The 57671-nt window shown below is 39.0% G+C and carries 56 protein-coding genes and 1 pseudogene (1 of these 57 cut by a window edge); 48 read left to right on the top strand and 9 right to left on the bottom strand.

Features of this window, described 5'->3' with window-relative positions:
• On the bottom strand, positions 1–1315 hold the 5' portion of the coding sequence (locus A7967_RS01975) for a TonB-dependent receptor (RefSeq protein ID WP_064435333.1). 938 nt of this gene lie to the left of the window's left edge; 1315 of the gene's 2253 nt are visible here — the first part of the coding sequence; it begins with the start codon at positions 1313–1315; its stop codon lies off the left edge, out of view.
• A 160-nt stretch (positions 1316–1475) separates the two neighbouring features.
• Here A7967_RS01975 and A7967_RS01980 point away from each other — a divergent pair, with 160 nt between their 5' ends.
• The 7 genes from A7967_RS01980 (at position 1476) to A7967_RS02010 (ending at position 7636) form a co-directional block, all read left to right on the top strand.
• Positions 1476–2318, top strand: coding sequence for a DUF3450 family protein (locus A7967_RS01980; RefSeq protein WP_064435334.1), 843 nt, complete (start codon positions 1476–1478; stop codon positions 2316–2318).
• A complete protein-coding gene (locus tag A7967_RS01985) occupies positions 2311–3657 on the top strand; it encodes a MotA/TolQ/ExbB proton channel family protein (RefSeq protein ID WP_064435335.1) in 1347 nt (448 codons plus the stop codon). Before A7967_RS01980 ends, A7967_RS01985 begins: the two co-directional genes overlap by 8 nt.
• A 1-nt stretch (position 3658) precedes the next feature.
• Positions 3659–4042 (top strand): MotA/TolQ/ExbB proton channel family protein, encoded by a 384-nt coding sequence (locus A7967_RS01990; protein WP_064435336.1) that lies wholly within the window; start codon positions 3659–3661, stop codon positions 4040–4042.
• Positions 4032–4433: an ExbD/TolR family protein gene (locus tag A7967_RS01995; protein ID WP_064435337.1), complete on the top strand. Its 402-nt coding sequence runs from the start codon at positions 4032–4034 to the stop codon at positions 4431–4433. Before A7967_RS01990 ends, A7967_RS01995 begins: the two co-directional genes overlap by 11 nt.
• Positions 4434–4525: 92 nt before the next feature.
• On the top strand, positions 4526–5083 hold the full coding sequence (locus tag A7967_RS02000; protein WP_157756399.1) for an energy transducer TonB: 558 nt from the start codon (positions 4526–4528) through the stop codon (positions 5081–5083).
• Complete coding sequence (locus tag A7967_RS02005) at positions 5080–6429, top strand: tetratricopeptide repeat protein (RefSeq protein WP_064435339.1); 1350 nt, start codon at positions 5080–5082, stop codon at positions 6427–6429. Before A7967_RS02000 ends, A7967_RS02005 begins: the two co-directional genes overlap by 4 nt.
• Positions 6430–6535: 106 nt before the next feature.
• Positions 6536–7636 carry an alpha-hydroxy acid oxidase gene (locus tag A7967_RS02010; protein ID WP_064435340.1) on the top strand — a complete coding sequence of 367 codons (1101 nt, stop codon included), beginning with the start codon at positions 6536–6538 and terminating at the stop codon, positions 7634–7636.
• A gap of 121 nt (positions 7637–7757) precedes the next feature.
• Here the strand turns inward: A7967_RS02010 and A7967_RS02015 are convergent, their stop codons facing one another.
• On the bottom strand, positions 7758–9206 hold the full coding sequence (locus A7967_RS02015; RefSeq protein ID WP_064435341.1) for a dihydrolipoyl dehydrogenase: 1449 nt from the start codon (positions 9204–9206) through the stop codon (positions 7758–7760).
• Positions 9207–9287: 81 nt separating this feature from the next.
• Positions 9288–10016, bottom strand: coding sequence for a glutathione peroxidase (locus A7967_RS02020; RefSeq protein ID WP_054203378.1), 729 nt, complete (start codon positions 10014–10016; stop codon positions 9288–9290).
• A 113-nt stretch (positions 10017–10129) separates the two neighbouring features.
• On the opposite strand from A7967_RS02020, the gene A7967_RS02025 reads away from it, so the two are divergent.
• The 5 genes from A7967_RS02025 (at position 10130) to A7967_RS02045 (ending at position 14396) form a co-directional block, all read left to right on the top strand.
• Positions 10130–11032, top strand: coding sequence for a LysR substrate-binding domain-containing protein (locus A7967_RS02025; RefSeq protein ID WP_054203377.1), 903 nt, complete (start codon positions 10130–10132; stop codon positions 11030–11032).
• Between the two features lie 385 nt (positions 11033–11417).
• Positions 11418–12161 carry a hypothetical protein gene (locus A7967_RS02030; RefSeq protein WP_054203376.1) on the top strand — a complete coding sequence of 248 codons (744 nt, stop codon included), beginning with the start codon at positions 11418–11420 and terminating at the stop codon, positions 12159–12161.
• Positions 12148–12906 (top strand): hypothetical protein, encoded by a 759-nt coding sequence (locus tag A7967_RS02035; protein WP_054203375.1) that lies wholly within the window; start codon positions 12148–12150, stop codon positions 12904–12906. Before A7967_RS02030 ends, A7967_RS02035 begins: the two co-directional genes overlap by 14 nt.
• A complete protein-coding gene (locus A7967_RS02040) occupies positions 12893–13651 on the top strand; it encodes a hypothetical protein (protein ID WP_054203374.1) in 759 nt (252 codons plus the stop codon). Before A7967_RS02035 ends, A7967_RS02040 begins: the two co-directional genes overlap by 14 nt.
• Positions 13638–14396 carry a hypothetical protein gene (locus A7967_RS02045; RefSeq protein WP_054203373.1) on the top strand — a complete coding sequence of 253 codons (759 nt, stop codon included), beginning with the start codon at positions 13638–13640 and terminating at the stop codon, positions 14394–14396. The genes A7967_RS02040 and A7967_RS02045 overlap by 14 nt, the downstream gene beginning before the upstream one ends.
• An 82-nt stretch (positions 14397–14478) precedes the next feature.
• Here the strand turns inward: A7967_RS02045 and A7967_RS02050 are convergent, their stop codons facing one another.
• The gene (locus tag A7967_RS02050; protein ID WP_054203372.1) at positions 14479–15672 is read right to left on the bottom strand and encodes a flagellar assembly protein FlgT; all 1194 of its coding nucleotides are present in this window, start codon (positions 15670–15672) and stop codon (positions 14479–14481) included.
• Positions 15673–15830: 158 nt separating this feature from the next.
• Here A7967_RS02050 and A7967_RS02055 point away from each other — a divergent pair, with 158 nt between their 5' ends.
• Positions 15831–16289 (top strand): LPP20 family lipoprotein, encoded by a 459-nt coding sequence (locus A7967_RS02055; RefSeq protein ID WP_054203371.1) that lies wholly within the window; start codon positions 15831–15833, stop codon positions 16287–16289.
• 149 nt (positions 16290–16438) lie between these two features.
• Here the strand turns inward: A7967_RS02055 and flgN are convergent, their stop codons facing one another.
• From flgN to flgA, 3 genes are all read right to left on the bottom strand, one after another.
• Entirely contained in the window at positions 16439–16870 is a 432-nt protein-coding gene (gene flgN / locus A7967_RS02060; RefSeq protein ID WP_054203370.1) for a flagellar export chaperone FlgN, read from the bottom strand.
• Positions 16863–17180, bottom strand: a complete 318-nt coding sequence (gene flgM / locus A7967_RS02065; protein ID WP_054203369.1) for a flagellar biosynthesis anti-sigma factor FlgM — start codon at positions 17178–17180, stop codon at positions 16863–16865. Before flgM ends, flgN begins: the two co-directional genes overlap by 8 nt.
• A gap of 78 nt (positions 17181–17258) precedes the next feature.
• On the bottom strand, positions 17259–17966 hold the full coding sequence (flgA, locus tag A7967_RS02070; RefSeq protein WP_054203368.1) for a flagellar basal body P-ring formation chaperone FlgA: 708 nt from the start codon (positions 17964–17966) through the stop codon (positions 17259–17261).
• Positions 17967–18107: 141 nt separating this feature from the next.
• Between flgA and A7967_RS02075 the strand changes: the two genes are divergently transcribed.
• The 21 genes from A7967_RS02075 (at position 18108) to A7967_RS02175 (ending at position 39674) form a co-directional block, all read left to right on the top strand.
• Positions 18108–19040 (top strand): chemotaxis protein, encoded by a 933-nt coding sequence (locus A7967_RS02075; RefSeq protein WP_054203367.1) that lies wholly within the window; start codon positions 18108–18110, stop codon positions 19038–19040.
• Between the two features lie 20 nt (positions 19041–19060).
• Positions 19061–19891 (top strand): CheR family methyltransferase, encoded by an 831-nt coding sequence (locus tag A7967_RS02080; protein ID WP_054203366.1) that lies wholly within the window; start codon positions 19061–19063, stop codon positions 19889–19891.
• A gap of 150 nt (positions 19892–20041) precedes the next feature.
• The gene (gene flgB, locus A7967_RS02085) at positions 20042–20452 is read left to right on the top strand and encodes a flagellar basal body rod protein FlgB (protein ID WP_054203365.1); all 411 of its coding nucleotides are present in this window, start codon (positions 20042–20044) and stop codon (positions 20450–20452) included.
• A 2-nt stretch (positions 20453–20454) separates the two neighbouring features.
• The gene (gene flgC / locus A7967_RS02090) at positions 20455–20886 is read left to right on the top strand and encodes a flagellar basal body rod protein FlgC (protein ID WP_054203364.1); all 432 of its coding nucleotides are present in this window, start codon (positions 20455–20457) and stop codon (positions 20884–20886) included.
• Between the two features lie 13 nt (positions 20887–20899).
• A complete protein-coding gene (locus tag A7967_RS02095) occupies positions 20900–21580 on the top strand; it encodes a flagellar hook assembly protein FlgD (protein ID WP_054203363.1) in 681 nt (226 codons plus the stop codon).
• A gap of 59 nt (positions 21581–21639) precedes the next feature.
• A complete protein-coding gene (gene flgE / locus A7967_RS02100; RefSeq protein ID WP_064435342.1) occupies positions 21640–22983 on the top strand; it encodes a flagellar hook protein FlgE in 1344 nt (447 codons plus the stop codon).
• 229 nt (positions 22984–23212) lie between these two features.
• Positions 23213–23977 (top strand): flagellar basal body rod protein FlgF, encoded by a 765-nt coding sequence (locus tag A7967_RS02105; RefSeq protein WP_054203361.1) that lies wholly within the window; start codon positions 23213–23215, stop codon positions 23975–23977.
• 21 nt (positions 23978–23998) lie between these two features.
• Positions 23999–24787 (top strand): flagellar basal-body rod protein FlgG, encoded by a 789-nt coding sequence (gene flgG / locus A7967_RS02110; RefSeq protein ID WP_054203360.1) that lies wholly within the window; start codon positions 23999–24001, stop codon positions 24785–24787.
• A gap of 17 nt (positions 24788–24804) precedes the next feature.
• A complete protein-coding gene (flgH, locus tag A7967_RS02115; RefSeq protein WP_054203359.1) occupies positions 24805–25488 on the top strand; it encodes a flagellar basal body L-ring protein FlgH in 684 nt (227 codons plus the stop codon).
• Between the two features lie 12 nt (positions 25489–25500).
• Positions 25501–26595: a flagellar basal body P-ring protein FlgI gene (locus tag A7967_RS02120; RefSeq protein WP_054203358.1), complete on the top strand. Its 1095-nt coding sequence runs from the start codon at positions 25501–25503 to the stop codon at positions 26593–26595.
• Between the two features lie 230 nt (positions 26596–26825).
• Positions 26826–27791 carry a flagellar assembly peptidoglycan hydrolase FlgJ gene (gene flgJ / locus A7967_RS02125; protein ID WP_054203357.1) on the top strand — a complete coding sequence of 322 codons (966 nt, stop codon included), beginning with the start codon at positions 26826–26828 and terminating at the stop codon, positions 27789–27791.
• A gap of 1 nt (position 27792) precedes the next feature.
• Positions 27793–29796 (top strand): flagellar hook-associated protein FlgK, encoded by a 2004-nt coding sequence (flgK, locus tag A7967_RS02130; RefSeq protein WP_054453851.1) that lies wholly within the window; start codon positions 27793–27795, stop codon positions 29794–29796.
• Between the two features lie 2 nt (positions 29797–29798).
• Positions 29799–31031, top strand: a complete 1233-nt coding sequence (flgL, locus tag A7967_RS02135) for a flagellar hook-associated protein FlgL (protein ID WP_054453854.1) — start codon at positions 29799–29801, stop codon at positions 31029–31031.
• Between the two features lie 344 nt (positions 31032–31375).
• Positions 31376–32338 (top strand): flagellin N-terminal helical domain-containing protein, encoded by a 963-nt coding sequence (locus A7967_RS02140; protein WP_054203354.1) that lies wholly within the window; start codon positions 31376–31378, stop codon positions 32336–32338.
• 428 nt (positions 32339–32766) lie between these two features.
• On the top strand, positions 32767–33735 hold the full coding sequence (locus A7967_RS02145; protein WP_054203353.1) for a flagellin N-terminal helical domain-containing protein: 969 nt from the start codon (positions 32767–32769) through the stop codon (positions 33733–33735).
• A gap of 165 nt (positions 33736–33900) precedes the next feature.
• Positions 33901–34863: a flagellin N-terminal helical domain-containing protein gene (locus A7967_RS02150; protein WP_054203352.1), complete on the top strand. Its 963-nt coding sequence runs from the start codon at positions 33901–33903 to the stop codon at positions 34861–34863.
• A 75-nt stretch (positions 34864–34938) separates the two neighbouring features.
• Positions 34939–35373, top strand: a complete 435-nt coding sequence (locus tag A7967_RS02155) for a flagellar protein FlaG (RefSeq protein ID WP_054203351.1) — start codon at positions 34939–34941, stop codon at positions 35371–35373.
• Between the two features lie 31 nt (positions 35374–35404).
• Complete coding sequence (gene fliD / locus A7967_RS02160) at positions 35405–36811, top strand: flagellar filament capping protein FliD (RefSeq protein ID WP_054203350.1); 1407 nt, start codon at positions 35405–35407, stop codon at positions 36809–36811.
• A 30-nt stretch (positions 36812–36841) separates the two neighbouring features.
• A complete protein-coding gene (gene fliS / locus A7967_RS02165) occupies positions 36842–37270 on the top strand; it encodes a flagellar export chaperone FliS (RefSeq protein ID WP_054203349.1) in 429 nt (142 codons plus the stop codon).
• Positions 37260–37559 carry a hypothetical protein gene (locus A7967_RS02170; protein ID WP_064435343.1) on the top strand — a complete coding sequence of 100 codons (300 nt, stop codon included), beginning with the start codon at positions 37260–37262 and terminating at the stop codon, positions 37557–37559. The genes fliS and A7967_RS02170 overlap by 11 nt, the downstream gene beginning before the upstream one ends.
• Before the next feature lie 12 nt (positions 37560–37571).
• On the top strand, positions 37572–39674 hold the full coding sequence (locus tag A7967_RS02175; RefSeq protein ID WP_064435344.1) for a motility associated factor glycosyltransferase family protein: 2103 nt from the start codon (positions 37572–37574) through the stop codon (positions 39672–39674).
• Between the two features lie 324 nt (positions 39675–39998).
• Here the strand turns inward: A7967_RS02175 and A7967_RS23690 are convergent.
• Positions 39999–40995 (bottom strand): annotated as a pseudogene (locus tag A7967_RS23690) (ISAs1 family transposase).
• 1042 nt (positions 40996–42037) lie between these two features.
• On the opposite strand from A7967_RS23690, the gene rfbF reads away from it, so the two are divergent.
• The 14 genes from rfbF to A7967_RS02260 are packed head-to-tail and all read left to right on the top strand — an operon-like array spanning position 42038 to position 56909.
• Positions 42038–42808, top strand: a complete 771-nt coding sequence (rfbF, locus tag A7967_RS02195; RefSeq protein WP_064435348.1) for a glucose-1-phosphate cytidylyltransferase — start codon at positions 42038–42040, stop codon at positions 42806–42808.
• Entirely contained in the window at positions 42793–43884 is a 1092-nt protein-coding gene (rfbG, locus tag A7967_RS02200) for a CDP-glucose 4,6-dehydratase (RefSeq protein WP_064435349.1), read from the top strand. Before rfbF ends, rfbG begins: the two co-directional genes overlap by 16 nt.
• A complete protein-coding gene (gene rfbH, locus A7967_RS02205; protein ID WP_064435350.1) occupies positions 43874–45253 on the top strand; it encodes a lipopolysaccharide biosynthesis protein RfbH in 1380 nt (459 codons plus the stop codon). Before rfbG ends, rfbH begins: the two co-directional genes overlap by 11 nt.
• On the top strand, positions 45237–46109 hold the full coding sequence (locus A7967_RS02210) for an aldolase/citrate lyase family protein (protein WP_244507085.1): 873 nt from the start codon (positions 45237–45239) through the stop codon (positions 46107–46109). Before rfbH ends, A7967_RS02210 begins: the two co-directional genes overlap by 17 nt.
• Complete coding sequence (locus A7967_RS02215; RefSeq protein ID WP_064435351.1) at positions 46110–46760, top strand: HAD family hydrolase; 651 nt, start codon at positions 46110–46112, stop codon at positions 46758–46760.
• A 13-nt stretch (positions 46761–46773) separates the two neighbouring features.
• Positions 46774–47907, top strand: coding sequence for a radical SAM/SPASM domain-containing protein (locus A7967_RS02220; RefSeq protein ID WP_064435352.1), 1134 nt, complete (start codon positions 46774–46776; stop codon positions 47905–47907).
• Between the two features lie 9 nt (positions 47908–47916).
• Positions 47917–48783: an NAD-dependent epimerase/dehydratase family protein gene (locus A7967_RS02225; RefSeq protein ID WP_082916309.1), complete on the top strand. Its 867-nt coding sequence runs from the start codon at positions 47917–47919 to the stop codon at positions 48781–48783.
• Between the two features lie 3 nt (positions 48784–48786).
• The gene (locus A7967_RS02230) at positions 48787–50073 is read left to right on the top strand and encodes a radical SAM protein (RefSeq protein ID WP_064435354.1); all 1287 of its coding nucleotides are present in this window, start codon (positions 48787–48789) and stop codon (positions 50071–50073) included.
• 9 nt (positions 50074–50082) lie between these two features.
• The gene (locus A7967_RS02235; protein ID WP_064435355.1) at positions 50083–51237 is read left to right on the top strand and encodes a class I SAM-dependent methyltransferase; all 1155 of its coding nucleotides are present in this window, start codon (positions 50083–50085) and stop codon (positions 51235–51237) included.
• A 9-nt stretch (positions 51238–51246) separates the two neighbouring features.
• On the top strand, positions 51247–53040 hold the full coding sequence (locus tag A7967_RS02240) for a thiamine pyrophosphate-binding protein (protein WP_064435356.1): 1794 nt from the start codon (positions 51247–51249) through the stop codon (positions 53038–53040).
• Positions 53037–53960 (top strand): SDR family oxidoreductase, encoded by a 924-nt coding sequence (locus A7967_RS02245; RefSeq protein WP_064435357.1) that lies wholly within the window; start codon positions 53037–53039, stop codon positions 53958–53960. Before A7967_RS02240 ends, A7967_RS02245 begins: the two co-directional genes overlap by 4 nt.
• Positions 53961–55013 (top strand): NAD-dependent epimerase/dehydratase family protein, encoded by a 1053-nt coding sequence (locus tag A7967_RS02250; RefSeq protein WP_064435358.1) that lies wholly within the window; start codon positions 53961–53963, stop codon positions 55011–55013.
• Entirely contained in the window at positions 55013–55933 is a 921-nt protein-coding gene (locus tag A7967_RS02255) for an FkbM family methyltransferase (RefSeq protein ID WP_064435359.1), read from the top strand. Before A7967_RS02250 ends, A7967_RS02255 begins: the two co-directional genes overlap by 1 nt.
• Positions 55920–56909 (top strand): glycosyltransferase, encoded by a 990-nt coding sequence (locus tag A7967_RS02260; RefSeq protein WP_064435360.1) that lies wholly within the window; start codon positions 55920–55922, stop codon positions 56907–56909. The genes A7967_RS02255 and A7967_RS02260 overlap by 14 nt, the downstream gene beginning before the upstream one ends.
• Positions 56910–56931: 22 nt before the next feature.
• On the opposite strand, the gene A7967_RS02265 is transcribed toward A7967_RS02260, so the two are convergent.
• Positions 56932–57657 carry a cytidylyltransferase domain-containing protein gene (locus tag A7967_RS02265; protein WP_064435361.1) on the bottom strand — a complete coding sequence of 242 codons (726 nt, stop codon included), beginning with the start codon at positions 57655–57657 and terminating at the stop codon, positions 56932–56934.
• Positions 57658–57671: the final 14 nt, after the last annotated feature.

Consider the following 57671-nt stretch of genomic DNA (forward strand, 5'->3'; position numbering starts at 1 on the left):
CACCGGTGTATGGCATGTTAGGGTTAGGGGTGTTTAGTGCTACACTTTTGCTATCGAGCTCGATCGTATTTTTCAGCACATAGCGGGTTACGTCTTCTTGATAATATTCGGTACCAACCACTAAGTTATGCTTAATTGAACCGGTATCAAATGCGATAATAGCATCAAGCTGAGTTACAAATAACTCGTTTTCTTGGTCGATATTTTGTGTGTAATCGAGTCGTACATCATCAAAGTAAGTGCGATCGTCGGTTATTGGATCTCTGCCTGTTTTAAATATTGGGCGACTCACCACTGATTTTTTTTCGTTACTCGCAATGCGGGTTTGCGAAACAATCTGTAATTTATCGCTTACTTTGTGCTCTAAACGTAATGTACCTATAGCAACACTAACATCTTCAAAGTCACGCTGTGCGACGCCATAGTAATTGTCCCAGTATTTTTTATCTATAGGGCCCTTGGTTAAACCAAGGCCTGCATTGGCAACACCTTCGGTTACCCACGGTAGGCCGAGCATGGGGTTGTTTTCTTGTTTCATAAATAAAGCATCTGCGGCTAAGCTTGTTTGCTCGTTAAAATCTATGCGCAGTGAAGGGGCGATGGCTGTTGTTTGGTAATCTTCAACGCCATTGTTGAAAGGGTCGCCGCCTTTAGTGTATAGCGCATTGATGCGTACTGCCGCTGACTCACTAATTTTTGTATTGTAATCAAGCGTAAGGCGTGAACGTTCAGCTTTATCGTAGCTGCCATTTACAACTAATAGCTCATCTTGATTTGCTTGTTTAGTGACTAAGTTGACCGCGCCCCCTGATGATCCTTTACCAGTAATGCTAGAGCTTGCACCTTTACTCACTTCAACTTGTTCGGTGTTAAACATATCGCGCGAATAGCCTGCAATATCTCTAATACCATCTACATAAATATTGCCATTAGCACTAAAGCCACGAATGGTGATCTTATCGTTAGTAGTGATATTACCACCACCGCCTTCACCGGCACCAAACGTTGAAACGCCAGACACATTACGTAGTGCTTCAGTTAGGCTCGTAACGCCTTGATCTTTTAATACTTCACTGTTTACAACGTTTATTGTTTTAGGTGTATTGAGTAGCTCTGTTTGATATTTGTGAGAGGAGACTTTTTCAACTTTATAGCTGTCTTTCTTTTCTTCTTTAACTTGAGTAACGGCAAGCTCTTTTACGTTGTTAGTATTTGCGTAGGCGGTAAAACTAAGTGAAGTAATTGCTAAAGTGATAGCACTTGCCATTGCACCTTTTTTGAACGTTACATGCTTTTGTTGATTTAAAGTGGTCATCTCTCTCTCCATATGTAAATGATAATAGTTAGCGTTTATTTATAGGTTGCGCATGTTAATGTTAATCGTTATTATTTGCAACTCAATTTCAGGGACGTATTTATTTCATTAATAAATTGTTACTGAGTTTTAAAGTCTTGATGCGTGAGTAGGAATAGCGGTGCAGTTGAAAATAAAGTTAGGGAAAAAATCGTTAGCGTTTTGCGTAAGCTTAGCCTGTGTTTACTCCATGCATGGTTTTGCACAGCAATCTAGTAAAGCTGAGCAGGTTGATAGTTTAGTAGAGCGCTGGTTAAGTACAGAGCAGCAGCAAAGTGCATTGACTAATGAGTGGATCACACAACAGCCTTTATTAGAGCAAAGGCTCACTTTGCTCAAAGCAGAGCAAAAACAACTAACACAGTTACTTGCACAAGACAGCGAATCGGGTAATGAAGTAGATCAAGCGCGCGGTGAGTTGTTAGCGCTACAAAACTCAATGGAAACAGATCAAGCTTATTTAACTGGTTGGCTAAAAACACAATTTATTAATGTAAACGATCTTATTTACCGTTTACCGCCGCCTTTAGAGAAAAGCTGGCGCGAGCAACTTAGCGTACATGACGGCACAGATAATGACCAAGCAAACAAAAACCTTAAAAGTAACAGCGATAGACTCACACTGTTACTCAAGTTATTTGATGATTTAAGCCAATTTGATAGCCGCATAAGTAGTTATCAAAGTGCGATTACTTTACCAAATGGCGAACAGAAGTTAGTGTCGCAAATTTACATGGGTATTTCGTTAGGTTGGTATATCAGTTTAGATAACACCTACGCCGCACAAGGATTTGCGACCGATAATGGCTGGCGGTGGCAAGCAATTGATGATCAACAAAGTGTATTGCAGGTGAAGCAAATGTTGGCGATGTTGAATCAGCAAAAGGAGGCTGAATTTATTAACTTAAACATTTTATTAGCGCCTCAAGGTAGCCATATAAACACGGAGAGTGCGCATGATTAAGCTGATCTTACGCGTATTTGGCGCAGCCACTTTATTATTTAGTGTATTGGTTTTTAATCAAGCGTTAGCCAGTAGTAATGATGTTTTAGTGTCTTTGCAGGACGATATAAAAAAATCACAGCAGGCACTGTCTAAAACGCAAAATAGTATTGCTAAACAGCGCAGTGCATTGGCAAAGTCATTTAACAAAGTTGAGCAAAAAGTGTTGGCACTGCGTGAAAAAACAGCGGTAGCAAGGCGATTGAACGATGAAAAAACCATGGGGTTTGAAAAGCTTAAGCAGCGTCTAGATGATTGGCAGCAACAGCATAGTTATCAGCAAAATGTACTGCAGCGTTATATTCAGCAAAATAAGCTAACGGGTGTTAATAATGCCAGTAGCCAGTTATTAGTGCTTGATAGTATTTCAGTATCAATAAATGCACTTGCCGCACGCAGTACGCCTACATGGGGGGCAACAAACGTTGCTTTTAATGACGGTTCATTAAAGCCCGTTGATAGTTTGTCTATTGGTCCGGTTAATTGGTTTTTAGATACAACGACCCAACAATCAGGGTTGTATAGCCGTGATAACGACATGAATAAAGTCGCGCTTATATTTGAATCAGCACAGTATGAGCAGCTTACTGAGCTTAAAAGTAGTCGCCGTGGAGAAGTGATGTTTGATCCGACGTTATCACGCGCACTTAAAATCCAGCATGCAAAAGAAAGTATGACAGATCACATTGCAAAAGGTGGAATTTGGGTAACACCTATTCTTGCTTTTGGGGTATTTGCTTTGCTCATTTCATTTGCTAAGGCACTGCAATTATGGCGATTACCTAAAGTATTACCTGCAATGGCTGAACGTTTACGCCATGTGTACGAGTTAAGTTTTGCAGAGCAACGCAGTGCGCTTGAAAAATTAACGGCGCAAAATAAAGGAATGCAAGCACAGCTAGTTGAAATAAGTATTGCTACTGACGTAGGGCCGCAGCGAGATGATCAATTATTTTCGGCACTGCTAAATCATAAACATACTCTTGAATATTGGTTAGGCGCGGTGGCAATTACTGCGGCGGTTTCTCCTTTACTTGGTTTATTAGGAACGGTAAGCGGTATGATCGAAACCTTTAAACTCATGACTCTATTTGGCGCAGGCGACCCTGCGGCGGTGTCGGGCGGTATTTCAGAGGCGCTAGTGACCACTGAGTTAGGCCTTGTTGTGGCTATTCCTGCATTATTATTACATGCATTACTATCACGAAAAGTAAAAACTTATTATGGTGAGCTAGAAAGTTGCGCGGTTAATCTCAGTCAAATATCTAACTCGACTGCAGCATTAAATAAAGGAGAGTAATATGCAAATGCAATCGTTTGACAGTGTGATTGTGTGGGTGATTTTGGCACTAGGCTTGTTTGTCTATCATCAACTTATGTATTTTATTGTGCGCAGCCGTAATGGCTTATTAACAACACAGGACAAAAAGTGGCCCAGCACCTTAAGTTGCTTAATTGGTGCGCTGCCTTTATTGGGGTTACTGGGCACAATTATGGGGTTGTTGGATTCATTCTACGCTATGTCGTTAGGCGATAGTTTTAATGCAACAAGTACGCTTAGTCAGGGGATTGCCAGTGCACTATGGACGACTCAACTCGGGCTTGTTATTGCTGTACCTGCATGGTTGTTATTGAGCTACTTTAATCGTTTAATTGTTAAAGAGAGCCTTGCTAATGCGCAATAGTTTGCAACAGCGTCTTGAACAACAGCAGCAACATATCGATTTATCGCCGTTATTGGATGTGGTGTTTATTCTATTAATTTTCTTTATTGTTACGACGGTATTTGTAAAAGAAACCGGTGTAGAGGTTGATAAACCCCAAGCACTTTCGACGCAAAAGCTCGCGCGTAATGTCATTATGTTGGCAATTACTAACAATGGTGAAGTGATTTACGATGGTAATAATATTGGTGTTGCAGGTGTACGAAATACGGTGTCGCAGTTATTAGCAGGGCGCGAGCAACCCGTTGTGATCCAAGCTGATAAGCAAGTGCCTACAGAGCTACTGGTACAAGTACTTGACGAGAGCAAGCTTGCAGGTGCTGTTAGCGTTAACATTGCGACCATTAAATAATGCACAGCGATGTTATAAAAGTAAAACGGCATCACTTTTACGCTTTGTGCTTAAGCTGCGTGTTATTAGCTGCGGCGTTATCGTTGTTGTTTATGAAACAGTGGTTTGGCGAACAGTTGCAGCAAACTGTAACGGTACGCGAAGCAGTATTAGTGAGTTTACCACCACCGCCACCTCCTCCTGTGTCGCAACAAGTAGAGCAAGTTACGCCTACATTGTTGCTTTCAATTTCGGGCGATGGCCCGAGCATTGAAATGAGTATTGATAAAACGACCGATCCTTTATTAACACTTACACCGCCAATGCCTATGTTTCATGAGCAGCAAGACTGGCAAGTAGACTTAAGCGTAGATTGGCAGGCTTTTGGGCTTGAGCAACTTGACTCGTTGCCACAAGTGATGACTGGATTTAAAGCACCTTACCCTAATGCGTTAGTGCGTAAAGGCATTCATAAGGTATTGGTGAAATTAGATGTATTTATAGATGAAATGGGACATGTGAGTTTAGTTGAGGTGATAAATAACGATTACCCAGAACTTGACAGTGCGATTAAAAAACTAGTAAAAGAATCTCGTTTTAGTGTGCCAAAAAAAGATGATATAGCAGTAAAAGCACGTTTTATTTGGCCTGTGGAATTTAAAAAGTCATGAATATAAAAAGAACCTTATTTAAAACAATAGCACTAACATGTGTATTGATAACGCATGTTGCAACAGCCAAAGTTGATGTTACATTAAGTGAGCCTATCTGGTTATTTAATGCTGACACTAAGGCATTATTACAAAACGACGCGAGATTAGAGCCGCAAGAGCAGGGCGTGGCAAATGCGTTAAAACCTGTGTTAGCAAGTCAAGATTATCAACAAGCTGCACTGATTTTACAAGGATATAAATCAAGTGAAAAAAGTGCCGCTTTATGGCAAGTGACCGGGCAAGTTTATTTAGCATTAAAGCGTTTAAATGAAGCCGAAAATGCGTTTAAAATGGCGCTAAAATTACAGTCTAATTTAGGGCGTAGTGAGCGAAGCCTTGCCGTTATTTATTTACAGCAACAGCAACCAGATAAAGCGATTAAACACTTAAGTAATGCTGTTGTACTTGGTCAGCAGGACGATCAACTATTTGGTCAACTAGGCTATTTACACTTACAAAATAACAATCCATGGGCTGCAATTAGCGGCTATCAGAACGCATTGTTATTAGCGCCTCAAAATAGCCAATGGCAGCAGGGATTGCTGGTGGCGTTGATCAAAGCGCAGCTATACCCAAGTGCAAACGCGATGCTTAGTGGGATGTTAGAGGCTGATAGTGATAACAAAGATTTATGGTTGCAACGTAGTCAAATAGCATTACAACAAGATAACGAACTACAGGCATTATCTAGTTTAGAGGTGGCATTAAGGCTAGGTGAAAAATCAATTGAAAACCGAGTACTTGCAGCTCAATTGCACCTTAAAAATGGCAGTTTTAGTAAAGCATCAGTACTGTTGGCACAAGTATTAAAGCAAGACCAACAACAGTTTAGCCTTGTTAGTAGTGCCGTTGCTTGGTTATTGCATCAGCAAGAATATAAACAGGCAAGCAAATTACTGGCAAAGGTCACTCAACCTGCAAAGTTAAGTACCGTTGCGAAAGGTGATTACTATACCTTGCAAGGGCAACTGGCAAATGCTCAGAAAAAGACTAAAAAAGCGGCCAGTTATTATCAAAAGGCATTGGCTATTAACCCAAGTAATGGTCAGGTTTTATTGGCGCTCGGTGATTATTATCGCGCTGCGCAGGCTTATAGTCGTGCAGAGCTGTACTATATTAGGGCGCAAGGACTCAGTGCATTTAAAGAGCGTGCTTTAGTGAGTCATGCTCAACTAGAAATAGATCAAACAGATTACAAAAGTGCGGTGATCTTGTTACGAAAAGCCTTGGCTGTAAATCCAAGCCGCTATGATATAGCTAAAAATATTGCGCAATTAGAGCGCCTAACTAGCCAGAGTAGTTAACCTGAATTTGGTTTGAATATTTACTAATAGATTGATTTAATAAGAGTGTTATTCGTTTCTCTCTGACGCAGAGATATTTATTACCCAAATTTTAGGTTAATTAACTATGCCACATACTTACAACATACTTAACCATATTCCAGCTGATGTGGCATGTTTAGATGATTATAGCCGTTATGCCCGCGAGCATTTACCTGATTCATTTTGGCACTATATCAATGGTGCTGGCGCTGATGGTATTTCTAAACAGCGTAATAGGCAGTGTTTTGCTGATATAGTGCTTAAGCCTCTGGTATTAAGTGGCGTGCAATTACCCGATACGACCTGCTCATTGTTCTCGCAGCAGCCGTTTAAGGAACACCATAGTCAGCCGTTTATGCTAGCGCCTGTAGCGTATCAGAAATTATGTCATCCCGATGGGGAAATTGCCACCGCACAGGCTGCGAGCGCGCAAGATGTTGCCATGGTGCTAAGTACCTTATCAAGCCAACCATTGAAAGATGTTGCGGCATTTAAAGGCGCTGCGGCGCAGTGGTTTCAGCTTTATATTCAAGTTGAGCCTAGCGCCACTTTTGATTTAATTAAAAAAGCAGAGCTAGCGGGTTACAGTGCGCTTGTTATTACGGTAGATGCGCTTATTAATGGTTTACGTAATGCTGAGCAACGCAGTGGTTTTTGTTTGCCAGAACACATTAGTGCAATTAATATTGCTGATTATCAGCAACCCACCGCGCAAAGTTTAGCGCAGTGTTTAGCACAAGCACCTAGTTGGCAAACAATTAAAGAGATAAAAGCGCAAACTAAGTTACCTATTATTTTAAAAGGAATTTTAAGTGTTGCAGATGCATTAAAAGCACAGCAATTAGGTGTGGCGGGTATTGTGGTATCGAACCACGGTGGGCGTGTGCTAGATACTGTTGCATCACCCATTGAGCAAATAGCGGCAATACGCCACGCTGTTGGCGATGATTTTACACTTTTGCTTGATAGTGGTATTCGCCGTGGCAGTGATATTTTTAAAGCATTGGCATTAGGGGCCAATAGTGTGCTGATTGGTAGGCCCTTAATGTATTCACTCGCAAGCGCAGGTCCTTTAGGTGTTGCTCATATGATCCGTATATTAAAAGATGAGTTAGCATTTACTATGGCGATGTGTGGCTGTAATAATTTGGCTGAAATAACCCAAGATTGTTTGCAAAATAAATAACCGGAGTTGCTGATAATAAGCTTATTAGCCGTTATTATTAGAAATAACGGCATTGAGATAGTTTATTCTCAATATAAGTCTAAAAGCAAAGGAGGCTAAAGCCTCCATAATGCGTCAAAGGCTAAGCGCCCGGGCCACATTCCATACATTGGTTGATAATGTCTGGGCCAAATTTAAGTTTGGCATTTAAATCACGCAGGGCGGTACGTAGGCCTTCTTCAATTACTGGGTGATAAAATGGCATGTCGAGCATTTGCGGCACGGTCATTTTGTTTTGTACAGCCCATGCCAGTAAGTGGGCGATATGCTCGGCTTGTGGACCGATAAACTCAGCACCTAAAAACAAGCCAGTGCCTTGCTCTGCGTATAAACGCATGTGGCCTTTGTTCTTTAGCATTACGCGGCTTCGGCCTTGGTTTTCAAAACTGACTTCACCAATTTCAAAACAACCGCACTCACCAAAGCGGGCGGTTATTTGCTTGTAGCTTTCACCCACCATGGCTATTTGTGGGTCGCTAAATACTGCGGCAATAGGTGCACGGCGCAGGCCGGATTGTACATTAGGGAATCGTCCTGCATTTTGCCCTGCGATAGTACCTTGATCGCTGGCTTCATGTAACAGAGGGATCATGTTACTGGCGTCCCCTGCGATAAATATGTTTGAATCGCCACATTGCATGGTGTATTTATTGGCAAGCGGCACGCCGCGTTCATCAAGCTCAATACCTGTGTTTTCAAGGCCTAGTTTATCGGTATTTGGCACGCGACCTGTGGCTGCTAGCACATAATCAAATTGCTCTGTTTGTTTTTCACCGTTTTTGTCTACATAGGTAAGTTGTGCTTTATCACCAACGTGTTTCATATCAGAGACATTGGAATCGGTATCAACATAAAACTCTTCCGCGAATACGGTATTTGCGTAATCTTTAATAACTGGATCAGTCACTGGGCCAATCGCGCCACCTACACCGAATAGTTTAACGTTAACGCCTAAACGGTGCAAAGCTTGCCCTATTTCAAGGCCAATAACGCCGGGGCCAAATACGGCAACTGATTCAGGTAGATCCTGCCAATCGAACACGTCGTCGTTAATAATGAGTCTGTCGCCAAAGTTATTAAATACGCCTGGGTATGCAGGTCGCGAACCGGTGGCAATAACAAAACGTTTGGCTGTAATAATTGTGTGATCGTCAATTTGCACACGATTTGTATCTAAAAACTTAGCATAACCACGAATTTTATCATCAGCGGGTATTTCATCTACGGCTTCTACTACAAATCCTGCAAAACGGTCACGTTCGCTGCGCACTCGTGCCATGACTTCTTTACCGTTAATAGTAGGCTTTGAGCTATGCACACCAAACGCAGGTGCCGCTTCAATAGCGTGTGCGGCTTCTGCTGCGGCAATTAATAACTTACTCGGCATACAACCAACACGCGCACAGGTTGTACCGTATGGGCCTGCTTCAATCATTAATACGTTAGCTGTGTGTTGTTTTGCGTTGCGGTATGCGCTTAAGCCTGCGGTGCCAGCACCAATTACAACAACGTCGGTTTGCAGTTCTTTCATAGTGGTATCCTGTTTGCGAATATTTGGCAAAAAAAAGGGGCTGTTAGCCCCTAATATTAATTATGCGAGGGGTGTTAAATATTAAGCAAAATATTTTTCTAAATCGTCAGAGCCACCAATGTGCTTTCCGCCGATAAATACTTGTGGCACAGTTTCACGGCCAGAGATTGCTTTAAGGCTAGTTAGTGATGCGCCTGCACCCATAATGATCTCTTCATACACAAGACCTTTCTCAGTCAATAATGCTTTCGCTTTTTTACAAAATGGGCAGCCAGGTTTAGTAAATAAGCTTACTGCTTGAGGCTTAACTTGCTCTGGGTTGATGTACTCAAGCATTGTGTCTGCGTCTGATACTTCAAACGGGTCACCTGGTAAATCTGGTTCGATAAACATTTTGTCAATCACGCCATCTTTAACCAGCATTGAATAGCGCCAGCTACGTTTGCCAAAACCTATCTCGCTTTTATCAACTAACATGCCCATGCCGTCAGTGAATTCGCCGTTACCGTCAGGTAATACAGTGATGTTTTGTGCTTCTTGGTCAGCGGACCATGCGTTCATTACAAAGGTGTCGTTTACTGATAAACATACAATTTCATCTACGCCATTTTGTTTAAGCACACCCGCTAATTCGTTATAGCGTGGTAAGTGTGTAGATGAACACGTTGGTGTAAATGCACCCGGTAGTGAAAACACAACAACTGTTTTACCTTTAAAAATTTCATCAGTAGTCACTGATTTCCACTCGTCGTTTTGACGCGTTGCGAATGTAACTTGTGGGATTGTTTGACCTTCAATATTCTTTAACATGTTTTTTGTTCCTCTTGATTTGTTGATAGCCATTATGCGTGTAAATTAACAATAGTTCCAATCGTTTGTTTGTATTATAGTGATAGGTAATACCGATTAGTAGTGAGTTTGCAATGAATTTAAAAGACTTAGAATATGTAAAAGCTGTTGCGCACTTTAAGCATTTTCGTAAAGCAGCCGATGCCTGTTATGTCAGTCAACCCACCCTGAGTGGTCAAATAAAAAAATTAGAACACGAGCTAGGAGTCACACTATTTGACCGCTCTACCAAGCACGTTACTTTAACCACGCAGGGTGAACGTTTGTTAACGCAGATCAAAGTGATCTTAGAGCAAACCCAAATATTAAAAGAGCTAGCGGCCACCTCATCGGCGCCACTACAAGGTAAAGTAAGAATAGGCATTATTCCAACAATTGCACCGTATTTATTACCTACTTTACTCACATCGATGAAAGAAGCGTTTGCGCAGAGTCAATTTGCCTTTGTTGAAATGCAAACCGCCACATTATTAAATGCGCTTGATAACGGCGAACTCGACATCGCTATACTAGCAGATGTGCCTGAACTTAAACTTTATCATACGGTTAATTTATACAAAGAAGATTTTTTAGTGGCAATGTCTGAGCAAAATACATTAGCACAGCGCGATAAAATTGCCTTAGACGAACTACGCTCATGTAGCTTATTAATGCTTAGCGATGGGCACTGCTTTAAAGATCAAGCGCAGCAGTTTTGTTTTGCCGCAGGGGTCGATGTATCAAATGAATATTTAGGGAACAGCCTTGAGACATTACTTGCGCTAGTAGCTATGGATGATGGTGTAACGTTTGTGCCAAAGCTGGCATGCGTTGAGCGCGCTGGCATTAGTTATTTACCGATATTTCCGCCTCAACAACGTAGCATTGTGCTTGCGAGTCGTAAACATTACCCCCATTTGGCTGGGGTAGATAAATTAGCTCTATGGCTCAGTGAACACCCAAGCCTTGGTCAACAATTGGTTAAGGCTCTACGTTAATACCCATTTTATTCAAACGTGATTATTCTAGTTTTTTGTTATGGTTTTTTATTTTTAGCCTAATTATTAAATACCTTTTTTGTTTGTTTATATAGGTTTTTTGAAACGGCTGGGTGATATTAATGTAAAGTTGTTTTTAAAGGCAGAGTTAAGCTCTGCTTTTTATTTTCATCATATGGAAGTGATTATAATAAAGCGAATATTCATATTTTCTCACCGTTAATCTCACTCTTTCCTCTTTTGAAAAAAAACGTCACTTTTGGTAGTCACAGCAGCTCCAAGAGTAAATGCTATAGATTCTTTAATTGCACAATTGTCGCGCAGTCAGGTAAAAAGGTTGAGTCTAATTAGCGCTAAATAATTATTAAAATAGAAGGTTAATAGTGTGAAAAATTTAGTAATACACATGAGTGTGCTACTGGCGTGTGTTTTGACAACAAGTTGCACTACGGTATTCGATAAAGCGCATGGTTATCGTGGGCCCATTGTTGTGACGATTGAAACAGAAGATGGCTCAGTGCCAGAATTCCCTTTTTTGATAAAGTCGGCCTATTCAGAGTCGTGTGGTCATAGTAGTTGTGGTATTGACTTTGGTTATAAATATTTTAAAACGGCCTATGCTAATGAGCCAATTACCTTCCCACGGGAGCGTTTGGATTTATTACAGCCCAACGCCTATGCATCGATTGAGTTTACTGTTACTCATCCTAATTATCACCACCGCGGATTTCCGCGAGGCTTTGCGCCCACCGATGCTGATGACCCTATTCATGTCACGTTTACCGTTAAGCCGTTTGCTGAACAAATGAATAAAGTAGCTGGGTGGGCGACTGGCCCTAAACAAGACATGCAAAACTTTACACCTGAGAGCAGAGAATATAAAAAAGCAGACATTCGGTATCGCCAAGCGCGCTTTAATTTAGGAGATATGATCACAAGGCACATTACGGTGATCAAAACTTTTTACTTACCTCATTTTTCAAAACGTATGCAACAACGGGTGATTGAAAAGTATCAACCGATTTTTAGAGCCTGGTATTACGGTGTACCTGAAACGGATTGTTGGGATATGGTTGACTGTAGAAAGCAAATTTTAAAACCAAGGAAGGCTGAGTATGAAGGACTATAAGCGTAAAACTGCACTGCAATTTTACTGTGTGTTACTGGCGTGTTTTTTGACATCAGGCTGTGATTTTTTATTTGATAAAGCGCATGGTTATCGTGGGCCTATTGTTGTGACGATTGAAACAGAAGATGGCTCAGTGCCAGAATTTCCTTTTTTGATAAAGTCGGCCTATTCAGAGTCGTGTGGCCACAGTAGTTGTGGTATTGAATTTGGTTATAAATATTTTAAAGCTGCCTATGCTAATGAGCCAATTACCTTCCCACGCGAGCGTTTGGATTTATTACAGCCCAATGCCTATGCATCGATTGAGTTTACGGTTACCCATCCTAATTATCACCAAGGCGGATTTCCGCGAGGCTTTGGGCCCACCGATGCTGATGATCCTATTCATATCACGTTTACCGTTAAGCCGTTTGCTGAACAAATGAATAAAGTAGCTGGGTGGGCCGAGCAAGGCAAAGTGATGATGCAGAACGCGGCACCAGATAGTAATGAGCATTTCAATGGAAAAATGCAGTTTTGGCAAGAGCGCTTTAATTTAGGAAATACGATCACAAGGCACATTACGGTGATCAAAACTTTTTACTTACCCCATTTTTCAAAACGTATGCAACAACGTGTGATTGAAAAGTATCAACCGATTTTTAGAGCCTGGTATTACGGTGTACCCGAAACAGATTGTTGGAACAAAATGACTTGCCAAGAACATATTTTAAAGCCAAGGGAAGCTGAGTATGAAGGATTATAAGCGTAAAACTGCACTGCAATTTTACTGTATGCTACTGGCGTGTTTTTTGACATCAGGCTGTGATTTTTTATTTGATAAAGCGCATGGTTATCGCGGGCCTATTGTTGTGACGATTGAAACAGAAGATGGCTCAGTGCCAGAATTTCCTTTTTTGATAAAGTCGGCCTATTCAGAGTCGTGTGGCCACAGTAGTTGTGGTATTGAATTTGGTTATAAATATTTTAAAGCTGCCTATGCTAATGAGCCAGTCACCTTCCCACGCGAGCGTTTGGATTTATTACAGCCCAATGCCTATACATCGATTGAGTTTACGGTTACCCATCCTAATTATCACCAAGGCGGATTTCCGCGAGGCTTTGGGCCCACCGATGCCGATGACCCTATTCACATCACGTTTACCGTTAAGCCGTTTGCTGAACAAATGAATAAAGTAGCTGGGTGGGCCGAGCAGGGCAAAGTGATAATGAAGAACGCGGCACCAGATAGTAATGAGCATTTCAATGGAAAAATGCAGCTTTGGCAAGAGCGTTTTAATTTAGGGCAGACGATCACAAGGCACATTACGGTGATCAAAACTTTTTACTTACCCCATTTTTCAAAACGTATGCAACAACGGGTGATTGAAAAGTATCAACCGATTTTTCGAGCCTGGTATTACGGTGTACCCGAAACAGATTGTTGGAACAAAATGACTTGCCAAGAACATATTTTAAAGCCAAGGGAAGCTGAATATGAAGGATTATAAGCGTAAAACTGCACTGCAATTTTACTGTGTGTTACTGGCGTGTTTTTTGACATCAGGCTGTGATTTTTTATTTGATAAAGCGCATGGTTATCGTGGGCCCATTGTTGTGACGATTGAAACAGAAGATGGCTCAGTGCCAGAATTCCCTTTTTTGATAGAGTCTGTGTACACAGAGTCATGTGGTCATAGTAGTTGTGGCATAGACTCCGGTTATAGATACTTTAAAACTGCCTATGCTAACGAGCCAATTACCTTCCCACGCGAGCGTGTGGATTTATTACAACCCAATGCCTATGCAACAATTCTTTTTAAGGTTACTCATCCTAATTATCACTACAATGTATTTACGCGAGGCTTTGGGCCCACCGATGCTGATGACCCCATACATATCACGTTTACCGTTAAGCCGTTTGCTGAACAAATGAATAAAGTAGCTGGGTGGGCGACTGGCCCTAAACAAGACATGCAAAACTTTACACCTGAGAGCAGAGAATATAAAAAAGCAGACATTCGGTATCGCCAAGCGCGCTTTAATTTAGGAAATACGATCACAAGGCACATTACGGTGATAAAAACTTTTTACTTACCTCATTTTTCAAAACGTATGCAACAACGGGTTATTGAAAAGTATCAACCTATTTTTAGAGCCTGGTATTACGGCGTACCTGAAACGGATTGTTGGGATATGGTTGACTGTAGAAAGCAAATTTTAAAACCAAGGAAGGCTGAATATGAAGGACTATAAGCGTAAAACTGCACTTTTTTTTGGGGCGGTAATGGTATTTAATTGTGCTGCGCACGATACCAATACCAACCTCGATAATTGACTAAGGCTCTACGTTAATTAACTGTACTACATCATTAATTTGAATGTTGGGTAAAGGTTGCTGATTCACACTGACCGCAACTGCGCTTTGCTGGTATACCTGATTTACTTGTACTGTGTTTAATGTCGTGATCAGGTGTGGCATTTTATTACCCGCAGCGTCTGTTAAATAGTTATGGTGGGCAATACTTAATAACTGGCCTTTTTCTAGGCCGTGCGCTTTCCCTAAATTAATAATTAATTTATCGTTTTCAATATGTAAAATCTTACCTTGTGTTTCAAGGCACGCCATTGCTGCTTGTAAGTCGTAACTCGCTGTTTGGTTTATTTCTTCGATGCTTTTACCATAATCAGAGCCCCAAAATTTTTCGCTAAATACATCAATAATCTCGGTTTTTTCAAAAGGCCAAATAGCTTGGCTACGATAGCTTTTTTGCCATAATCGCTCATAGGTGGTGCCATCAAATAGTGCAAAGTCGACCTTGTATGAACGTTGGTATGTTTCATCTTGCCAAAAGGCATAGTCGCTATTAAGTTTGTCGCTATTTGAAATGTCGACCATTTGGCTTAATAACACGTATTGCGAATTGCTGCGCATAGCAATTTCTTCTAATAGGGCGTTACTGTAATCGTATTGCTGATTAAAAAACTCACCAACGCGAATAGGAAAATTAAAGTAGGCGGTGGGCTTAGCGTTCATGGCCGACTTATTTAAAGTCTTATAGAGAGATTCGCTGGTGGCTTTGTCAATGTCAAAAATTTGACCCATCATTGCTTGTTCACGATTGACTAATTGGGTCTGAGTGATCGCAACAAATTTATTAAATTGGCTTGCCGGGCAGTGCTCTTGTTGTGGGAAAATATCTAAACGCAACGTAATCGCGAGCTGGTCAGATCTTCGGTCTTCGCTGATCATCTCTATTTTTTGAATTTCACCGTGGCTTTTTATTTTTAACTGATCTTGCATTAGCACGCCGTCAACTAAGGTTTGCATTGACGTAACGCGTGCACCAGAGAACACTAATGCCTGCGTGATCGCATCTTTTATAGCCGCTGACTTAGCGCCGCTAATATCGTTATTTTTAATACTGGCGTGGCCGGTTGATTCGTACCATTGTGCAAATGCATTTACAGAGAAAAAGCTAATGCTTAGCCAGCTAGTGATGATCACTATAATTGATAACACGCGTTTCATTTTCCTAACCCCATACCTACATTTGCTATTATGAATAACAGAGCAAGGACTGTACCAGTTGTTTAATTATAGGCTTTTAAAACAGAATTACACACTAACCTTGGCATTAATTGTGCATTAATCTGACGATTATGACTCTTTAAAAGCGTGAAAATGCCATGCGTACTGTAATTTTGTTTTGTACTTTAGCAAGCCTGAGCTTAGCTGGCTGTAGTAGTATTTTTGATAAACATGTGGAATATAAGTATGTAGAGCCAGATAACTACCCAATATTAAAAGCAATAGGGTATGCCCCCATAAGCGCTCAACAGGGGGAAAACCAGTCACAACGTTCACTCATGGCAATTAAAGCATCTAAGCTTGAAGCTTACCGTGAGCTTGCTGAGCAAGTGTATGGGCAAAAAATTACCGCTGGTACAACAGTGCAAGGCAGTATTGCGCAAAATGATCGGCTACAAAGTCAAGTTCAAGGGGTGATTAAAGGCGCGCAGGTCGTTAAAACATATGCTGTTGGCGACACCTACGCTACAGAGTTGCATCTTGATATGAAGCGGGTACATGATTTATATATTGGTGAAATTAAGCCAAGAGAAGTTAAAAAAGTAACGTATTACTAAGAGTTTGTTATGCAATGCCCGAGGCGCTATATTTTTATTGATATGTGCTAAGTATGACTTTTTTAAAAGAAATGACAGGCCGCTTTCATTAAAATTTGGATGCAGTAGGGAATGCTTAATATAATCTTAAGTGTTGGTTACGAAGAAGCTTATGCTTTTAGATTTCTAACTAATTCATTATTACCATGAACAGCACTGCCGCCTTGGTCATAAGTCATAGATGTTGGCGCGCCAATTAATATATCTTTCAATTGTCTAACTGTTAAATTTGCTTGATGAGCAGCATGAGCATTAACGTCGTTTTTTTTCTTACAAAACTCTAGTTGCTTTCGGACATTATGAATAAGTTCAGGGAGTTCAGCTGATTGCTCATCATTAGTCGTCATTAAGGTTTTTAGTTCTTTATCGAGCGTTTGAATTTTACTTAAAAAACTAAGCTTCTGTTGGGCAAGATCTTTTAATCCTTCACCACGGCGAGATGCAATGGCTGTTAATTCATCATCTAAAATACTGGCCAATGAGGTTAAGCAATTTAACTGCATTGTGAGCTTAGAGCATATTAAAGAATTATGATCAGCCATACACATCAAACTCAAATGAAGCTATGCTTTTTGCTAACTTTTCAGTATCAACTTGATATTTACCTTCGCTGATTGCTTTTTTCAGCTCTTCAACTTTTTTACTATCAAAGCCAGATGACTGCTGTGTTTTTTCTTGCAGTGATTTAAGCTGCTGAGCTTGAGGTGTTAAGCTAACAGAGTCAGTTGCAGCTTTAGGAGCCGCCGTTTGCACTGCTGTTTGTGAACTATTATTTTGTAAATCAACTTTTTGCTGTTTAGCATTGGCCAACACATTAGCCTGTTGTTGACCTTTATTTACTTGGCTTACCATGATTTTAACCTATACATTACCCAACTGATGCCTAGTTATCGGCATATATGTTAGTTACTTTAGCATAAATATGGAAATTTAAATATTTACCTGCACAGACTCTACACCGTCAACACGGGCATTTAAAATTTTCCCTGATTTTTTATTCTTAACTTTTATCTGCTCTCCTAAAGTACCATCTTCAAGGGCTAAACCTGAAGCTTTAATTTTTAACCCTCGGATCACAGCAAAAATAGTGACGTTGTCGCCTTTGCAAACCATACATATTTGGTTCATAGAAATAGGAAAACCACTGCGTATATTTCGTTTACTACGACTGCCAATCAGTAACTGTGTGTCTTGGAGATGCTGAACTCGAACAAAATGTTTAGGCTTCATAATTAAACTTAAATGATGATCTTGAATAACTTCGCCTCTGGCGAGGTTTTCACTGGCGACCACTACTGCAGAAAGCTCAACGACACGTACGTGAACATATTGGCTCCAGCTATTCGTATCATCACATTTAACTTGAACTGTGACCTGACGATTAAAGGGCGGTTCTGTAGGAATCGTTAGCATAGGTTGACTTTGACAACTGCGATCAGGGATTCTGCTATCCAAGGTGAGTGCGTTAAGTTGGCGAGTTTCTGGGTGCGAAGGGCCTAACTGATCAGCCACGTACGAAACCGCAAGTTCTTGTAATTCTTCCTTGCTGTAAGATTGAGCGTATAGAGGTGATACTAGAAATTGGCTAGCAAGAAAATAAAAAACACTGTATCTTCGGCTTTTTTTTAACAAACTCATAATGTTTCGACTATGCTTATTGTTGAAAACAGGGTATATATATTTAGCGTCAAAGAATAGACGCTCCCGCGATGTTATGTAGCTTTAAAGAAGGAAAGCAATTATTGTTCCGTTATTATTCGCTTTCTTTAGGAGATTGAAATGGCAGGCATTTTAGACTCAGTGAACCAACGTACTCAGTTGGTTGGGCAAAACCGCCTTGAATTATTATTATTCAAGCTAAGAGGGCGGCAGCGCTTTGGTATAAACGTGTTTAAAGTGAGAGAAGTACTACAATGCCCTCCTTTAACCAATATGCCAAAATCAAATGCGTATATTCGAGGTGTTGCACATATACGTGGGCAGACAATTTCTGTTATTGATTTATCTATGGCCGTTGGTGGCCCTGCAATCGAAAATATAAAAGATAGTTTTATCATCATTGCTGAATATAACCGCTCCGTTCAAGGGTTTTTAGTGGGTGGTGTTGAACGTATTGTTAATATGAATTGGGAAAAAATAATGCCGCCGCCATCTGGGGCTGGTCGATATTCATATTTAACGGCAGTGACCGAAATTGAAAATGAGTTGGTTGAAATTCTTGATGTAGAAAAAATCTTGAATGAAATCTGCCCTGTAAATACAGAAGTTAGCGCCGAAATCGCTAGTGATGGTGAAATTCAAAAAGACTTAGGTGAGCGTATCGTCTTTATTGCTGATGACTCAGCCGTTGCGCGCAACCAAGTAAAACGTGCTCTGGAACCCTTAGGTGTTCAAACTGAACTCGCTAAAAATGGTAAAGAGGCATTAATTCGTCTTCGTGAAATTGCAGAACTTGATTGCAAACATGATATTACTGAACGTGTTGGTTTGTTGATTTCAGATGTAGAAATGCCTGAAATGGACGGCTATACTCTTACCGCTGAAATTAAAGCTGATCCAAAACTTGCGCCGTTACATGTTATTTTACATACATCGCTTAGTGGTGTGTTTAATCAAGCAATGATTGAAAAAGTCGGTGCTGATGACTTTATTGCAAAATTTAACCCAGATGAATTGGCAACAGCAGTAAAAAAATGGGTTCATTGTGACTAATTCTGATAGGTGGTGTTACTTTGGAAAATAAGCATTTAGAGCAAGGCGAGTATAATCAATTTCGTTCTTTTTTAGAGCAACAATGCGGCATTGTGTTAGGCGATAATAAGCTTTATTTAGTTAAAAGCAGACTTGCGCCTTTAATGGTGCGCTTTAAAGTTGAATCGCTTTCGCAATTGGTTAGTAAAACACTCAGCCCACATGAGCGTCAGTTACGCGCTGCAGTTGTTGATGCAATGACAACAAATGAAACACTTTGGTTCAGGGATCAATATCCTTTTGAGTTATTGCAATCTAAATTGTTTCCTGAGCATAAAGAGTTACGTAGGCCATTAAAAATATGGTCTGCGGCGAGCTCTTCTGGGCAGGAGCCTTACTCAATTGCAATGTCGGTTGCTGAATTTCAGGCTAAGCAGCCTGGTGTATTAAAAATGGGTGCTCAGATAATTGGTACTGATATTTCTAATACGATGCTAGATATGTGTAAACATGCAGAATATGATTCACTCGCTTTAGCTCGTGGTTTGTCAGTAGAGCGCCGTAAAAAGTTTTTTAAAGACAGCGGCAATGGCATGGCGCAGGTTGTTGATCCTATTAAAAAACTGGTTAGTTTTAGACACCTAAATTTATTAGACTCGTATGCGCTGATGGGGAAGTTTGATATTATTTTTTGCCGTAACGTATTGATTTATTTTTCACCTGAAGTGAAAGCAAAAATTATCGCCCAATTTGCTCAAGCGCTTAACCCTAAGGGCTTTTTGTTTTTAGGAGCGTCAGAGTCAATGTCGGGACTCAGTGATGAGTTTGATATGGTTAGGTGCAACCCTGGAATTATTTATCAAAAAAAATAACTAATTCACTTCTAGCTACTCCTAAAAAAACGGTGCCGTATAAGCACCGTTTTTCTTTATAATTAATAAGTTAATCCTTCCTTTATTGTGTTCATTAAACTGGCTCGTCTTTTGCATTAATCAACTTAAGTCAATTTTTTGGAGATGGTTATGGCTATCAGTTTTGATAAAGCATTTGGGGTGCATCCTCACGCAATGTTGATCCGTTCGCAGCGAGCAGAGTTATTAGCAACCAATATCGCTAATGCTGATACGCCAGGCTATAAAGCGAAAGATATCGATTTTGCGTCTGCACTTAAAACGGCAAAAAGCCACCAGCAAAGCGGCAACAGCATGGTAACAACCAACGCTAAACACATTGCCGGCGGCAGTCGTTATGTAGGTAATAGTGAAATGTTTCGCTCGCCAAATCAAACAGATACAGGTGATGGTAACTCAGTGGATATACAAGTGGAACGAAACTTGTATACAAAGAACTCATTAGAGTATCAGGCAAGCCTGCAGTTTATGAGCGGTAAAATTAAAGGCCTTAAAAAAGCCCTCGGTAGTCAAGGAGCCTAAGCATGAGTTTATATAACGTTTTCGATATTTCAGGTACAGGTATGAGTGCACAGAATGTACGCTTAAATACCACAGCCAGTAATATTTCTAATGCCAATACTATTAGCTCAAGCCAAGACAAGACTTATCGAGCACGCCACGCTGTGTTTGCTGCGGAGTTGAGTAAAGCCTCGGAATCGCACGGCAACAAACAGGGGTCGTCTGTTGGCGTAAAAGTGTTAGGGATCGTGGAGAGTAATAAGCCACTGCAAATAGAATATAACCCGAACCATCCAAGTGCGGATGAAAATGGTTATATCTACAAACCTAATGTTAACGTTGTTGAAGAAATGGCTAATATGATTTCTGCCTCACGCTCTTATCAAACAAATGTGCAAGTTGCTGATGCAGCAAAGCAAATGTTAAGCAAAACACTGTTGCTTGGGCAGCGGTAATTGAGGAAAGGTTATGAGTAACGATATCAGCACAGCATCGTCAACCTATTTAGATTCGCTCAAGTGGCAAGATAAACAGGTAGCGAGTGAGCAAAAAAGCGATGAGTTAACGCAAGAAGATTTTTTCTCGCTGCTAACTCAACAGTTGTCATTTCAAGATCCTAGTAAGCCGGCCGACAATGATCAGATGATCGCACAGATGACCAGTTTTACTATGGCTGAAGGGATCTCGAATTTAAATAGCAACTTTCAGTCACTGGCAGCGTCAATGACATCGAATTCAGCATTACAAGCCTCAACTCTAGTGGGTAAGCAGGCGTTATTAGAGTCTGATAAGTTAGATTTGAATGACACTGGTGATGCTCGCGGGACTGCTGTTGCTGAAGGCCCCGTTGAAAGCTTGATGCTACGAATCGAAGATTCTTCAGGGCAGTTGGTACGTACCATTGATATGGGGGCTCAACCAGCGGGTGCTGTGCGTTTTGCATGGGATGGTAAAAATGCCGATGGGGAACGTTTACCTCCAGGTGAATACAAAATTAAAGCAGAAGGGCAGCTTAATGGTGAGTTTACAAGTTTACCTGTTGCAACTTTTAAGAATATCGAAAGTGTGAATATTAATGGTGCTAATGGCATTATCGTTAACACAAAAGAAGGTGCGGTTAGGCTAACTGACGTTGCAGAAATCGCGTAGAAATTTTAATAATTAGTTAGCCTTCTTTCGGCTAAACATTGACAGATTAGAGGTGAATTATGAGCTTCAATATTGCATTAACTGGCATTGCAGCCGCACAAAAAGATTTGGATGTAACTGCAAATAACATTGCTAACGTAAATACGACCGGTTTTAAAGAGTCGCGCGCTGAATTTGCTGATGTGTATGCATCGTCAGTTTTTAGCTCGGGCAAAACAAAAAATGGTGATGGTGTACAAACCACCATGGTGGCGCAACAATTCCACCAAGGTTCACTTAAGTTTACTCAAAACTCATTAGATTTAGCAATCACGGGTGAAGGTTACTTTGCAATGAGTGAAGATATAGCATCGCAAGATTTTTCATATTCTCGTGCAGGTGCTTTTAAGCTCAATAAAGATAACTTTGTTGTTGATGCACGTGGTAATTACTTGCAAGGCTTCCCTGTTGACCCTTCTACAGGCAATACAACATCTGTAAGTTTAAGTACGACTTCACCGATTCAGATCCCTGATGCATCAGGAGCACCGCGTCATACGAGCAATATTTATAGTTCAATGAATTTAGATTCGCGTTCAGATGTGCCTACTACTTCTACATTTGATCCTACCGATAGCACGAGTTATAACTCGTCAACGTCTACAACAATTTATGATTCGTTAGGTCAGCCTCACGTTGCGCAGTTATTTTTTGTAAAGCAAGATCCTGCGACCAATGCAAATAGCTGGAGTGTTTATGCCACGATGGATAAAAAACCGTTTGATATAACGGGTGCTGCAACAGCAACTGGAGCACATACCCCGATTGATTCATTGCAATTTACTGCCGCAGGTTTACCTGATGTAGCAGCGCCAGAAACAACTTTTCCTGATGTAGTATTGCCATCAGGTGCTGCGGCAGGTTTAAGCACTTTATTGAGTAATGGCGCACAATTTCCGAACGAAATTACGGTAAATTGGCGTGACTCTGCAGGTACGAGTAATAAAGTACCGACTCAATACGCAAGTCGTTTTGAAGTTAAAGCACTTGAGCAAGATGGTGCGACAGTGGGGCGTTTAGCAGGGATTGATATTGGTACAGATGGTAAGGTTGTTGCGTCATACAGCAATGGTGATACCTCATTCTTAGGCCAAGTGGCTATGGTTCGCTTTTCAAACTCACAAGGCCTACAGCAAGCAGGTGATACTTCATGGAAAAAGAGCTTAACATCGGGTGAGCCAATTGCTGGTGAGCCAGGGTCAGGTACATTGGGTTCAATTAACTCATCTGCTCTAGAGCAGTCAAATGTAAACTTAACCAATGAATTGGTTGATTTGATCAGTGCACAACGTAACTTCCAAGCAAATTCACGTGCACTTGAAGTTAACTCTACATTACAACAAGCAATCTTGCAGATCCGTTAATTATTAACTTGAACTTAAGTTAAGAGTTAATACTGTAAGGTTCTTATTTACGATCCGACACCTAGGCTGCCTGCAATTGGCGGCCTTTTTTAATCCCCCGATTTGATTACTGCTTTGCCTAATTTATTCTTATTCTTTGCCCGTGGGCCTTAGCTTAAATTAGCGTCAATTTATTGTGGCACTTATCTTGCATTTATTACGTTATAGAATTTTAACGTGAGTCGATGTTATGGACAAGATGGTCTACATTGCAGCGTCTGGGGCTAAGCAAAGTATGCGGGGCCTCGCGCTCAAAGCAAACAATTTAGCAAATGCCAATACGACTGGATTTAAAGCGGATTTTGCACAAGCTCGTTCGATGCAAGCTTTTGGAGAAGGTTTACCTACCCGCGTTTTCTCAATGCAAGAGCGACCAGGTTCAAACATGACCTCAGGCGGTATCGTTGAAACGGGCCGTGATTTAGATATTGCTTTGAGCGATAAAGGTTGGCTAAGTGTTCAAGATGCATCAGGCAAAGAAGCTTATACCAAAGTTGGTACACTAAATATCACCCCTGATGGTGCTTTAATAACGAGTCATGGTCGTCAGGTAATAGGTGAGGGTGGCCCGATCATTTTGCCGTTACCAATTGAAAAATTAGAGTTTAGTGAAGACGGAGCGATTCAGGTTCGCCCGCAAGGTGCGCCAGCAAACTTCTTAGAGGTGGTTGATCGCCTTAAGGTCATTAAGGCAAATAACTCTGAACTTGAAAAAGGCAATGATGGCCTGTTTAGACCAAAGCCTGAGTTACTCATTGATGATTTATGTGGGTTTTGTGATATCTCACCAAACGTTAAAGTGATGAGCGGTATGTTAGAGATGTCAAACGTGAACCCCGTACATGAGATGGTGGATATGATAAGCCATCAACGCCAATTTGAATTACAAGTTAAGTTAATGAAAACAGCTGAAGAAATTGACGAACGTCAAACTCAGTTGATGCGCATTGTTTAACCTTATTGAGAGGACACAAAAATGAATCCTGCATTGTGGATCAGTAAAACAGGCTTAGATGCCCAACAAACCGATATTTCGGTGATCTCAAATAACTTAGCCAATGCCAGTACTGTCGGTTATAAAAAGAGCCGAGCGGTGTTTGAAGACTTACTTTATCAAAATATTAACCAGCCGGGTGGTCGTTCATCGCAAGATACAGAAATGCCATCAGGTTTAATGCTTGGTGCGGGTGCTAAGGTTGTTGCCAACCAAAAGAACTTTTCTCAAGGTAATATGTTGACCACTGAAAACTCCTTAGATTGGATGATTTCGGGTCCTGGTTTTTTCGAAATACTACAACCAGATGGCAATATTGCCTATTCGCGAAACGGCCAATTTACGACAGATGAAGATGGTCGAATTGTAACCGCTGGTGCAGGTTTTCCGGTTCAACCTGAAATGAATGTACCTGATGATGCACAGTCCATCACAATTTCGCAAGACGGCGAAGTATCTGTACGTGTTGCAGGGCAGGCTGAGAATGTCGTGATTGGGCAGCTAACAATTAGTGATTTTATTAATCCATCGGGTTTAGAGCCTGTTGGTCAAAACTTATATACAGAGACTGCCGTCAGTGGTGCTCCAGTGCAAGGTAATCCAGGTCTAGAAGGTTTAGGTTCTGTGGTACAAGGCGCATTAGAAACGTCTAATGTTAATGTGACCGAAGAATTGGTTAACTTGATTGAGACGCAGCGTATTTATGAAATGAACTCAAAAGTTATTTCAGCTGTGGATGAAATGATGAGTTATATCAATCAGCAACTTTAATGATTAGGGGCAAAGTGATGCGTAATTTTACCATAACCTTAACGGGTGTATTATTTTTAAGTGGCTGTATGACAAGCCAAAATACTGATGTGGTTCAGGATGACCCTTACTATGCGCCTATGTATCCAGAGCCTGCAACAGAGCAAGTTGTAGCGACAGGTTCACTATTTGATAGTTATTTATCGAATGATCTTTATTCAGATAAAAAAGCACTGCGCACAGGCGATATTATTACGGTGAAACTGCAAGAGTCAACACAGTCATCAAAAGCTGCAAAAACTCAAACTGATAAAACAAGTGACGCAAGTCTTGATCCTGTTGTTGGGTTAGGGGGGTTGCCGGTTAATATTGGTGGCGATAGCATTCAATTTGGCATTGGCAGTGGCTCGTCTTTTAATGGCGATTTAAAATCAAACCAATCAAATAGTTTATTTGGTGATATTTCAGTAAACGTAATGCGTGTGTTACCAAATGGAAATTTAGTGATTCGTGGTGAAAAGTGGCTGACGTTGAATACAGGTGAAGAGTTTATTCGACTCGAAGGGCTTGTGCGTCCACAAGATGTTACTGCAGATAATACAGTTACCTCTAATCGCATTGCTAATGCGAGAATTCAATATTCAGGCAAAGGGCAATTACAAGAGTCTCAAAGTGCGGGTTGGTTAACGCAGTTCTTCAGTAGTGCACTGTTCCCTTTTTAAAGGATCGTTATTATGAATGGCTTTAAAGTATTAATTACTCTTTGTTTATTAGGTTGGCACGCCAATGTTTTTGCAGAGCGTATTAAAGATGTATCAATGGTTGAAGGTGTTCGTTCAAATCAACTCGTAGGGTATGGTTTGGTTGTAGGTTTACCTGGCACTGGTGAGCAAAGCAGATTCACTGAACAAAGCTTTAAAGGTATGTTAAATAGTTTTGGTATTACATTACCAGCTACTTTAAAACCAAAAATTAAAAATGTGGCTGCTGTTGCAGTCCATGCAGAATTGCCCGCATTTAGAAAACCAGGACAAAGAATTGATATTACCGTTTCTTCAATTGGCAGCGCGGGTAGTTTACGTGGTGGTACCTTAATTCAAACCTTTCTAAAAGGGGTTGATGGTAATACGTATGCAATAGCGCAAGGGAGTTTAATTGTTGGTGGACTTGGCGCTGAAGGGGCCGATGGTAGCCGTGTTGTTATAAATACACCCACAGTGGGGCGTATTCCAAATGGTGCGACGGTGGAGCGTGCGATTAAAAGCCCTTTTATGCAAGGCGACTACATTACATTTAATTTAAATCGCCCTGACTTTACAACGGCAAAACGTTTAGAGCAGGTGATAAATGATCTGGTCGGGCCAAATAGCGCAACAGCGATAGATGCCGCATCAATACGTGTAATTGCTCCAAGAGATGCATCGCAACGTGTTTCTTACTTATCAACACTTGAAAATTTAGAGTTTAAGCCTGCTGATACCGCCGCAAAAATCATTGTTAATTCGCGCACTGGTACGATTGTGATTGGCAAAAATGTAAAATTACAACCTGCGGCAATTACTCATGGTGGTTTAACGGTAACAATTGCAGAGCAGCAAAATGTGGCGCAGCCAAACCCACTGGCTGAAGGGGAAACGGTCGTTACTAATCAAAGTATAATAGATGTGAACGAAGATGATTCGCGTGCTTTTGTTTTTAATCCAGGTGTAAGCCTTGATGACTTAGTGCGTGCTATTAATGAAGTGGGCGCAGCACCTGGTGATTTAATGGCCATTTTAGAAGCACTAAAAGAAGCTGGGGCAATAAATGGACAGCTTGTTGTGATTTAACATGTGATCTATTAGTGACATTCACGAATGTCTACATTACCGCCTTCGCGACATTGTAGACATTTGTTTACTGGATAAAAAATCTAGCCGAGGCTAACTTTACTTTGTAACCACCTAGCATACTTGTTTTACTTTCACGCCAACACGCCAACACGCCAACACGCCAACATGATATTTGGCTCAATTATTGCATTGTTAGTAGTATTATTAACTATTGTGTCAAATTGCTGATGGATACTAATCATCTCGATAAACAAAACTTCTTTGATTTAGGGAATCTTGACTCACTTCGTCAAGAGGCCTTAAAGGGCGGGGCTTCGCCTGAAGCGTCTAAAGAAGCGCTGAAAAAAGCAGCGGCACAATTTGAATCTATCTTTACGCAAATGTTGCTTAAAAGTATGCGCAAAGCAAATGAAGCCTTTGAGGATAAAGAAAGTCCATTTAATTCAAGCGGTGTAAAGTTCTTTGAAGAAATGCATGACCAGCAACTATCCGTTGAGCTTTCTTCAAAAGGCTCGCTAGGTTTGGCTGATATTATTGTTCAACAACTCTCCCCAGATACTAAAAACTTTATGCCAGGGTCTGTACTGCGCTCAGTTAATGAGTTTTCAAGTGATAACCGTGCAAACGGTAAAAGTACTGATGCTAGCGTTGACTCAGCCTCTGCCAGTAAAGCGCAAAAGCAGCAAAAACCACAGTTTGAAAATGCTGAAGAGTTTATCTCAAGTGTGTGGGAGCACGCTAAAACAGCCGCAGAAAAAATAGGGTTAAACCCAGCTGTAATGGTTGCACAAGCTGCACTTGAGACTGGCTGGGGGAAACACATTATTAATAAAAGTGATGGTAATAGCTCATTTAATTTATTCAATATTAAGTCAGATAGAAGCTGGCAAGGTGATAAAGCCAGTAAAGTTACACTTGAATTTGAAGAAGGTATGCCTGTTAAAAAACAGGCTAGCTTTAGAGCCTATGACTCAATCAAAGACAGTGTAAATGACTTTGTTGAATTTTTGACGCAAAACCCACGTTATCAAGAAGCCTTACAAAATACCGCAAAACCTGCCGCTTTTTTAGATTCATTACAAAAAGCGGGGTATGCAACCGACCCCAATTATGCCGATAAAATTAAGCAGGTACTTAATCGCACTGAGCTTAAAACATTGGCGGCAACATTGGTTCGCCAAGGAGTAAATTAAAATGTCGTTTAATTTGTTAGACATTGCTAATTCTGGTGTACGTGCTAATACAGAATTACTGCAAACGACCAGCAAGAATATTGCCAATGTAAATACAGTGGGCTATGTGCGCGAGCGTACAGAGCACATGACTATGATCGACAATCAAGTTGGTCGTGGTGATACGTACAGATTACTTAATGAGTTCGCACAAAAACAACTAAATCGCGATACTTCAAATAAAGCATTCTTTGATCAATTTGTTAGCGAAGCTGGCCGAGTAGATACATTATTCTCTCAAGAGTCTAATAGCTTATCTACCAGTATAAACTCCCTTTTTAATAATGTGCAGGAGAGTTTAAATCAGCCCTCTTCAACGGTTGCCCGCTCGCTAGTAATGACTGATGCGCAAAATTTAATTAGTCAAATGGAGCGTTTATCTGGGATCGTATTTGATCAAAAAAATATTGTGAACGAGCAGCTTGAAATATTTTCTGGGGAAGCGAATACGTTAGTACAGAATATCAGCAAGCTTAACAAACAAGTCGCAGCTGTTAATGGGACGCGAAATGCTGCTGATGCAAGTTCCATGTTTAACGAACGTGATCAAGCAATACGTGAGTTATCAGAGTTGGTTGATATTGAAACGTTAGACGGCCCTAATGGTGAAAAACTGGTGTTTATGGGCACAGGAGAAGCACTTGTAATGCAAAGTGGTTCATTTAATTTATTTTCAATGCGCGGTGACCCTGATCCTAACTTTAAAGAACTTCACCTAGATATAAACGACGGCAAAGCTGTGCCGCTTGAAGTTGATGTAGGTAAACTAAAAGGTAAAATTGGTGGACTGCTGGCATTTCGTGATGATGTATTAGTACCAGCACAAAACCAGTTAGGGCAAATGGGACTTGCGATTGCAGATGCATTTAATCAGCAAAATAGGCTTGGAATGGATGGTAATGGTGAGCTAGGTGGCGATATTTTTACTATACCTACAACCGGTGGGTTTGCATACCAAGCTAATACAGGTACAGCGGCAATGACTGCCACATTAGAGCCTGGCAAAGGCAGCGAAATACCTGCAAGTGACTTTGTTATTACTTATACCAGTGCAACGACAGTTGAAATTCAGCCTGTTGATAATAAAGGTGAGCCACTCGGCAGTGCCTCTACGGCTAATATTGTTGGCGGTATTGTTGATTCATCAACGATTACCAGTGGTGAATCGTTTGGTTTGCAGATTAATGTCTCTGGTACGGGAAACGTTGATGATCAATTTCAGATAAAACTGAATGCTCAGGCTGCATCTAGCTTAGAAATGGCAACGAATAGGCCAGAAGATTTAGCATTAGCTGCTCCAATTCGTACCGCAAATGATATTAATAACACCAGTGAAGCGAGTATATCTGTAGGTGATGTGACGAGTATTGACTCCGGTGGTTTTACAGCAACACCGCCAGGGCTGACTAATGGTGATGTTAGTTTAGTTAAAACAGCGAATTTAAACGAGTATACAATTACAGACGGCAGCGGTACGAGTACATTTACAATAACGCCACCGGCTGAGAATATTTTAGCTCAAGCAGGCGCTCCGTTTGATGGTTATGGTTTTGATTTTAATATTGAAGGCACGCCAGCAACAGGTGATACCTTTACATTAGAGTTTAATACAGGTGGCTTTGATGATAACCGTAATGGGTTAAAACTTGCTGAGTTACAAAATGGTGAGTTAGTACGTCAAAATGTTGTCACCACAGCGACAGCAGATAATCATAAGACCTTTAATCAAGCTTATGGGGCTTTAGTAACCGATGTAGGCGTTGTAACTAACCAAGCAAAAACAAATGGTGCAGCCTTTGAAGCGTTAGCAAAACAATCAGAGGCTTGGTATGAATCATTATCAGGGGTTAATCTTGATGAAGAGGCGGCCAATTTACTGCGCTTTCAGCAATCTTATGCAGCGTCAGCTCAGGTGCTTGCGACATCCCGTACTATTTTTGACACTTTACTTGGTGCTACGAGGTAATTATGCGTTTATCAAACAATTTAATGTATCAAAGTAGTGTGAATTCTATTTTGAAAAATCAACAAAATGTCAATAAAGCACAAGAGCAAGTTAATACTCAAAAACGTGTTTTAACTGCCTCAGATGACCCCTCAGCGACTGCGCGTGCATTACTGTATACAGATAAAATTCAAACAAATGAACAATTTAGTAAAAATATTACTATGTTGACCAGTCGTTTAAATATTCAAGAGAGTGTGCTTGAAAATATCAAACTTTCACTTGAAAAAGCACATACATTAGCTATTCAGGCTGGTAATGGTGCATATAGTGATATAGATCGTCAAGGTATTGCAGAAGAAATCAAATCAATTCAAAGTAATGTACATGATTTAATGAATGCTAAAACAGAAGACAATAAGTATATTTTTTCTGGTTACCAAGATAACACGCAAACTTACAGCTTTAATTCTACGTCGAGTAAGTATGAGTACGGCGGTGATCAAGGCCAACATAAGATCAAAGTAGCTGAAGGTGTAGAAATAAAATCCAGTGACAATGGTTTTGATGTGTTTGAAAAAGTAAATGCGCGCTTAAACCTCACATCCAATGATGGTGTTGCAAGCGGTGGGATCACAAGCGCCAAAGTTTATGTAAAAGAACAGGCTGAGTTTGATGCGTTTCACAAAGCGAGTTATAACGCAGATCCAAATGCAGTCGCAGGCGCAAATACATATAATGTGATAACGACCGCGGGGACCCCTAATACATATCAAGTAGAGCAGGGGGGGAACATTATTGAATCAGGTAGCTTTGATAACGGAACAATCAACTTTGCAGGAATGGAAATTGACATTAGTCCTGTAGCGAGTGGGCAAGTGGATTTTACATTAGAAGCCCCTCAAAAAGAGAATATTTTAAATACATTAAGTGATTTAATCGCAGGCTTGACTGACACCACAATTAACCAAGATGATTATGAGCAAGTATTAGCTGATGCAATGACTCAAATTGATAATGCAAAAAATAATGTCTCTTTGACGCAAGCCGGTTTGGGTGGGCGACTTAATACAACGGAAAAGGTAACAGACTCTAACAGCGATCGTGATGTGAATAATAAAGCATCGCGAGCTGACTTAGTTGAACTCGATATGGCCGAAGCCATAACTGAACTCACCAAACAAGAAACTGCATTACAAGCCTCGCAGGCAACATTTGGCCGCTTAGCTAATTTATCACTGTTCGATTATCTATAAAGTATAAAGAGTAAGGCAATCTGTTGCCTTACTCTTATTTTTCCCTTCCTTTAAACTTATATCTTTTATATTTAGACACTTATAGCTTCCTAAAATATTATCTTAGTAAAAATAGCTGTTGTGATCTCTGCATTATTTGACCATTGAAATCAATTGTATTTAATTTAAAAGTTATTAAATTACAATGGATTAATGTTTTTTATTAAAAAAACTTAAAAAAAAGCTAAAGGATTTTTTGAGTAGACCGATAACTTAATTAACCAAGCAAAGCGTTGAAAATAACAACCACTGCTTAATCCAGTAAGTTTGAGAGTAAATGATAAGTTTACTTCGGGAGAGATATCATGGCTTTATACGTAAATACAAATGTTAGCGCGTTAAACGCACAAAGACAATTAAACAATTCTGGTAATGCACTAGATACATCATTTCAACGTTTATCATCAGGTTTTCGTATCAACAGTGCGAAAGATGATGCAGCGGGTCTACAAATTTCTGACCGTTTAACGTCACAAATTAATGGCCTTAACCAAGGTAACCGTAACGCAAACGATGGTATTTCATTAGCTCAAACTGCTGAGGGTGCACTAGACGAAACAACTTCAATGTTTCAACGTATGCGTACACTTGCACAACAAGCAGCGAATGGTTCAAACACAGATGAAGATCGCTTAGCAATTCAAGAAGAGATTCGTTCATTATCATCAGAAGTGAATCGTGTTGCTGCAGATACAACGTTTGGTGGTCAAAACCTATTAGATGGCTCTTTCTCAGCTAACTTCCAAGTAGGCGCTGACGCTGTTCAGAATATCAGCTTTAGTATGGCATCAGTTGGTGGAACGGCTAACTCTATAGCGGATAATGGTGGTTTCACCATGTCAGGCATTGCAGGTGTTGCCAGTGCGGTAACCGGTGCTAGCTTAAGTGCTACAGCTGGAACGATTAGTTCGCAAGTAGGCGCATCAGCAGATGAAACAGCATTTTCATCAGTATTTACTGCTGGTGGTATCAGTGTATCTTCACAAGCCAATGCACAAGCGGTAATGGCGGGTATGGATTCGCTTATCGCGGTAGTAGATAAAAAACGTGCGGAGCTAGGTGCTGTTCAAAACAGGTTCCAGTCAACTATTCGTAACCAATCGAATATTTCTGAAAACTTAAGTGCTGCAAAATCACGTATTAAAGATACTGACTTTGCACAAGAAACTGCTAACTTAACTAAAATGCAGATTCTACAACAGGCAAGCCAAACAATTCTTAGCCAGGCTAATCAGCGTCCACAGGCAGCATTAAGTCTTCTAGGTTAATAACTGATTTATTAATTTTGAAGCGACGTCAATTAATTGACTAAGAATGTAGCGCCTTTGTCTAATGGGGTATTAACAAAGGCGCTGAAACGGATTGATAAAGCGGAGGCGCTTAAAAATCCTGAAGTGTTCTCACATTTGTAAGAACATAATATACAAAGCATAAACTATGCCAATGTTTTTGTTTTAAACCTACTCTCAAACTTATCTTTCAAGGGCCTTTTAAAGGCCCTTTTTTTATGGGGTCAATAAATAATCATAAAGTTGGCCTAAAGATTGCTCAATACTTATTAAGTTTTTAAATTAACCTGCAAAGTGGCAGTTTATTGCCCCGGGCCAATATATCTTGGCTGCTGTAACTAGTCACTTTGTCAAAATTCCACTTAATTAAAGTGGCTTTAATTTGACAGATAAGAAGAGAGTTTATTATGGCTTTATTTGTAAACACGAATGTCAGTGCGTTAAATGCACAAAGACAGCTAGAAAGAACTGGAAACGACTTAGATACATCATTTAAACGTTTATCATCTGGGTTGCGTATTAATAGTGCTGCTGATGATGCCGCTGGTTTACAAATATCGGATCGTTTACAGTCGCAAATCCTAGGCTTAAACCAAGGCAATCGTAATGCGAATGATGGCATTTCTTTAGCACAAACTGCCGAAGGTGCACTTGATGAAATTACATCAACATTCCAGCGTATTCGAACATTGGCACAGCAATCAGCAAACGGCTCTAATACTGATGAAGATAGGCTTGCGATCCAAGAGGAGATCAGGCAGCTATCAGATGAAGTTAATCGAATCGCCAGTGATACCACATTCGGCGGCCAAAATTTACTAGATGGTTCTTACTCTGCAAGCTTTCAAGTCGGCGCTGATGCTGTGCAAACAATTGGGTTTAGTATGCAATCAGTTGGTGATACGGCCAATTCATTAGCGGCTAATGGTGGTTTCACTATTTCAGGTGTTGCAGGTGTAGCATCTGCAGTAGGTGGAAAGGCGCTTTCAACACTTGCAGCAAATGTCAGTTCTGTTGATGGTGCAACGGCATCGACAACTTTAGATTTTTCTGCTGTATTTACAGCCGCGGGTATTAGTGTGTCGTCACAAGTAAACGCGCAAGCTGTTTTGGCTGGAATGGATTCACTTATTGCCGTTGTAGATAAAAAGCGTGCTGAACTCGGTGCAGTTCAAAACCGGTTTCAGTCTACAATACGAAACCAAGCTAATATTTCTGAAAACTTAGCCTCTGCTAAGTCACGTATTAAAGATGCAGACTTCGCCATGGAAACAGCAAATTTAACTAAAAACCAAATATTACAACAAGCAAGCCAAACAATTTTAGGTCAAGCGAATCAACGACCTCAGGCTGCATTAAGCTTGTTACAGGGCTAAAATAAAATAGAATTGTTAAAAAATTATAAATAAAGCTAAAGTTTCCGTTTTATCTGACGATAACTGACTTAGAGAACTAAAAATCTAGGACTCTCAGTCTGGAATAGTAACAGGGTAGGGGTATCCCGTTGTTATTCTATTTAAAATGATAAAGCGGAGGCTATTATGGCTTTATATGTAAATACTAATGTGAGTTCTTTGAACGCACAACGCCAGTTAATGAAGTCTGGCAACCAACTAGATACATCCTTTCAACGCCTTTCATCAGGTTTTCGTATTAATAGTGCGAAAGATGATGCTGCAGGTATGCAAATATCTAACCGTTTGACTAGCCAAATAAGCGGCCTAGATCAAGGTAATCGTAACGCAAATGATGGTATTTCACTTGCACAAACTGCTGAAGGTGCGCTTGATGAAACAACATCTATGTTTCAGCGTATGCGAACATTGGCACAGCAAGCATCAAATGGTTCTAATACCGATGAAGATCGCTTGGCTATCCAAGAAGAAATTCGTTCATTATCGTCAGAAGTAAACCGTGTAGCTGCCGATACTACGTTTGGTGGTCAAAACTTATTAGATGGCTCATTTTCTGCCAACTTTCAAGTAGGTGCTGATGCGATTCAAAATATTAGCTTTAGTATGAAAGATGTTGGTGGCACAGCTAACTCTATTGCAGCTGACGGCGGCTTTACTATGTCAGGTATTGCCAGTGTTGCGAGTGCTGTAACGGGTGCAAGTTTAAGTGCTACAGCAGGTACAATTAGTACACAAGTGGGTGCATCTGCAGATGAAACTGCTTTCTCATCAGTCTTTTCAGCGTCGGGGATCAGTGTATCTTCTCAAGCAAATGCACAAGCTGTAATGGCTGGTATGGATGCGATGATTGCTGTGGTTGATAAAAAACGTGCAGAGCTTGGTGCGGTACAAAACCGATTCCAATCAACAATCCGTAACCAATCAAATATCTCTGAGAACTTAAGTGCAGCAAAATCACGTATAAAAGATACTGATTTCGCAGCTGAGACAGCGAGTCTAACAAAGTCACAAATACTTCAACAGGCAAGCCAATCAATTCTAAGTCAAGCAAACCAGCGTCCACAAGTAGCGCTGTCGTTACTAGGCTAATGGGTTTCTAAGTCATTATTGAGCTTTTGCTTGATAATGACTTATACTTTGTTTGTGTTTTGAAGGAGACCTACCATGGCTGATTTAAGTGCAATAATCAAATCAAACGAAAATCTGTCTGCTAATTCATCTTTTACAAATAAAAGTGAATTAAATGAAGTTAATAAAAAAGTAAATGTTGAACAAGGTGGCGTAAAAATTGCTGGAAGAGAACCTGCGTTTGTTGAAGACGGCAAAGAGCTAGATTCAGAAGGTGAAAGAAAAGCGCTGATCGAAGAAGTAAAAGAGAACTTAGAAAAATTAAATAAATATATACCCGTTACTTCAACTAATTTAGTGTTTGAATTTGATGAAGATGGTGATCCGCCGATTATCAAAGTATTTGATAAGAAAAGCGAAGAGGTTATTCGTGAAATACCGACTAAAGAATTTAGAGAAGTAGCTAAAGCTTTAGATGAATTTGCCGATAAACTTACTAACAAAGGTTTGCTATTGAATCAAACCGCCTAACACTTTTTGGAACAGATAGTAGGAGAGAAGTATGCCACTAATTACATCCGCAGGTATTGGATCGGGGCTGGATCTCGAAAGTATCATTAGCGCATCAGTTGCCGCTGAAAATGTTCCAAAAATGAATGCCTTTGTAAAAAAAGAAGAATCACTCAAAGTAGAGCTTTCTGCTATTGGTGAAATAAAAGGCGCACTTTCTAAGTTACAAGATACGATAGAGAAACTAGCGGATCCAGATAACTTCAATAAACGAATTGCTAACATCACGCAACCAACCAGTGATGACGGCGATCTCGTTTCAGTTACCCCAACAAAAGATATTACGCCTGGCGACTTTAAAATCGAAGTTGTAGCGCTCGCTCAGGGCAGCCGTGCTGTTTCCAATGACTCGCTTTTTACAACCACTGATGATGTGGTTAGTGCTTCTGGAGGAACGCTTTCTTTTGCTGCAGGCCCAGACAAAAGCTTTGATTTAACTGTGGATGCAGGCGCTACTCTAGCTGAATTACGTGATGCGATAAATGACTCTGATGATAACTTTGGTGTGACAGCAAATATAATTAACACAGGCACTGAGGCTAAGCTAGTTTTAACATCAAATGTAACTGGCGATAACAATGATCTTGTGATCACTAATGACAATGCCGAACTTGATAACGTATCAACCGTAGCAAACGCTGGCGGTGCTGGTGGTATTGGTATAGCTGCTGAAAACCAAGCCCAAAGTGCAATAATTAAAGTCGATGGTATTTCAATAACAAACGACACCAATACGTTTAAAGATGCAGTGCAAGATATGACGATCACAGCTAAACGCCAAAGTGTTGATGGTGAAACAGCAAAGCTTGCGGTTAGTTATGACCGTGAGAGTCCAACAAAACTAATCGATGAATTCATTGCAAACTATAATAATGTAGTTGGTCAGTTAGGGTTTCAATCTCGAGTCGGTAAGCCGCTAAATAGTGACGCGACAATTCGTTCATTAAGTTCACAGCTTGTGAATACACTTTCGACTAACTTAACAGATTCTGGTCCTTTTAAGAGTATATTTGATATTGGTTTAGGTGTTAAGAAAGATGGTTACTTAGAAAAGTCATCACTCGTGCGTAGTCTGAGTGTTGCTATGGATGAAAATTTTGACGACATTGGCAAAGCATTTGCTGGTGATAACGGTCTAGCAAAACAATTTGAGGAATTATTAGGAAATTACGTTGATTCGGATGGAATAATGAAGCAACGTGAAACAAACTTAAATACTCAAATTGATGATTTAGAAGATGATGTTATTAATCATGAGTTTAGAATGGGTGAGTTAGAAGGGCGACTAAGAAAACAGTATTCTGGGTTAGATGTTTTATTGGCACAAATGCAATCAACGCAGACCTACCTTAGCGCACAACTATCTAGCTTGCCTGGGTTTACAAGAAACAAATCATAATGACTATTTTTGATTTTAAAAGGTTTTAATATGTATAATGCAAAAGTAAAAAATTATCAAAAAGAAGCACTTAAGACTCGAGTTGCAGGTGCGGATCGCTATGAAATTATCCAAATGTTAATGGCGGGTGCTATTGAAAAAATGGTAATGTCAAAAGTAGCCATTGAAAAGAAGCACATGGAAGCAAAAGCAGAACACTTATCTAAGGCAACCGCCATAATCGAGGCCTTGCGAGGGTGCTTAGATTTTGAAGTAGGTGGCGAAGTGACCGAGAATTTATATGCACTTTATTCATATATGATTGACCGTTTAGTCGATGCAACTATAAAGAATGATCCTGAAATAGTTGATGAGGTTTCTAATTTGTTAAAAGAGATTAAATCTGCTTGGGATGCAATTCCGCATGATGTTCGCCAACAAACACTAAATGAGAATGGTATAGACGCGAATGTCGGCTAATCTGTTATCACAATTGCTTCCTAAGTTATCAAAAATCAATCAATACATACTCGAAGATGATATTGACTCAGCTCAAAGTGAATTAAACCAATTAGATGATTTATTAAAAAATGTATTCAATTCCCCGACAGTATTAACTGAAGATGATACTCTTTTTTTATCTGACTTCTCAACACGGTTAAATACGACAGTACAGGAGTTAATACAGAGAAAAGGCGTTATTGCAAAAAAGATTGGTGTTCACTTAAATACGCAGAAAAAAATAAATGTTTATAAAAGTATCAAATAGGTAATAGCAACGATGAATAGTAATGATATTAATGAAGAGCTTAACCTATTATCAGAAAAGCTAGAAGATACAATTAAACATCAAGAGCGAGAAGCTATTTTTGCAACTGAAGCAAATCAACGTTTTGAAAGAAATTGGCAGTGCTTCACACAGTATTACCCTGAAATTATAGGTGCTTTATCTAATTTAACATTACGAGATGATTTCTGTATTCACGTAACGCTAAGTGGTCATGGCAATATAATACCTGAAAATGCCCCAGCCCCCCTTTATTCTCAGAACCCGCTTGAGCAGAGCCAAGAGCAAGTTAAACGCCAGATTGCCCATCCTGTTCTTAGTCTAACGGACTATACAGGGTATCCGGATAGCAGTTCAGATAAACGCCTTCACACTGAGTATATGGTCAAACTTGGTCAGTTTATGCGTAAATTGAGAGAGTTTGACGAGAAAAAAATAGAGCAATTACCTGGTGATTTTCCATCAGGTATTATTTTTGGCGTAGGATTAGGGTATCACATACCAGAATTATTAAAGCATACTGAGTTCGATTATTTATTTATTATTGAGCCTGATCTAGAGCAGTTTTATGCAAGTTTATTTTGTATTGATTGGTTTGATGTTATTGAAAAAATTGATGTTCAAGGAAATTGTCTTTTCTTTAATCTGGGAGCAGATAAAAACACGTTCATTCAAGATTTAGAAAGTGTAGTTGAAGATATAGGGGCGTTTTCAGCGGTCAGAAGCTTTTGTTATCAACATACGCCAGGACGTGACATTAATGAGTTAATAGCCAACTGGGCTGCGGATTACTTCCGCTTCCAAATGGGACATGGTTTTTTTAATGATGCAATAACTGGGTTTGCTCACTCAATTTCTCACCTTGAAAGTAACCAATTTTTTCTTACGAATAAAGACAAACTACCGGCTTCGTTATTAGATATTCCAGTGTTTTTAGTTGGCAATGGCCCATCGTTAGATGAGGCTATTGACTATTTAAAAAACAATCAAAATAAAGGGATTGTTGTAGCAGCAGGGTCTGCTCTTGTATCTTTAGAACGAATAGGTATTCAAGCTGATTTTCATGTGTTAGTAGAAAGGCCTTACGCTAATTATAAAATTGTCGCTGATTCCTTACCAATAGAAGCGTATAAACGAGTAAATTTGCTCGCTGTCAATATGGTTCACCCTAAGACGACCGAGTTATATGAATGGTCTGGGTTAGCGCTGAAAGGCAATGAGGGGGGGACTGATTTAATTAATTTTCTATCATTAAAAAATCGCTCTAAAACATTGCCATTAATTCCATATAGCAACCCACTTGTCTCTAATACAGCGCTATCATTTTTCTTAAATTTTGGTTTTAAGAATGTTTATTTATTTGGTGTTGATAATGGAAGTTTACCTTCTGGAAAGCATCATAGTGATCATAGCTTTTATAAAAAAGATAAAGACGATGAAGAGGGAATTGGGTGCGCACCTGTTACGGAGAAAACTCTGCCGGGTAATTTAGGTGATGGTTTTGTTTATACTAACGACTTATATAAAATTTCACATAGTCAGTTGGAAAAACTAGTAGAGTTAAATCCCTTGGCTGATGTATTTAATATTGGTAACGGGGCTAAAATTAAAGGCGCTATTTCATTAGCTGCGGATGAATTAATTGACTCAGAAAACAGCTTAGATAAGCCTCCTTTGGTAGAGTTAATCAAGAAGCGATACTTTGAAAACCTGAGTTTGGATAAATTAAATGATGAAGATTACGAAGTGCAGCGCTTTATTGATATGTGTAACCACTTATTAGTTATTAGTAATGAACCTTATACAACAATCAAAGAAGCCGCTGATTTACTTAAAAGACAGCAACGGTATGTGTATTCATTTAAAAATTCACCATTAGGTCATATTTACCATATGATGAAAGGGTCGCTATTATATTTTCACTGCCCACTAATTACATTGCTTTATAGTTATGAAAATGAAGCATTTACATTAGAACAATTTGATGAACTTTTCTCGCTTTGGCAAGATTATATTGTTGATATGAGAGAGTATTTTTTAGAGAACTATAAAGTGCATTGTGACTTTCTGAACGATGAACAGTTAGCTTCAATATAATACTAGAAACACTTACTTTCGCTAGACGAATAGATTAAAAATGGGGTCTCAATGAGTGATTTTCATTCTTAACATATAAAAAATCAATGAGCTATTTGCTCAGCCTTTAGTTAATGCATGTACATAGGTTGGATCTTAAGAAACTTGAAGTTGAACTCTGTTAATGATCAAGTAGTTACGCCAATAAGAAAAATGACTAAAACAGAGTTCACATGCAGATTAACCAAGTTTCAAATCAATTAAAAGCCCTCATCTCAGAAAACCATCTAATCGCGCTTGCAAAAACCTCTGGGTTTCAAGTTAGGGCAAGAGCATGAAAAAAGGCTATGAATTCAAGACCTTTTCAAGGTAGGCTGTGCTGCGCATCGCTTTCTTCTGTTTTGCAGGCATCCCTTTATTAAAACTTGTTTCTGCTTTTAGCTGATTAAATGCAATATGCCTCAGTCCTGCAAATACAGGGGCTGCACCTTCACGCCTTATTCGGCACTCATCTTCTTTAAATCCTACATCTAAACGCCAATGCAATCCATTTTCTATTTGCCAATGTTGCCGTGCTGAATTTGCGAGTTCTTCCGCCGTTAAACGGGCTGAACTGATATAGTATCTATAACATAACTCATTGCTTATTTGCCTTTTTCTTTTCTGAAAGAAATAATGACTCCCACTGTTTTTGCGCCTTCCCAGTGTATCGTTTCTGATAAATCACTTACGTTATGGGTAACTGCACAGCACCTAAATTCTTCTCTGTTTTTTGATAATCTGCTTCTTTACCCACTATTTTTTCTGCAATTGACTTTTGACACCCCATTGCGTCAATTGTTATTAAGCAACCTTTTATCTTCAATAATTCAAGGAGTTCCGGTAACGCTGTTATTTCATTCGACTTTTTATCAACAGGGCACTGTGCCAAAACAACACCATTTTCGCATGCAAATGCACTGACCATATAAAGCGAATCACATCTATCTAGTTGATTAAATGAACCTTTTAATCATTTCCCATCAATAGCACTTACTTCGCCCTAAGTTAATGTGGAGCAGGCTTTCATCCAAGAAGAAAAAGACTCTTGGAATTGCGTCATGTCTATACGGCTCATTACACGGGCAATTGTGTCGTGGCGAGGGATGCCCTGTTCAAGGGGAGTATATTTCCTGAGCCAATCTAATCTATCATGGCCAAAATCTTCGATATCCTCCCAGCCTTGGCTGCCTGACACAACAGCGCTGACAGCTATGATATCAAATAGTTTATGAACAACTTTTCCTTGTTGGCGAGGATCATCAATTGATTCAAAATATTTAAATAGCTGAATATCAGGCATGGGTATGCTCCTTAAAAAAGGAGTATGAGATCATACTTTTAAGTCAAGGTAAAGTTCGTGATCTTGCCCTGCTTTATCACCTACAAGCACAACGGTTTGCATGCCAAGCAGATGCAAAGCGCGAGCTGTATAAATTAACGAAAAAATTGAAATACCGCAATGTGGCAACGACGCAGTTCAGTGAATATAAAATATATGAGGGAAAGGCAGACCTTAAAAAGGCGCGCCGGTGAAATGTATAGAATGGTAAATAAGCGTAGAGATTGAAGAAAATGACACATTAATTAAAAAGGCAATAGAGAAAAAGTCATGCTTTGTATTAGCCACAAATGCAGATGAGAAAACTCTCAGCCCAGAAGATTTACTCAGGCACTACAAAGCACAATCAGAAGTGGGAAAGGCTTTAGGTTTTTAAAAGATCCGTTATTTTTTGTTTCATCATTATTTATAAAAAAGCCAAGCCGAATAGATGCACTGTTGATGATAATGACACTGTCTTTATTAGTATATTCAATAGCTCAAAGACGATTGAGGGCGAACATGGAGAAAGTAAAAGCAACCATTCCGAACCAAATTAATCAGCAAATTGAAAAACCCACCTTACGGTGGATATTTTAATGCTTTGAAGGCATCAACTTAGTCCAGCATGGAGATGAAATCCATTTAGGTGGGTTTAATGAACTAAGAGAAAAAATAATCGGACTAATAGGTGGCCATGCGATGAATTTATATAATATGGAAAAAGTGACGTAGAAGTCTGATCAATGTATGTTTTAAGTTCCTTGCAGAAAATTACACCATTCAATTTTAACAATTTAATTATCGTCATTTTGGGTAGGACTTGGCTGCATATGTTTAATAAAATACGGTCATAAATTAGTAGGAGTGAAGCTACTAAATATCTAATTTTTCAATAATTTGGCTTACCAAACATTTATTCAACTGCTATTATTCTTGTATTACTATTAATTTAAGAATAATCAAAGTAATAGTTGGTATTATAATTGCTGTAACTTTGTATTGGAATCTTAAGGGCGAATGTATGAAAGCGGTGATCCTTGCAGGTGGATTTGGTACACGTATATCTGAAGAAACACAATTTAAGCCAAAACCAATGGTCGAAATCGGTGGGAAGCCAATTCTTTGGCACATTATGAAAGTGTATTCTCATTACGGCATAAATGATTTTGTAATTTGTTGTGGTTACAAAGGCAATGTTATCAAAGAATATTTTGCAAATTACTTTCTATACTCTTCTGATGTAACAATCGACTTAAAAAATAATAAGATGGAAGTACACCACCAAACAGCTGAGCCTTGGCGGGTAACGCTTGTTGATACAGGAGAAAGTACGCTTACTGGTGGACGCTTAAAGCGAGTATATGAATATGTGAAAGATGAGTCTGCGTTTTGCTTTACCTACGGCGATGGTGTGGGCAATGTGAATATTGCAGAGTTAATTAAACATCATGAAGCTCTTGGAAAGAAAGCGACGTTAACCGCGACGTACGCCCCAGGCCGCTTTGGAGCTTTAAATATATCGAATGATTTAGTAACCACCTTTGAGGAAAAGCCAAAAACAGATGGCTCATTAATAAATGGAGGCTTTTTTGTTTTATCTCCTGAAGTTTTAAACTACATCGAGGGAGATAAAGTGGCTTGGGAGCAACAACCAATAGCCCAGTTAGCTAAAGAAAGAGAGCTTGCGGTGTATAAGCATCAAGGTTTTTGGCAACCTATGGACACCCTTAGAGACCAAATATATTTACAAGATTTATGGGATAAAGGGGATGCACCATGGAAGATTTGGTGAGTTTAAAAAAATATTTTTCAAATAAAAGAGTGTTGGTTACAGGGCATACTGGTTTTAAAGGTTCTTGGCTATGTATTTATTTAAAAATGCTCGGGGCCGAAGTTCATGGAATTGCATTAGCGCCAAAAGAGTCTGAGAGCATTTTTGAAATAGCTAACGTTGAAAAAGGTGTTTGCACTTCCTCAACAATCGATAATATATGTAATACACACTCTGTATCTGCATTACTTCAAGATATTCAACCTGAAATAGTCTTTCACCTAGCAGCACAACCTCTCGTGATTGAGGGTTATAATGATCCTGTAGAAACATTCAATACCAATATTATGGGCGTTGTGTCTATTTTAGAGTCTATAAGGATGTGCCAATCTGTTGAGGTTTTTGTTAACGTCACCACTGATAAATGCTACGAAAACAAAGAGTGGTGTTACCCCTACAGAGAGACGGATAGGCTGGGAGGGCATGATCCTTACAGTGCGAGTAAAGCATGTGCTGAAATAGTCACAAATTCTTACCGTCAATCTTATTTTCCAGATAAAGCAATCGCAACAGCTCGAGCAGGCAATGTTATTGGTGGTGGAGACTGGGCTCAGAATCGTTTGTTGCCAGATATTATTAAAGCTTTTGATCGTGGTGATGAAATAGAGATTAGAAATCCGTCATCAATACGTCCATGGCAACATGTATTAGAACCATTAACTGGGTATCTCGTTTTAGCGAAAAAGCTAGGGGAAAAACAAGGTGAGGAATACTCCGGCGCGTGGAATTTTGGTCCCCATACCTCAAAAAACTATACCGTCGGTGAAGTTGTTAAGGAAGTTGCTTCATGCTGGGGAGAATCCGCGAATATAGCGATTGATAATTCTGCTGAGAAGCTACATGAAACTAACTTATTGATGCTTGACTGTTCTAAGGCAAGACTTAAGTTGGGGTTCGAAGGTGTTTTGAGTATTCCAAAAGCAATTTATTTAACAGTGGATTGGTATAAAGCATTTTATGAAAAAGAAGATATGAATTTATTTACTGAAAAGCAAATTGCACAGTATTGGGCGTTGAGGAATAAAGATGAGCAATGATAAAAATATAAAACTCCAAAGCTTGAGAGAAGATATTCTTAGCTTAGTAAGAGAATACGGTGCATTAAAAGAGCGTAAAAATATTTTCATTGCAGGTGAAACGCCCATTCCCCCGTCAGGTAAATTATTAGATGAAAATGAATATATAAATTTAGTTGATGCATCGTTAGATGGTTGGCTTACAACAGGTAGGTTTAATGATGCGTTTGAGTCTAAGCTTGCGGATATTCTGCATGTTAGACATGCTTTAACAACCAATTCAGGTTCATCTGCAAATCTATTAGCATTTGCATCGCTGACCTCACCAAGGTTAGGTGAGCGCGCTTTAAAGCCCGGTGATGAAGTTATTACAGTTGCTGCTGGATTTCCTACAACGGTAAACCCGATTATTCAATATGGCTGTATTCCTGTATTTGTTGATATTGAGCTGGGTACATACAATATTGATCCTAAACAGATTGAAGCTGCGGTTACATTAAAAACTAAAGCTATTATGTTAGCTCATACATTAGGTAATCCATTTGATATAAATGCTGTTTTGGCGATTGTGAAAAAATATGACCTGTGGCTTATTGAGGATAGCTGTGATGCTTTAGGTGCGCAATATACTGTCAATATTGATTATGCTAAATCGCGAAATGATGTGATCTCAGCTGGAGAAAGCCGAGCGGTAGGCACGTTTGGTCATGTAGGAACTCTTAGCTTTTATCCTGCCCACCATATAACAATGGGAGAAGGGGGCGCGGTATTTACCAACAGTAAACAATTAAACACAATTGCAGAATCTTTCCGTGATTGGGGACGTGACTGTTACTGTCCTCCAGGTCAGGATAATTCGTGTTCGAAAAGGTTTGAATGGCAGTTGGGGGAATTACCTAAAGGGTATGATCATAAATATATTTATAGTCATTGCGGCTTTAATTTAAAAATTACAGACATGCAGGCTGCTTGTGGTCTAGCGCAATTAGATAAATTAGACGCCTTTATAAAGCAGCGCAATGAAAATTTTGCGTTTATGTTAGATGGATTACAGGCAACTCAACAGCATTTTATTCTTCCGTATTCATCAAAAGATGCAGTGCCTTCATGGTTCGGTTTTCCAATAACAGTCATAAGCGATAAATTTACACGCTTAGAGCTTGTTCAGTACTTAGATAAGAAAAAAATTGGAACAAGGCAACTTTTCTCAGGCAATATTGTTCGCCAACCCTATATGCAAAATGTTGAATATAGGCAAGTTGGTGATCTTGCGGCAACCGATAAAGCCATGGCCGATACTATTTGGTTGGGAGTACAACCTTCACTTGGCCAAGTTGAATTAACATTTGTTATTCAAACAATAAAACAGTTTATTGATAGCAAAAACTAAAGAAGTTTACATATTATCCGATATAAATATATTGGACGAGCTTGGGAGAGTTCCTATTAATACTTACGAAAAAGAAATGCTCGACATTTTGATCAAGCTGAAAGAAAAATTTAATGTTGTCGCAATTAAAGCAGAGTTTGAAGCGGAAGGAACTCGTAGTGACGAGTTTTTGCGATTACTAGAAATAACTAGACGCGCAGGCCTAGAAGTTGCATTAAAAGTGGGTGGGGCAGAAGCAATAAGAGACCTTATTGAATCAAAGCAGTTTGGAGTGGATTACATCATCGCGCCAATGGTAGAGACACCGTATGCGCTTAGTAAATATATTGCAGCGATTAAGACGGTTTTCACACCTGATGAACAACAAGACGTTAAGTTTTTATTTAACCTCGAAACACACACTACTTTTGATAACTTTTTACCGATGTTAGATCATCTGGAGTCAGAAGGTGTTAATTTAGGAGTTGTTTTCGGCCGAGTTGATTTCACCTTATCCCTAGGTTTAAATCGTGATTCAATCAACTCTCAGAAAATCCAGCAATTTTGTTTATCCGTTGCACAGGAATGTAAAGATAGACAGTTAGATTTAGTTGTTGGAGGTGGTGTGAATGATGAATCATTACCTTTATTAAAAGAGTTAAAAAACATTCATTTATCGCGATTTGAAACGCGTAAAGTTATTTTTGATAGCGACTTTGTTAATAATACAAATGTGACAGAGGGCTTGCAGTTAGCAATACAATTTGAGCTTCTTTGGTTGAAGAATAAACAAGATTATTATACTCGTATCTCTCAAGAGGATAATCTTCGAATCAAAATGTTAAGCGAGCGAGTATTGCTTAGCGGTCGTAAATAAATGAGTAATATCCGTTCTTTGGTGATGTTTGATTTGGATGGAACTTTAGTTGATAGCGCTTCTGAAGTTCTCCAATGTATCAACATAATGAGAAGTAAAAGAAGCTTAGAAAATATCGAAAAGAGCGAGTTGCTTCCTTTGATGGGGTACGGGGCTGGTCGTTTGCTAGAGAATTCATTTAATAATCTTAATGAGTCCATTGAATCTTTGGTTGCAGAGTTTAGGGCGCTCTACTTAAAAACTACCACTCCAAAAAGTTCTCTTTTTGAGAATGTGGAGAGCACGCTAGAACAACTTTCTAATAAGAGTTGTTATCTAGCAATAGTGACTAATAAGCCAAAGAACTTATGTGACAAAGTACTTAAAGAATTAGAAATCGAACACTACTTTGATTATGTGATTGCGAGTAATGGTCAATTTGCAAACAAGCCTTCTGCTGATGCAATTGATTACCTTGTAGACCATTTTTGTGCTGATCCTAACCTATCCTATATGGTTGGCGATACCACATTAGATCAGCAAGCTGCTTTGAGGGGAAATGTTAATTTTGTATTTTTCTCACCAGGTTATGATGATGGCGTAAAATTATCTGAAAATGATGTATTGCTCAGTAGTATGAGTGATTTTAATAAAATAATAGATATTAAGTAACAGGAGCTACTATATGAGCCAGCAAGAAAACGGAGCTAAAGTTCAACCAAGAATATACTCAGCTCCAAAAGCTCCCTTAGAGGAAAGAATCCCCCTATCAACACCATTATCTGTCCACATTGATGTTTCGAGTATATGTAATTTTAGATGTAGCTTCTGTTTTCAGGCGGATGGCAGAGCAATGAAAGATGCGGGCTTGAAACGAGGGAAAATGTCACTCGAGTTATTTAAGAAAATCGTAGATGATTTAACCGAGTTCCCTGAAAAAATAAAGAAAATAAAAATAGGGAATCACGGGGAGCCGATGCTCCACAAGCAGCTACCAGAGATGATTGCATACGCAAGAAAAATGGAAGTAGCAGAAATAATTGAAGTTTTTACAAATGGCTCTAAATTAGAACCTGAGTTGAACCAAGCAATTGTTGATGCAGGCTTGCAAAGAATAAATGTGTCAATAGAGGGCCTCACTGAAGAACGATACATGCAAGTAGCTGGTGTTAAACAGGACTTCCAAAGCTTGGTTGATGGCGTTAAAGATTTATATGAACGCAAAACAGATGATCTTGTTATCTATGTCAAAATTGCTGATCAAACAAGTGCTTTAGATAAGAAGGACGATAGTTTATATGTCATGACACCTCAAGAAAGGGAGTACTTTTATAATACATTTGGGGGCATTTGTGATGAAATTTATATTGAAAAAATAGTTCCTCAATGGGCTGAAACTCAGCTAGACAAACAAAATGAAGTGTCTGATACAGGCATGTACGATCAAAAAATTAAAAATTACAAAGATACATGCCCGTTTACTTTTATGTACCTACATTTCAATTGTGATGGAACGACAAGCCCTTGTACTTTAGATTGGCCGAGAAAAGTGGTCATAGGTAATGTTAATGAGCAGAGTGTTAAGAGTATATGGGAAGGGCGCTCGTTGCATAACTTACGTGTTGCTATGCTTAAAGGGCGACGCAAGGATGTCAATTTTTGTAAAAACTGCTCAGCTCCCATGGTTTGTGTAAACGAAGATTTTGATCCTCATGCAGAAAAAGTACTGGAGGCAATTGATGCCGTTACCCAGTCATTAGATAATAATGAGTGGCTGCAAGATGATTCTGTGCAATGGCAAGCAATTGAAATAAAATAAAAAGGTAAAATGATGGCGAATTTGACAATACTCGTATTAGGCTCAAATGGTTTTATTGGAAAAAATGCAGTTGAGTATTTTGAGGAATGTGGTTACAACGTATTTAGCCCTAAGCGCCAAGAATTAAATCTGTTAGATTGTGCCGCTGTAGAAGGGTATTTAGCTGAATTAAAGCCAGACGTTGTGTTAATGAGTGCAGTAAACATAAATTCATTAGAGGCTAATGTACAAATATATTTTAATTTAGAACGATGTTCACACCTATATGGCCAACTGATAACAATAGGCTCTGGTGCAGAGTACGATATGAGAAACTATCGGCCAAAAATGACAGAAGATTATTTTAAAGCACATATCCCTGCAGACACGTACGGTTTATCTAAGTTCATTATTGGTAATGATGTAGCTAAAAGTAACAAAAATATTATTAACTTAAGAGTATTTGGCATTTTCGGAAAGCATGAAGATTATACCCGTCGCTTTATCTCTAATAATATTTGTAGAGCAATTGCTGGGCTTGATATCTCTATGAATCAAGATATGTTGTTTGACTATATTTATGTGAGGGATTTCTTAGCTGTATTACCTCGTTTATTTGGAGTGAAAGCCGAGCACAGAAATTACAATGTATGCAGTAATGCCCCTGTATCTTTCAAATTATTAGCTGATCAAATAGCGCAAGTTCATCCTCATGACGTTCGGATAAATATAAAAACAGAGGGGTCTAAAGGTGAGTACTCTGGAGATAACAGTTTATTCAGCAATGAGTTTGGCCCCATAATTGAAACTCCTTACGAAGATTCAATCGCCCAGCTATATAATTGGTATGCTGAGCACCCAGACATAGAGGCTATGGTAGCTAAGGTTAGAGGCTAGTCTATGTTAAAAACCAAAAGCACCTTACTTAATGCTTTATCAGGGAAAAGCGTACTTGTTTGGGGGGCTAGAATGACCGGAATGGGGTTACAGCGGTTGTTACGAAGTCATTCAAACGATATTTTAGGCTTTATAGACTCAGACCCTGCAATGCAAAGTAAGCCAGTGTGTGGGTTAGAAGTTTTTGCCCCTGACAGTTTGCAAGATATTGTAAAAAAGCATCCTGATGTTTGCATTATCATTGCTGTTTCGATCAAAGAGAGTGAAATATTAGAGCAATTAAAGTCTTTAGGTTTAGCTAATGTAGAAACAATTTTATACTCAGATTATTGTGAGTCATTTTATACGATAGATATAATGGGGAGCTGTAATTTAAAGTGTCCTTCATGCGCACATGGTGCGCAAACGGGCAAGTACCCACAAGGTAGGATGTCAAAGAAAAGCTTTGAGAAAGTAGTTGATAAAATTATTTCAGAAAATGAATTAGTCACTCATGTCAGTTTATATAGCTGGGGTGAGCCGATGCTGCATAAAGACCTGCCTGATTTTATTCGCTACCTTCATAGTAAAAATATTGCTGTTGCGCTTTCGAGCAACATATCAATAGATAATGACAAATTACTTGCTGAGGTTATAAGTCTCTCCCCAGAGTATTTAAAAATTAGCTTGTCAGGGTTTTATCCGGAAGCTTATAACAGAACCCACACTGGTGGGGATATAAATTTAGTAAAATCAAACCTATATCGTTTGAAATATTACATTGAAAAATATAAGTCACACACATTTATAGATGTAAACTACCATTTGTATAAAGATAACAATTCATTAAACCTCATGAAAATGCAGGAACTATGCGATGAGTTAGGTTTTTCATTATCATCTACATACTCCTTAATTATGCCTCTTGAAAGGTGTATTAATCATCTTGAAGGAAATTCAGATCCTAAGACGGTGTCCTTAAATCAGTCTCTTTTAGTCAGTGTTGAAGAAGGGGTTGAGGCGACTAAAAACAATAAATCAGATTCGTGTCCATTTAGAGAAAATCAAATAAATATAAATTGGGACTTAACTGTGCCGGTTTGTTGCACTGTTTTTGAGCAATCGGGAACAACGGTTGCTAAAGATTTTCTTTCGGTTACAACAGAGCAGATAAACAAAGCAAAGGGTAAGGCTGAGATTTGTAAAAAGTGTATGGCATATGGTTTACCTGCTTATAATATGGGATTTAATAAAAAACGATGGGCAGAAATTGCTTCAGAGAAAATTAGTTTAGATCGTCAAACCAAGTAAGGTATATATATGAATTCACAATTACACAGCCAAGCTATAACTCACTGTCGGCTTTGTCGTGCTGAACTACCTGTCTCTCCCATAATTGATATGGCACCTTTTCCAATTGCAGCGCAGCACTTTCCAAAAAGTAACGAGGTGGCGGATGAAAGTACACATTGCACTGTTTTTCAATGCCCATCATGTAGTTTGGTTCAATTAAAAATAAAGCCGGTCCATTACTACAAAAGCGTCATTACTGCTGCCGTTTTATCTCCTGCTGCAAAAGAAATACGATTTAATGAAATAAAGTCTTTTGTTGAGAAGTACAAATTGTCTGATAAAAGAGCGCTTGAAGTGGGGTGCGGTAAAGGAGGAATGCTTGATGTAATTGAGGATTCTGGGTTGCACGCTTCAGGGGTTGAGTTTGAACAAGAGTTTGTGGATGAAGCGTTGTCACATAACCGTTCTGTTTGTCAGAGTTACCTTAGTGATTTGAGCGTAAGCGAAGTTTATGATGTTATTTTCAGTTTTAATTACCTTGAACATCAACCAGATATAGCTGAATTTTTAACTCACTTGGGGCGTATTACAGCTAATGATGCGCATGTCTATATTACAGTTCCAAATTTAGACTACCTGTTAAAAACAAATAGTTTTTATGAGTTTGTACCAGATCATTTAGTTTATTTTACAGCTGAAACTCTAGAGCTTGCTTTTAGGATGCACGGCTTCGATGTTTTAGAGGCCTGCATCACTAATAATGAAAATGATATTTTGCTTATCGCTAAAAAGCGTAAGCCTTTAAATATTGCTCAGCAATACGTTGAAGTGGAAGCTTTACAGTTAGAACTAAATGAATTGGTTGAAAGTTATGTTAGTAAAGGCAAAAAAATAGCGGTTTGGGGGGCTGGGCATAGAACATTAGCATTGTTAGCGTTGAGTAATCTTCACAAAATATCCTCTATAGTTGACTCGGCGCCCTTTAAACAAGGTTTATACAGCCCTGTATTACTAACACCTATTATTTCACCAACCGAGTTTGAAGATTCAGATATAGATGCTGTCATAGTCGCTGTGCCAGGTATCTATCCAAAAGAAGTAATGAAAACAATTAAAGGTTTCAAAAAGCAATTTGATATTTATTGTTTAGAAGATAATCGAGTAGTGTCTTATTGTGACTAAAAAAATAAAATGAAATTAAAATTATCAGATTATGTAGCCCAAAAAGTTGTGGAATTGGGGATCAACCAAGTTTTCATGATTACGGGTGGTGGTGCTATGCACTTAAATCAATCATTAGGTTGCCACCCTGACCTGAGTGTAATGTTTAATCATCATGAGCAAGCATCTGCAATGGCTGCTGAAGCGTATGCTAGGCTTACTACAAAACCAGCCCTTGTGAATATTACAACAGGGCCTGGGGGAACAAATACTATCACAGGTGTTCATGGGGCTTGGACTGACTCAATCCCTATGTTGTTAATTTCGGGTCAGGTTAAAACCTCAACGATAGCTCAGTTAAACCATCCCTCTTTAAGGCAGTTAGGCGATCAAGAAATAGGGATCATAAATGTAGTATCGTCTATTACAAAGTATTCAGTATTAATTGACGATCCTAGCAGTATTAGATACCACTTGGAAAAAGCATTTTATTTGGCGACAGAAGGACGGCCTGGCCCTGTGTGGATTGATATCCCAATAGATATTCAATCTGCGATGATCGATGTTGAATCATTACAGGGATTTGAATTACCCAGTGAGTCGATAGCTGAAAAGCCAGAACAATTAGATGCGAACTATCAAGTATTAAAAAAGGCCCTTGATACACACTCAAGGCCCGTTATTTTGATGGGAACTGGTGTCAGGGTCAGTAATATGGCAACGGATGTAATCACTTTAATAGAGCAATTAAAAATTCCTGTGGTTACAGCTTGGAATGCACATGATTTAATCGCTACTGACCATCCTTTATTTGTTGGTAAGCCAGGGACTGTAGGAGATAGAGCTGGTAATTTTGCTGTTCAAAATGCAGATTTAGTGATTGTATTAGGGTGTCGTCTTAATATTCGTCAAGTGAGTTATAACTGGCAAAGTTTTGCCAATAAGGCGCACATTTTAATGATTGATATCGATGCCGAAGAGCTGGATAAACCAACTTTAAAGGTTGATTATAAGGTGCATGCTGATTTAGCAGAATTTATACCTTACTTGATTGATAAACCATTGAAGGCGCTAGAAGATAGTAAATGGTTACAGTGGTGCATAGAGCGTAAATTACGTTACCCAGTTGTACAGAGTAGCTACAGAAAGAGTGCTCAAGTTAACCCCTATCACTTTATGGAAGTATTGTTTGAATCTTTGAATGAGTCACAGGTTGTTGTGGCTGGCAATGGCTCTGCCTGTGTGATTGGGTTTCAAGCTGCAAAAATCAAAGCAAAGACTCGCTTTTGGACAAATTCAGGCTCAGCGGCAATGGGTTATGATTTACCCGCTGCTATAGGTGCTTGCTTGGGAGCTGAAGGAGAAAGTGTAATTTGTTTGGCTGGTGATGGAAGCATTATGATGAATCTACAAGAGCTTGAAACAATTCGTGGAAATAATTTACCAATAAAAATCTTTATTATAAATAACGGTGGCTACTCTTCTATTTATCAAACACACAATAACTTTTTTAACGGTAATGAAGTAGGAGCGTCACCTCGCTCGGGTGTCACCTTACCGGATTTTAAAAAATTAAGTGAGGGTTTTCAGATCGCTTATTTTAAAATAGAGAAAACGGAATCTTTACAAAGTGATTTAGCGAGTGTTTTAGCTCATTCAGGTCCACTCGTTTGTGAGGTGTTTGTTGATCAAGACCAAGGGTTTGCTCCTAAGCTTTCTTCTAAACAGCTAGAAGATGGTTCAATAGTATCCCCTAATTTAGAAGACATGGCACCATTTCTAAGCGACATAGAACTACGAGATAACATTTGGAGGGATGCATGAAAATATTGATAACTGGCTCAGAAGGGTTTGTTGGTAAAAACTTATTAGTGTATTTAAAATCTGAAGGTTTTTTGGTTTTTGCTCCTACATTCTCTGAGTTGGATTTATCTGATGCATCGGCAGTTAAAGCATACTTAGCATTAAATCAGTTTGATGTAATAGTTCATTGTGCAACAACGGATAGAACTAACTTTGGTTACCCGTCAGAGGTTTTAAGAAACAACCTAGCTATGTTTTTTAATCTTCTTCATAACAAAGCTCAGAATACTCGGCTGATTAATTTAGGATCTGGCTCAGAGTATTCTAGGGAGTACTGGCAACCAAATATGCCTGAAACATATTTAGGAGCTTATGTGCCTGCTGATGATCATAGTTATGCAAAATACTTAATTAGTCGTTATATAGATGATCTTAAAGACTTCAATGTTACTACATTAAGAATATTTGGTATTTTTGGTCCCTATGAAGACTACAAGAGTAAATTTATTTCTAACTGTATCGCTAAGAACTTAGCTGGTTTAAATATCGAAATTTTTAAAAATACCTATTATGACTATGTTTATGTTGACGATTTTTGTCGAATAGTGAAAGAAATGCTCGATACCCCTTGGCAAGAGACTAGTTATAACGTTACTAGTGGGAAGCGTATAGATCTATTGTCTTTGGCTCGCTTAGTCACTAACAATAGCAAGAATAACACGTCTATCTCTATTTTAAATGAAGGGCTAGGCGTTGAGTACTCGGGTTGTAATAAACGTATAAAGTCATTATTACCTAATTTTTCATTTTCTAAAATGGAAGACTCAGTAAACAAGCTATACGCTTTTTATCAAGAGCAAGCCAGCTCTATTGAGGTTGATGCATTAAAAAAAGATGACTATTTACAATACGCAAAATCCATACAAAAAGTGACTCAATAGATGCATTTTACCCAAACTCTAAATGATGACTTTATTAAGATTCAACAAGCAACAACTGGCTTTAATTTTTTAGAAAGTAAGCGGGTGCTGATAACAGGTGCTAACGGTTTTATAGCATCATACCTAATTAATTATTTCTTATTTTTAAATTCAAAGTGTGGGGCTAAGATAAAAGTAATAGCCTTGCTTAGAAATAAAAATAAGTTAGATAAGCAGGTAGCGGCTAATGAAGCTGTTGAAATAGTAGAGCAGGACATTTGTCAGCCAATAACGTTAAATTATGCAGTTGATATAATCCTGCATACGGCAAGTTACGCATGCCCGTCTTTTTTTGAAACTGATCCTGTAGGTACATCTTTACCAAATACATTAGGTACACACTTTTTACTCGAATACGCAAAAAACAACCCTGTTCAGCAGTTTGTTTTTTTTAGTACAACAGGCGTATATGGCCATAACCCTGCTGAACGTTACCCCTTGACTGAAACTGATTTTGGTTCACTGGACTGTGCAACATTGAGTTCGTGTTACTTAGAAAGCAAGCGTATGGGGGAAAATCTGTGTATAAGTTACCATAAGCAACATGGCATCCCTGTAAAGATTATCAGGCCTGCAATTACATTCGGGCCAGGCATTGACCTCAAAGGAAACCGTTCATATGAGGATTTTATTGGAAAGGTTTTGAGCGATGAAGACATTGAATTGCTGTCAGATGGCTCAGCCATAAGAAATTTTTGTTATATCTCGGACTTTATATCTGGCTTATTAACAGTCATTTCTCAGGGCAGTTTTGGTGAGGCTTATAATGTTGCTACAGATGAAGACATAAGTATTTCACAACTGGCTGAAAAGTTAACCGCAGAAGTTTTTCAAGACAAGCAGTTAAAAGTTATTTATAAAAGCAGCACAGTAAACAAAGCATTAAGAACTGAATTTAATAGAACGACCGTTGATATCAATAAAACAAAAGCCTTGGGCTGGGAGTTGCAGGTTTCAACATTAAAAGGTTTCGAAAGAACGGTAAAACATTATAACGAATTAAGGAACATGTAATGAGTATGCTTACATTGAAACAAAAATACCTATCAGGAAAGATAAGTAAGCAAGATTATATTAGAGAAATGCATGATGAGCATAAAAAGTTATTTTGCTATAAAAAATTATTAGAAAACAATGATGTAATAAATATACAGATAAGTAAAGAAAGTGTGATTTTTACGATGAAGGGAGGATTAAAGCTTTATGTAGATGAAGAAGATAGACGTTTTATTCCTATAGAAATCCTAAACTTTGGCGCGTTTGACCCTACAGAAAGAAGATTGCTTTTTAGCTTAGCTGAACAAAGCAATGTTGTATTTGATATAGGAGCAAACATAGGGTGGTACACGTTGAATTTTGCAAATGCTAACCCTTCGGTATCAGTTCACTCATTTGAACCAATTCCATTTACCTTTCAATACCTCGAAAAGCACTTGGAATTAAATGAAGTCAACAATGTGACTATAAATAACTTTGCACTTTCTAATGAAAAGGGTGAAGCACAGTTTTACTGGGGCCGAGATGAAACGGGTAGTAGCTCCATGGAAAATATTCAAGAACGCGATAATGCAAATATAGTAACTTGCCAGTTAAGCACCATCGATGATTATTGCGAAGAAAACCGTTTAAATATTGATTTTATTAAATGTGATGTTGAAGGGGCCGAGCTACAAGTTTTTCAGGGTGCAAGTACTATTTTAAAAAGGGATAAGCCGGCAGTGTTTGCTGAGATGCTCCGTAAGTGGTCTGCTAAGTTTGGGTACCACCCGAACGAGATAATAGATATATTTACTGCAAACGGGTATAGGTGCTTTGCGTATGAGTCTAGTGAATTTAAAGAGTTTTTTGAGATTACAGACACAACAGAAGCAACAAACTTCTTTTTTCTTCACACAGATAAACACGCTGACGTAATAAATAATGAATGCATTTAAATTAGGCATTGCAATACCCAGTTATAACAGAGGAGAGACACTTGATTTCTTCTTTGAGGTACATATTTCAAGGCTGAAAAAATTCAATGTCCCTGTCTATATAACAAATAACGCATCTACAGATAATACCTTAGATGTGTTAAAAAAGTGGAAAGAAGTTTACCCTAATATATTTTGGGAAACTGGTTTAACTACAGTTCATGCAGACCATAACGTTCAAAAAGCGCTAGCGTTTGCTAAGTCAGAATATGTTTGGTTATTAGGGGATTCATATGAGATCCCTGAAATAAGTTTAGAGCGCGCAATAGCCCAATTAGAGCATGATTGCTCAGATATATTTGTTTTAAACTTAGTAGGCAGACATGCTGCCTCCTCTCCCATTATGTATGATAATGCTTCTCTTGTATCGCGTGAAATATCTTACTTAGTAAGTTGTATTGGTTGTTTAATATTTAATAAGTCCAAATTAGATTTCACCCTTTTTGAATTGTATCGAGGATCAGATTTTGGCCATTTTGGTTACGTATTCCACTATATTTCACAGTGTGCTTTTAAGTTAACTCTACTAAGTAATGTTTCTATTGTTACTTTAAAAACACCCCAGCGAAAAAAACCATGGTCTACGGGTTACTTCGAGATTATTTTTGCTAAATTTCCAAAGCTAGTTCTTTCTTTACCTCAATCGTATTCAGAAAATGAAAAAATAGCTATTATCAAATTGTTTTTATATAAGTCTGGATTGTTAGGCTGGCGAAACCTTATGAATGTGAGGGCAAGCAATAATTTGACACAAAAATCATTAAGTATGTATAAAAAAAGTATAAACCAATATTCATCGTGGTATACAAGGCAGATTATTAATGTCTTACTTTATATACCTGTGAATGTGTGCCGTTTTATTCTGTTTATTGTTGAAGGTTATAGAAGGTATTTCTTTAAGGTTAAAAGCTTTCTTGGTATTAGAGAGGTAAATTAGCATCTATCGTTTTTAAAGTATGTTAGGCCACTTTTTGCTCTACGTGTTTATTTATATCGGTGATGTGAGGGTTTTCCTTTAATGTTTTTATTAAATCATTATAAGAAAAATCAACTTTATTCAAAAAGTGATCATAAACAGCGGTAATTGCTTTGTAATCGTCTGGTTCATCAAGTGTTAGGCGAAAGTGGCTATAATCTTCATGCGCACTGAATGTGTGGGTCGTTATGGTATTAAATTTTGCCATGCCTAACGTCACATGTTCACGATCGGCGGGTGATGTGGCTTTTAAATAAGTATTTTCTAATAATTTGAAAGAAAATGCACAACAATCTAGCCCCCTAGGGTAACCACTGTGCGGGCCTAAATTAACCATGTCATAATTTTGACTCGTTCTTTCATTAATGACTTGCGTACAAAGCGCTTCATCAATCAAGGGGCAATCACTGGTTAACCTGACTATGGTTGTTGATGGTTTTGCGCCATAATGCTTTGCAGCTAAATAATAACGACTTAGCACGTCGTGCGTGTCGCCTTGATAGGTTTTTATATTTAACTGCGCGCACAAATCTAAAATGGGTTGTTCAGTTCCATCATTCGTCGTTGCAATAATGATATGTTTATGCCAACTAGGTAAGCGTTCAAGCATAACTTGTAACACGGGTTTGCCACACAGTGGTAACATCACTTTTGCAGGCAATCGAGTTGATGTCATACGTGCTTGAATTATTACTAATACATCAGACATGTTTAATGGTAATC

The sequence above is a fragment of the Pseudoalteromonas neustonica genome (assembly GCF_001653135.1).
Taxonomy (GTDB): Bacteria; Pseudomonadota; Gammaproteobacteria; order Enterobacterales; family Alteromonadaceae; genus Pseudoalteromonas; species Pseudoalteromonas neustonica.

What these genes read in the sequence shown, in the direction of transcription:
- A7967_RS01985 (WP_064435335.1), top strand. Translation starts at nt 2,311, where the DNA reads ATGATTAAGCTGATCTTACGCGTATTTGGCGCAGCCACTTTATTATTT.
- A7967_RS01990 (WP_064435336.1), top strand. Translation starts at nt 3,659, where the DNA reads ATGCAAATGCAATCGTTTGACAGTGTGATTGTGTGGGTGATTTTGGCA.
- A7967_RS01995 (WP_064435337.1), top strand. Translation starts at nt 4,032, where the DNA reads ATGCGCAATAGTTTGCAACAGCGTCTTGAACAACAGCAGCAACATATC.
- A7967_RS02000 (WP_157756399.1), top strand. Translation starts at nt 4,526, where the DNA reads ATGAAACAGTGGTTTGGCGAACAGTTGCAGCAAACTGTAACGGTACGC.
- A7967_RS02005 (WP_064435339.1), top strand. Translation starts at nt 5,080, where the DNA reads ATGAATATAAAAAGAACCTTATTTAAAACAATAGCACTAACATGTGTA.
- A7967_RS02010 (WP_064435340.1), top strand. Translation starts at nt 6,536, where the DNA reads ATGCCACATACTTACAACATACTTAACCATATTCCAGCTGATGTGGCA.
- A7967_RS02015 (WP_064435341.1), bottom strand. Translation starts at nt 9,206, where the DNA reads ATGAAAGAACTGCAAACCGACGTTGTTGTAATTGGTGCTGGCACCGCA.
- A7967_RS02020 (WP_054203378.1), bottom strand. Translation starts at nt 10,016, where the DNA reads ATGTTAAAGAATATTGAAGGTCAAACAATCCCACAAGTTACATTCGCA.
- A7967_RS02025 (WP_054203377.1), top strand. Translation starts at nt 10,130, where the DNA reads ATGAATTTAAAAGACTTAGAATATGTAAAAGCTGTTGCGCACTTTAAG.
- A7967_RS02035 (WP_054203375.1), top strand. Translation starts at nt 12,148, where the DNA reads ATGAAGGACTATAAGCGTAAAACTGCACTGCAATTTTACTGTGTGTTA.
- A7967_RS02040 (WP_054203374.1), top strand. Translation starts at nt 12,893, where the DNA reads ATGAAGGATTATAAGCGTAAAACTGCACTGCAATTTTACTGTATGCTA.
- A7967_RS02045 (WP_054203373.1), top strand. Translation starts at nt 13,638, where the DNA reads ATGAAGGATTATAAGCGTAAAACTGCACTGCAATTTTACTGTGTGTTA.
- A7967_RS02050 (WP_054203372.1), bottom strand. Translation starts at nt 15,672, where the DNA reads ATGAAACGCGTGTTATCAATTATAGTGATCATCACTAGCTGGCTAAGC.
- A7967_RS02055 (WP_054203371.1), top strand. Translation starts at nt 15,831, where the DNA reads ATGCGTACTGTAATTTTGTTTTGTACTTTAGCAAGCCTGAGCTTAGCT.
- flgN (WP_054203370.1), bottom strand. Translation starts at nt 16,870, where the DNA reads ATGGCTGATCATAATTCTTTAATATGCTCTAAGCTCACAATGCAGTTA.
- flgM (WP_054203369.1), bottom strand. Translation starts at nt 17,180, where the DNA reads ATGGTAAGCCAAGTAAATAAAGGTCAACAACAGGCTAATGTGTTGGCC.
- flgA (WP_054203368.1), bottom strand. Translation starts at nt 17,966, where the DNA reads ATGAGTTTGTTAAAAAAAAGCCGAAGATACAGTGTTTTTTATTTTCTT.
- A7967_RS02075 (WP_054203367.1), top strand. Translation starts at nt 18,108, where the DNA reads ATGGCAGGCATTTTAGACTCAGTGAACCAACGTACTCAGTTGGTTGGG.
- flgB (WP_054203365.1), top strand. Translation starts at nt 20,042, where the DNA reads ATGGCTATCAGTTTTGATAAAGCATTTGGGGTGCATCCTCACGCAATG.
- flgC (WP_054203364.1), top strand. Translation starts at nt 20,455, where the DNA reads ATGAGTTTATATAACGTTTTCGATATTTCAGGTACAGGTATGAGTGCA.
- A7967_RS02095 (WP_054203363.1), top strand. Translation starts at nt 20,900, where the DNA reads ATGAGTAACGATATCAGCACAGCATCGTCAACCTATTTAGATTCGCTC.
- flgE (WP_064435342.1), top strand. Translation starts at nt 21,640, where the DNA reads ATGAGCTTCAATATTGCATTAACTGGCATTGCAGCCGCACAAAAAGAT.
- A7967_RS02105 (WP_054203361.1), top strand. Translation starts at nt 23,213, where the DNA reads ATGGACAAGATGGTCTACATTGCAGCGTCTGGGGCTAAGCAAAGTATG.
- flgG (WP_054203360.1), top strand. Translation starts at nt 23,999, where the DNA reads ATGAATCCTGCATTGTGGATCAGTAAAACAGGCTTAGATGCCCAACAA.
- flgH (WP_054203359.1), top strand. Translation starts at nt 24,805, where the DNA reads ATGCGTAATTTTACCATAACCTTAACGGGTGTATTATTTTTAAGTGGC.
- A7967_RS02120 (WP_054203358.1), top strand. Translation starts at nt 25,501, where the DNA reads ATGAATGGCTTTAAAGTATTAATTACTCTTTGTTTATTAGGTTGGCAC.
- flgJ (WP_054203357.1), top strand. Translation starts at nt 26,826, where the DNA reads ATGGATACTAATCATCTCGATAAACAAAACTTCTTTGATTTAGGGAAT.
- flgK (WP_054453851.1), top strand. Translation starts at nt 27,793, where the DNA reads ATGTCGTTTAATTTGTTAGACATTGCTAATTCTGGTGTACGTGCTAAT.
- flgL (WP_054453854.1), top strand. Translation starts at nt 29,799, where the DNA reads ATGCGTTTATCAAACAATTTAATGTATCAAAGTAGTGTGAATTCTATT.
- A7967_RS02140 (WP_054203354.1), top strand. Translation starts at nt 31,376, where the DNA reads ATGGCTTTATACGTAAATACAAATGTTAGCGCGTTAAACGCACAAAGA.
- A7967_RS02145 (WP_054203353.1), top strand. Translation starts at nt 32,767, where the DNA reads ATGGCTTTATTTGTAAACACGAATGTCAGTGCGTTAAATGCACAAAGA.
- A7967_RS02150 (WP_054203352.1), top strand. Translation starts at nt 33,901, where the DNA reads ATGGCTTTATATGTAAATACTAATGTGAGTTCTTTGAACGCACAACGC.
- A7967_RS02155 (WP_054203351.1), top strand. Translation starts at nt 34,939, where the DNA reads ATGGCTGATTTAAGTGCAATAATCAAATCAAACGAAAATCTGTCTGCT.
- fliD (WP_054203350.1), top strand. Translation starts at nt 35,405, where the DNA reads ATGCCACTAATTACATCCGCAGGTATTGGATCGGGGCTGGATCTCGAA.
- fliS (WP_054203349.1), top strand. Translation starts at nt 36,842, where the DNA reads ATGTATAATGCAAAAGTAAAAAATTATCAAAAAGAAGCACTTAAGACT.
- A7967_RS02170 (WP_064435343.1), top strand. Translation starts at nt 37,260, where the DNA reads ATGTCGGCTAATCTGTTATCACAATTGCTTCCTAAGTTATCAAAAATC.
- A7967_RS02175 (WP_064435344.1), top strand. Translation starts at nt 37,572, where the DNA reads ATGAATAGTAATGATATTAATGAAGAGCTTAACCTATTATCAGAAAAG.
- rfbF (WP_064435348.1), top strand. Translation starts at nt 42,038, where the DNA reads ATGAAAGCGGTGATCCTTGCAGGTGGATTTGGTACACGTATATCTGAA.
- rfbG (WP_064435349.1), top strand. Translation starts at nt 42,793, where the DNA reads ATGGAAGATTTGGTGAGTTTAAAAAAATATTTTTCAAATAAAAGAGTG.
- rfbH (WP_064435350.1), top strand. Translation starts at nt 43,874, where the DNA reads ATGAGCAATGATAAAAATATAAAACTCCAAAGCTTGAGAGAAGATATT.
- A7967_RS02215 (WP_064435351.1), top strand. Translation starts at nt 46,110, where the DNA reads ATGAGTAATATCCGTTCTTTGGTGATGTTTGATTTGGATGGAACTTTA.
- A7967_RS02220 (WP_064435352.1), top strand. Translation starts at nt 46,774, where the DNA reads ATGAGCCAGCAAGAAAACGGAGCTAAAGTTCAACCAAGAATATACTCA.
- A7967_RS02225 (WP_082916309.1), top strand. Translation starts at nt 47,917, where the DNA reads ATGATGGCGAATTTGACAATACTCGTATTAGGCTCAAATGGTTTTATT.
- A7967_RS02230 (WP_064435354.1), top strand. Translation starts at nt 48,787, where the DNA reads ATGTTAAAAACCAAAAGCACCTTACTTAATGCTTTATCAGGGAAAAGC.
- A7967_RS02235 (WP_064435355.1), top strand. Translation starts at nt 50,083, where the DNA reads ATGAATTCACAATTACACAGCCAAGCTATAACTCACTGTCGGCTTTGT.
- A7967_RS02240 (WP_064435356.1), top strand. Translation starts at nt 51,247, where the DNA reads ATGAAATTAAAATTATCAGATTATGTAGCCCAAAAAGTTGTGGAATTG.
- A7967_RS02245 (WP_064435357.1), top strand. Translation starts at nt 53,037, where the DNA reads ATGAAAATATTGATAACTGGCTCAGAAGGGTTTGTTGGTAAAAACTTA.
- A7967_RS02250 (WP_064435358.1), top strand. Translation starts at nt 53,961, where the DNA reads ATGCATTTTACCCAAACTCTAAATGATGACTTTATTAAGATTCAACAA.
- A7967_RS02255 (WP_064435359.1), top strand. Translation starts at nt 55,013, where the DNA reads ATGAGTATGCTTACATTGAAACAAAAATACCTATCAGGAAAGATAAGT.
- A7967_RS02260 (WP_064435360.1), top strand. Translation starts at nt 55,920, where the DNA reads ATGAATGCATTTAAATTAGGCATTGCAATACCCAGTTATAACAGAGGA.
- A7967_RS02265 (WP_064435361.1), bottom strand. Translation starts at nt 57,657, where the DNA reads ATGTCTGATGTATTAGTAATAATTCAAGCACGTATGACATCAACTCGA.